General features: G+C 64.4%; 58 protein-coding genes, 1 pseudogene and 1 riboswitch. Of the genes and pseudogenes, 31 read left to right on the plus strand and 28 right to left on the minus strand.

The features are described from left to right. A partial coding sequence (locus tag VIQ49_RS20805) for an LLM class flavin-dependent oxidoreductase (RefSeq protein WP_331888194.1) occupies window positions 1-436 on the plus strand: 436 nt, incomplete at its 5' end. Between the two features lie 70 nt (window positions 437-506). Here the strand turns inward: VIQ49_RS20805 and VIQ49_RS20810 are convergent. Both VIQ49_RS20810 and VIQ49_RS20815 read right to left on the minus strand, forming a co-directional pair. Further along, window positions 507-1,250, minus strand: coding sequence for a DUF1206 domain-containing protein (locus VIQ49_RS20810; protein WP_331888196.1), 744 nt, complete (start codon window positions 1,248-1,250; stop codon window positions 507-509). 34 nt (window positions 1,251-1,284) lie between these two features. Then, window positions 1,285-2,181: a LysR family transcriptional regulator gene (locus VIQ49_RS20815; protein ID WP_331888198.1), complete on the minus strand. Its 897-nt coding sequence runs from the start codon at window positions 2,179-2,181 to the stop codon at window positions 1,285-1,287. 116 nt (window positions 2,182-2,297) lie between these two features. Here VIQ49_RS20815 and VIQ49_RS20820 point away from each other — a divergent pair, with 116 nt between their 5' ends. Genes VIQ49_RS20820 through VIQ49_RS20845 form a run of 6 tightly spaced genes read left to right on the plus strand, consistent with a single transcriptional unit; the run spans window position 2,298 to window position 7,891 of the window. Next, complete coding sequence (locus tag VIQ49_RS20820; protein WP_331888200.1) at window positions 2,298-3,209, plus strand: DMT family transporter; 912 nt, start codon at window positions 2,298-2,300, stop codon at window positions 3,207-3,209. A gap of 10 nt (window positions 3,210-3,219) precedes the next feature. Continuing rightward, complete coding sequence (locus VIQ49_RS20825; RefSeq protein ID WP_331888202.1) at window positions 3,220-3,789, plus strand: helix-turn-helix domain-containing protein; 570 nt, start codon at window positions 3,220-3,222, stop codon at window positions 3,787-3,789. Window positions 3,790-3,818: 29 nt separating this feature from the next. Further along, window positions 3,819-5,906, plus strand: a complete 2,088-nt coding sequence (gene pta, locus VIQ49_RS20830) for a phosphate acetyltransferase (RefSeq protein ID WP_331888204.1) — start codon at window positions 3,819-3,821, stop codon at window positions 5,904-5,906. Continuing rightward, entirely contained in the window at window positions 5,899-7,095 is a 1,197-nt protein-coding gene (locus tag VIQ49_RS20835; protein WP_331888206.1) for an acetate kinase, read from the plus strand. The genes pta and VIQ49_RS20835 overlap by 8 nt, the downstream gene beginning before the upstream one ends. Beyond that, window positions 7,092-7,487 (plus strand): FAS1-like dehydratase domain-containing protein, encoded by a 396-nt coding sequence (locus tag VIQ49_RS20840; RefSeq protein ID WP_331888208.1) that lies wholly within the window; start codon window positions 7,092-7,094, stop codon window positions 7,485-7,487. The genes VIQ49_RS20835 and VIQ49_RS20840 overlap by 4 nt, the downstream gene beginning before the upstream one ends. Next, window positions 7,484-7,891, plus strand: coding sequence for a MaoC family dehydratase (locus VIQ49_RS20845; RefSeq protein WP_331888210.1), 408 nt, complete (start codon window positions 7,484-7,486; stop codon window positions 7,889-7,891). The genes VIQ49_RS20840 and VIQ49_RS20845 overlap by 4 nt, the downstream gene beginning before the upstream one ends. Window positions 7,892-8,048: 157 nt before the next feature. On the opposite strand, the gene VIQ49_RS20850 is transcribed toward VIQ49_RS20845, so the two are convergent. Next, window positions 8,049-9,335, minus strand: a complete 1,287-nt coding sequence (locus VIQ49_RS20850) for an HNH endonuclease signature motif containing protein (RefSeq protein WP_331888212.1) — start codon at window positions 9,333-9,335, stop codon at window positions 8,049-8,051. Between the two features lie 544 nt (window positions 9,336-9,879). Between VIQ49_RS20850 and VIQ49_RS20855 the strand changes: the two genes are divergently transcribed. After that, complete coding sequence (locus tag VIQ49_RS20855) at window positions 9,880-10,323, plus strand: hypothetical protein (RefSeq protein ID WP_331888214.1); 444 nt, start codon at window positions 9,880-9,882, stop codon at window positions 10,321-10,323. A 162-nt stretch (window positions 10,324-10,485) separates the two neighbouring features. Here the strand turns inward: VIQ49_RS20855 and VIQ49_RS20860 are convergent, their stop codons facing one another. The 4 genes from VIQ49_RS20860 to VIQ49_RS20875 form a co-directional block, all read right to left on the minus strand. Further along, window positions 10,486-11,247: an alpha/beta hydrolase gene (locus VIQ49_RS20860; RefSeq protein ID WP_331888216.1), complete on the minus strand. Its 762-nt coding sequence runs from the start codon at window positions 11,245-11,247 to the stop codon at window positions 10,486-10,488. Window positions 11,248-11,466: 219 nt separating this feature from the next. Next, window positions 11,467-13,731: a tetratricopeptide repeat protein gene (locus VIQ49_RS20865; protein WP_422665470.1), complete on the minus strand. Its 2,265-nt coding sequence runs from the start codon at window positions 13,729-13,731 to the stop codon at window positions 11,467-11,469. Between the two features lie 84 nt (window positions 13,732-13,815). Continuing rightward, on the minus strand, window positions 13,816-14,820 hold the full coding sequence (locus tag VIQ49_RS20870) for a glutamate ABC transporter substrate-binding protein (RefSeq protein ID WP_331888220.1): 1,005 nt from the start codon (window positions 14,818-14,820) through the stop codon (window positions 13,816-13,818). Next, complete coding sequence (locus tag VIQ49_RS20875) at window positions 14,817-16,175, minus strand: hypothetical protein (protein ID WP_414731676.1); 1,359 nt, start codon at window positions 16,173-16,175, stop codon at window positions 14,817-14,819. The genes VIQ49_RS20870 and VIQ49_RS20875 overlap by 4 nt, the downstream gene beginning before the upstream one ends. A 220-nt stretch (window positions 16,176-16,395) precedes the next feature. On the opposite strand from VIQ49_RS20875, the gene VIQ49_RS20880 reads away from it, so the two are divergent. Further along, on the plus strand, window positions 16,396-16,896 hold the full coding sequence (locus VIQ49_RS20880) for an NUDIX hydrolase (RefSeq protein ID WP_331888224.1): 501 nt from the start codon (window positions 16,396-16,398) through the stop codon (window positions 16,894-16,896). Here VIQ49_RS20880 and VIQ49_RS20885 read toward each other — a convergent pair. Both VIQ49_RS20885 and thiE read right to left on the minus strand, forming a co-directional pair. Continuing rightward, window positions 16,889-17,374 carry a 2-isopropylmalate synthase gene (locus tag VIQ49_RS20885; RefSeq protein ID WP_331888226.1) on the minus strand — a complete coding sequence of 162 codons (486 nt, stop codon included), beginning with the start codon at window positions 17,372-17,374 and terminating at the stop codon, window positions 16,889-16,891. The genes VIQ49_RS20880 and VIQ49_RS20885 overlap by 8 nt on opposite strands. Before the next feature lie 136 nt (window positions 17,375-17,510). Further along, entirely contained in the window at window positions 17,511-18,209 is a 699-nt protein-coding gene (gene thiE, locus VIQ49_RS20890) for a thiamine phosphate synthase (RefSeq protein WP_331888228.1), read from the minus strand. Between the two features lie 32 nt (window positions 18,210-18,241). Then, a riboswitch (TPP riboswitch) is annotated at window positions 18,242-18,364 on the plus strand. Here thiE and thiO point away from each other — a divergent pair. The 5 genes from thiO to VIQ49_RS20915 all read left to right on the plus strand — a co-directional run bounded on the left by thiO (window position 18,355) and on the right by VIQ49_RS20915 (window position 22,193). After that, on the plus strand, window positions 18,355-19,395 hold the full coding sequence (gene thiO, locus VIQ49_RS20895) for a glycine oxidase ThiO (RefSeq protein ID WP_331888230.1): 1,041 nt from the start codon (window positions 18,355-18,357) through the stop codon (window positions 19,393-19,395). (Overlaps the previous riboswitch by 10 nt.) Next, window positions 19,392-19,595, plus strand: a complete 204-nt coding sequence (gene thiS, locus VIQ49_RS20900) for a sulfur carrier protein ThiS (RefSeq protein ID WP_331888232.1) — start codon at window positions 19,392-19,394, stop codon at window positions 19,593-19,595. Before thiO ends, thiS begins: the two co-directional genes overlap by 4 nt. After that, a complete protein-coding gene (locus VIQ49_RS20905; protein WP_331888234.1) occupies window positions 19,588-20,349 on the plus strand; it encodes a thiazole synthase in 762 nt (253 codons plus the stop codon). The genes thiS and VIQ49_RS20905 overlap by 8 nt, the downstream gene beginning before the upstream one ends. A gap of 78 nt (window positions 20,350-20,427) precedes the next feature. After that, a complete protein-coding gene (locus VIQ49_RS20910; RefSeq protein WP_331888236.1) occupies window positions 20,428-21,450 on the plus strand; it encodes an ABC transporter ATP-binding protein in 1,023 nt (340 codons plus the stop codon). Next, window positions 21,450-22,193 (plus strand): ABC transporter permease, encoded by a 744-nt coding sequence (locus tag VIQ49_RS20915; RefSeq protein ID WP_331888238.1) that lies wholly within the window; start codon window positions 21,450-21,452, stop codon window positions 22,191-22,193. The genes VIQ49_RS20910 and VIQ49_RS20915 overlap by 1 nt, the downstream gene beginning before the upstream one ends. Before the next feature lie 4 nt (window positions 22,194-22,197). On the opposite strand, the gene thiD is transcribed toward VIQ49_RS20915, so the two are convergent. The 3 genes from thiD to VIQ49_RS20930 all read right to left on the minus strand — a co-directional run bounded on the left by thiD (window position 22,198) and on the right by VIQ49_RS20930 (window position 25,444). Beyond that, entirely contained in the window at window positions 22,198-22,992 is a 795-nt protein-coding gene (thiD, locus tag VIQ49_RS20920) for a bifunctional hydroxymethylpyrimidine kinase/phosphomethylpyrimidine kinase (protein ID WP_331888333.1), read from the minus strand. A 53-nt stretch (window positions 22,993-23,045) separates the two neighbouring features. After that, complete coding sequence (gene thiC / locus VIQ49_RS20925) at window positions 23,046-24,707, minus strand: phosphomethylpyrimidine synthase ThiC (RefSeq protein ID WP_331888240.1); 1,662 nt, start codon at window positions 24,705-24,707, stop codon at window positions 23,046-23,048. 143 nt (window positions 24,708-24,850) lie between these two features. Further along, window positions 24,851-25,444, minus strand: coding sequence for a siderophore-interacting protein (locus VIQ49_RS20930; protein WP_331888242.1), 594 nt, complete (start codon window positions 25,442-25,444; stop codon window positions 24,851-24,853). Window positions 25,445-25,530: 86 nt separating this feature from the next. Between VIQ49_RS20930 and VIQ49_RS20935 the strand changes: the two genes are divergently transcribed. Continuing rightward, a complete protein-coding gene (locus tag VIQ49_RS20935; protein ID WP_331888244.1) occupies window positions 25,531-25,965 on the plus strand; it encodes a MarR family winged helix-turn-helix transcriptional regulator in 435 nt (144 codons plus the stop codon). Between the two features lie 4 nt (window positions 25,966-25,969). On the opposite strand, the gene VIQ49_RS20940 is transcribed toward VIQ49_RS20935, so the two are convergent. Beyond that, entirely contained in the window at window positions 25,970-26,776 is an 807-nt protein-coding gene (locus VIQ49_RS20940; RefSeq protein ID WP_331888246.1) for an exodeoxyribonuclease III, read from the minus strand. A gap of 145 nt (window positions 26,777-26,921) precedes the next feature. On the opposite strand from VIQ49_RS20940, the gene VIQ49_RS20945 reads away from it, so the two are divergent. The 5 genes from VIQ49_RS20945 (at window position 26,922) to eutC (ending at window position 31,856) form a co-directional block, all read left to right on the plus strand. Continuing rightward, window positions 26,922-27,056, plus strand: a complete 135-nt coding sequence (locus tag VIQ49_RS20945; RefSeq protein WP_331888248.1) for a hypothetical protein — start codon at window positions 26,922-26,924, stop codon at window positions 27,054-27,056. A 1-nt stretch (window position 27,057) separates the two neighbouring features. After that, complete coding sequence (locus VIQ49_RS20950; protein WP_331888250.1) at window positions 27,058-28,230, plus strand: N(5)-(carboxyethyl)ornithine synthase; 1,173 nt, start codon at window positions 27,058-27,060, stop codon at window positions 28,228-28,230. Between the two features lie 70 nt (window positions 28,231-28,300). Next, window positions 28,301-29,710, plus strand: coding sequence for an ethanolamine permease (eat, locus tag VIQ49_RS20955; protein ID WP_331888252.1), 1,410 nt, complete (start codon window positions 28,301-28,303; stop codon window positions 29,708-29,710). Window positions 29,711-29,712: 2 nt separating this feature from the next. Next, window positions 29,713-31,134 (plus strand): ethanolamine ammonia-lyase subunit EutB, encoded by a 1,422-nt coding sequence (locus VIQ49_RS20960; RefSeq protein ID WP_331888254.1) that lies wholly within the window; start codon window positions 29,713-29,715, stop codon window positions 31,132-31,134. Further along, window positions 31,134-31,856 (plus strand): ethanolamine ammonia-lyase subunit EutC, encoded by a 723-nt coding sequence (gene eutC / locus VIQ49_RS20965; protein ID WP_331888256.1) that lies wholly within the window; start codon window positions 31,134-31,136, stop codon window positions 31,854-31,856. The genes VIQ49_RS20960 and eutC overlap by 1 nt, the downstream gene beginning before the upstream one ends. An 86-nt stretch (window positions 31,857-31,942) precedes the next feature. Here eutC and VIQ49_RS20970 read toward each other — a convergent pair whose 3' ends face one another. Continuing rightward, complete coding sequence (locus VIQ49_RS20970; RefSeq protein WP_331888258.1) at window positions 31,943-32,134, minus strand: helix-hairpin-helix domain-containing protein; 192 nt, start codon at window positions 32,132-32,134, stop codon at window positions 31,943-31,945. A 179-nt stretch (window positions 32,135-32,313) separates the two neighbouring features. Between VIQ49_RS20970 and VIQ49_RS20975 the strand changes: the two genes are divergently transcribed. Beyond that, entirely contained in the window at window positions 32,314-33,291 is a 978-nt protein-coding gene (locus VIQ49_RS20975; protein ID WP_331888260.1) for an alpha/beta hydrolase family protein, read from the plus strand. 99 nt (window positions 33,292-33,390) lie between these two features. On the opposite strand, the gene VIQ49_RS20980 is transcribed toward VIQ49_RS20975, so the two are convergent. Beyond that, window positions 33,391-33,948: a hypothetical protein gene (locus VIQ49_RS20980; RefSeq protein ID WP_331888262.1), complete on the minus strand. Its 558-nt coding sequence runs from the start codon at window positions 33,946-33,948 to the stop codon at window positions 33,391-33,393. A 113-nt stretch (window positions 33,949-34,061) separates the two neighbouring features. Between VIQ49_RS20980 and VIQ49_RS20985 the strand changes: the two genes are divergently transcribed. Then, window positions 34,062-34,490 (plus strand): hypothetical protein, encoded by a 429-nt coding sequence (locus VIQ49_RS20985; protein ID WP_331888264.1) that lies wholly within the window; start codon window positions 34,062-34,064, stop codon window positions 34,488-34,490. A gap of 34 nt (window positions 34,491-34,524) precedes the next feature. On the opposite strand, the gene VIQ49_RS20990 is transcribed toward VIQ49_RS20985, so the two are convergent. Continuing rightward, window positions 34,525-35,157, minus strand: coding sequence for a TetR/AcrR family transcriptional regulator (locus VIQ49_RS20990; protein ID WP_331888266.1), 633 nt, complete (start codon window positions 35,155-35,157; stop codon window positions 34,525-34,527). A 136-nt stretch (window positions 35,158-35,293) separates the two neighbouring features. On the opposite strand from VIQ49_RS20990, the gene VIQ49_RS20995 reads away from it, so the two are divergent. Genes VIQ49_RS20995 through VIQ49_RS21010 form a run of 4 tightly spaced genes read left to right on the plus strand, consistent with a single transcriptional unit; the run spans window position 35,294 to window position 39,699 of the window. Beyond that, the gene (locus VIQ49_RS20995; protein WP_331888268.1) at window positions 35,294-37,660 is read left to right on the plus strand and encodes a xanthine dehydrogenase family protein molybdopterin-binding subunit; all 2,367 of its coding nucleotides are present in this window, start codon (window positions 35,294-35,296) and stop codon (window positions 37,658-37,660) included. Continuing rightward, window positions 37,657-38,532, plus strand: coding sequence for a xanthine dehydrogenase family protein subunit M (locus tag VIQ49_RS21000; RefSeq protein ID WP_331888270.1), 876 nt, complete (start codon window positions 37,657-37,659; stop codon window positions 38,530-38,532). Before VIQ49_RS20995 ends, VIQ49_RS21000 begins: the two co-directional genes overlap by 4 nt. Beyond that, entirely contained in the window at window positions 38,525-39,016 is a 492-nt protein-coding gene (locus tag VIQ49_RS21005; RefSeq protein ID WP_331888272.1) for a (2Fe-2S)-binding protein, read from the plus strand. Before VIQ49_RS21000 ends, VIQ49_RS21005 begins: the two co-directional genes overlap by 8 nt. Further along, the gene (locus VIQ49_RS21010) at window positions 39,013-39,699 is read left to right on the plus strand and encodes an SRPBCC family protein (RefSeq protein ID WP_331888274.1); all 687 of its coding nucleotides are present in this window, start codon (window positions 39,013-39,015) and stop codon (window positions 39,697-39,699) included. The genes VIQ49_RS21005 and VIQ49_RS21010 overlap by 4 nt, the downstream gene beginning before the upstream one ends. 119 nt (window positions 39,700-39,818) lie before the next feature. On the opposite strand, the gene VIQ49_RS21015 is transcribed toward VIQ49_RS21010, so the two are convergent. Then, on the minus strand, window positions 39,819-40,781 hold the full coding sequence (locus VIQ49_RS21015; protein WP_331888276.1) for an N-acetylglutamate synthase, CG3035 family: 963 nt from the start codon (window positions 40,779-40,781) through the stop codon (window positions 39,819-39,821). Next, window positions 40,782-41,399 (minus strand): peptide deformylase, encoded by a 618-nt coding sequence (locus tag VIQ49_RS21020; RefSeq protein ID WP_331888278.1) that lies wholly within the window; start codon window positions 41,397-41,399, stop codon window positions 40,782-40,784. A gap of 152 nt (window positions 41,400-41,551) precedes the next feature. Here VIQ49_RS21020 and VIQ49_RS21025 point away from each other — a divergent pair, with 152 nt between their 5' ends. The 4 genes from VIQ49_RS21025 to VIQ49_RS21040 all read left to right on the plus strand — a co-directional run bounded on the left by VIQ49_RS21025 (window position 41,552) and on the right by VIQ49_RS21040 (window position 44,462). Beyond that, window positions 41,552-41,902 (plus strand): DUF3263 domain-containing protein, encoded by a 351-nt coding sequence (locus tag VIQ49_RS21025; protein WP_020105292.1) that lies wholly within the window; start codon window positions 41,552-41,554, stop codon window positions 41,900-41,902. Between the two features lie 57 nt (window positions 41,903-41,959). Then, entirely contained in the window at window positions 41,960-42,517 is a 558-nt protein-coding gene (locus tag VIQ49_RS21030) for a LytR C-terminal domain-containing protein (RefSeq protein WP_331888282.1), read from the plus strand. 126 nt (window positions 42,518-42,643) lie between these two features. Then, on the plus strand, window positions 42,644-43,324 hold the full coding sequence (gene sodC, locus VIQ49_RS21035; RefSeq protein ID WP_331888284.1) for a superoxide dismutase[Cu-Zn]: 681 nt from the start codon (window positions 42,644-42,646) through the stop codon (window positions 43,322-43,324). Between the two features lies 1 nt (window position 43,325). Further along, a complete protein-coding gene (locus VIQ49_RS21040) occupies window positions 43,326-44,462 on the plus strand; it encodes a glutamate--cysteine ligase (RefSeq protein ID WP_331888335.1) in 1,137 nt (378 codons plus the stop codon). On the opposite strand, the gene VIQ49_RS21045 is transcribed toward VIQ49_RS21040, so the two are convergent. Genes VIQ49_RS21045 through VIQ49_RS21075 form a run of 7 tightly spaced genes read right to left on the minus strand, consistent with a single transcriptional unit; the run spans window position 44,452 to window position 52,263 of the window. Beyond that, window positions 44,452-45,837 carry an AarF/ABC1/UbiB kinase family protein gene (locus VIQ49_RS21045; RefSeq protein WP_331888287.1) on the minus strand — a complete coding sequence of 462 codons (1,386 nt, stop codon included), beginning with the start codon at window positions 45,835-45,837 and terminating at the stop codon, window positions 44,452-44,454. The two genes, VIQ49_RS21040 and VIQ49_RS21045, sit on opposite strands and share 11 nt — an antisense overlap. A gap of 16 nt (window positions 45,838-45,853) precedes the next feature. Beyond that, window positions 45,854-46,186, minus strand: coding sequence for a monovalent cation/H(+) antiporter subunit G (gene mnhG / locus VIQ49_RS21050; protein ID WP_331888289.1), 333 nt, complete (start codon window positions 46,184-46,186; stop codon window positions 45,854-45,856). Between the two features lie 3 nt (window positions 46,187-46,189). Further along, window positions 46,190-46,453 (minus strand): monovalent cation/H+ antiporter complex subunit F, encoded by a 264-nt coding sequence (locus VIQ49_RS21055; RefSeq protein WP_331888291.1) that lies wholly within the window; start codon window positions 46,451-46,453, stop codon window positions 46,190-46,192. Next, a complete protein-coding gene (locus VIQ49_RS21060) occupies window positions 46,450-47,184 on the minus strand; it encodes a Na+/H+ antiporter subunit E (protein WP_331888293.1) in 735 nt (244 codons plus the stop codon). Before VIQ49_RS21060 ends, VIQ49_RS21055 begins: the two co-directional genes overlap by 4 nt. Beyond that, window positions 47,181-48,737 (minus strand): Na+/H+ antiporter subunit D, encoded by a 1,557-nt coding sequence (locus VIQ49_RS21065; protein ID WP_414731677.1) that lies wholly within the window; start codon window positions 48,735-48,737, stop codon window positions 47,181-47,183. Before VIQ49_RS21065 ends, VIQ49_RS21060 begins: the two co-directional genes overlap by 4 nt. Window positions 48,738-48,790: 53 nt before the next feature. Continuing rightward, window positions 48,791-49,381, minus strand: a complete 591-nt coding sequence (locus tag VIQ49_RS21070; RefSeq protein WP_331888297.1) for a Na(+)/H(+) antiporter subunit C — start codon at window positions 49,379-49,381, stop codon at window positions 48,791-48,793. After that, the gene (locus VIQ49_RS21075) at window positions 49,378-52,263 is read right to left on the minus strand and encodes a Na+/H+ antiporter subunit A (protein ID WP_331888299.1); all 2,886 of its coding nucleotides are present in this window, start codon (window positions 52,261-52,263) and stop codon (window positions 49,378-49,380) included. Before VIQ49_RS21075 ends, VIQ49_RS21070 begins: the two co-directional genes overlap by 4 nt. A 254-nt stretch (window positions 52,264-52,517) precedes the next feature. Here VIQ49_RS21075 and VIQ49_RS21080 point away from each other — a divergent pair, with 254 nt between their 5' ends. Further along, window positions 52,518-52,940: a hypothetical protein gene (locus VIQ49_RS21080; RefSeq protein WP_331888301.1), complete on the plus strand. Its 423-nt coding sequence runs from the start codon at window positions 52,518-52,520 to the stop codon at window positions 52,938-52,940. A 4-nt stretch (window positions 52,941-52,944) separates the two neighbouring features. Here the strand turns inward: VIQ49_RS21080 and VIQ49_RS21085 are convergent, their stop codons facing one another. From VIQ49_RS21085 to VIQ49_RS21095, 3 genes and pseudogenes are all read right to left on the minus strand, one after another. Next, window positions 52,945-53,139: a ferredoxin gene (locus VIQ49_RS21085; protein WP_331888337.1), complete on the minus strand. Its 195-nt coding sequence runs from the start codon at window positions 53,137-53,139 to the stop codon at window positions 52,945-52,947. A gap of 145 nt (window positions 53,140-53,284) precedes the next feature. Beyond that, window positions 53,285-54,349, minus strand: a pseudogene (locus VIQ49_RS21090) (cytochrome P450); the annotation flags it as partial. Window positions 54,350-54,358: 9 nt separating this feature from the next. Beyond that, window positions 54,359-55,201 (minus strand): mycofactocin-coupled SDR family oxidoreductase, encoded by an 843-nt coding sequence (locus tag VIQ49_RS21095; protein WP_331888303.1) that lies wholly within the window; start codon window positions 55,199-55,201, stop codon window positions 54,359-54,361. Window positions 55,202-55,244 lie beyond the last annotated feature (43 nt).

Genomic DNA, 55,244 nt, shown 5'->3' on the forward strand with positions numbered 1-55,244 from the left:
CATCTGTACCTCGGGCAAGGGTATGGAGTTGTACACCGAGAAGCTGATCCCGGCGGTCAAAGAGGGTGCGGACAAGGCCGAGCGGAATTTCGAGGAGATCGATCGGATGATCGAGATCAAGATCTCCTACGATCCCGATCCGGAACTGGCGTTGGAGAACTGCCGTTTCTGGGCGCCGCTGTCATTGACGCCGGAGCAGAAGCACAGTGTGAACTCGTCGACGGAGATGGAACGTCTCGCTGATGAGTTGCCGATCGAGCAGGTCGCCAAGCGCTGGATCGTGGCCTCTGATCCTGATGAGGCCGTGGAGAAGGTCAAGGCGTACACCGACGCCGGCCTGAACCATCTGGTGTTCCACGCACCCGGCCATGACCAGCAGCGCTTCCTGACCAACTTCCAGAAAGACCTCGAGCCCCGCCTCCGCAAGCTCGCCTGACCCGATCTTGGTGGGTTCTGGCGAGCATTTCCCCAGGTGGGGCTCGCCATAACCCACCACTTTCGGGCGGCTACATCCGGGCGAACGGCGCCTCGCCCAGGGTTTTGACGGCACCGTCGATACCGGTGGCCTTGGACGGGTCGGACTTGATGGATGCCACGATCACCAGGATCCCGGCGCCCACCAGGACCAGGCCTTTCGCCGTGTAACCGATCACGCCCAACGGGGTGACGACGGCGCTACCGGAGGTCTTCAGGTCGTCGAGGAACTTCTTGGTCACGCCCTTGTAGACGTGGTAGCCACCGATCGCGATCACAACCAGGCCGACCACGACGAGCAGGAACTTACCTGCGGTGTTTTCCATGAGCCTCGCCGACAGGCCGGCGTTCTGCTTGCCGCTGGATTGGCCGCTGCCGCGTGCGAAGTCCACCGCCGAGTAGGCGAACGCGAAATAGACAACCGCGACGCCGCCGGCCTTCGCCCGGTCGAAGAGACCGGACACACCGGAGTCGCCGTTGCCGGGTTCGGTGGCGTGCGGACCGACGATCATCTCAGCGATTCGCCATAGCGCCATGGCCACAAAAGCCACGGCGGCAATCCACAACACCAGCTTCCCGCCGGGTTTCTCGGTCACTTCCGCGAGTGCTCCGGACTGGTCGGCGTTTTCACTGGATCCGAAGGCCAGTCGAAAGATGATGTACGCGATGAGCAGGTGCAGTAACCCGCTGACGATGTGGCCGGCCCGGGCAGCCCGTTCGAAAAGGTTGCTGTCGGTCGCCCGGTCCACCGCGCCGACTACTTCGTTGTTCGCCATGGCCCAACGACATCACATCGCGAGGCGCCGTGGGTCAGGCAGCCACAGGTGATGCGACCCGATCGCGCAGGAGTTCGGTGATCCGCTGCACGGCCGGGTTGCCGCGTACCGCCTGACGCGTGCGAACCGAGATGGTGCGCATCGGCGTCGGGTTGATCAGCGGGCGGCTCACCACACCCGCAGGCAGCGTCGCCGCCCCGAGCAGAGGCAGCACCGTGATCCCGACCCCGGCCGCGACAAAACTGATCGCGGTCGGATAGTCGTGGGTTTCGATGTGGAAGCCGGGGGAGAAGCCCACCACCGAGCAGGCATCGAGAATTGTCTGGCGGCAGGGGCCGCGGGAGACGTCGTTGTCGACCCACCGTTCGTCCCGGAGCGCGACGAGCTCGACGTGTTCCTGACCGGCGAGCGGATGGTCATCGGGCAGCACCACCACGTAGGGCTCGGTGAGCAGTTGCTCGACGTCGTAGCCTCGCAGCGTCGTGGAGGCGGCACCCTCGACGTAGATCTCGACGTCCGGATCCCCGGAGGCGTCGTGCACCAACTCGACCAGCCGCAGGTCGACCCGCAGCCGGGGGTATTCGCGGGTGATGGCCGCGATGATCGGAGGTATCCAGGCAGCGCCGGCCGACGCGAAGTAGCTGACGGACAGGCGGCCCACCCGACCGAGCCGCAGGTCGTTGACCAGTGATTCGAGTTCCGCGAGCCGCTCGAGCACCTGCGCCGCCTCGTCGGCGACGGTCAGCCCGACAGACGTGGGTCTGATGCCGCGCCCGTCCTTCTCCACCAGTGCCAGTCCGGTCTCCTTCTGGAGCGCCGTCAGGTGCTGACTGATGGCAGACGGGGTGTAACCGAGGGCTGCGGCCGCTTCATTGATCGAACCGGCAGCGACCACGGCTCGGAAGATGCGTAAGCGGTGGACATCCAGCACTTTTTCAATGTACAGCCGTACTGAAGTGTCGACAAGAAGAAGTGACTTGTGCTTACGGTTTGTGTACGTGACAGTGGAGGTCATGAAAGCAGCGATGTCATGAAGGCGGCTACGTCATGAGAGCGACTCTGGCCAACAATCTGGCTGTGGTCGCAGCTGCCATCACGGTTCTGCTCTGGGCGTCGGCGTTTGTGGTCATCCGTTTCGTCGGAGAAACACTTTCGCCGGGACCGATGACCGTGACGCGGCTGGCGGTCGGCTCGGTCGTACTCGTGGTCATCGCGCTGCGGTACCGTCGCCCGTTGCCTCGGGGTAAGGGGTTGGTGCTGGTCATCGGCTACGGCCTGGTGTGGTTCGCGGGCTACACCGTGCTGCTCAACTGGGCTGAACAGCACCTCGACGCCGGAACTGCGGCGCTGTTGGTGAACTTCGCGCCGATCCTGGTGGCCGTGTTCGCCGGCTTGTTCCTGGGCGAAGGCTTCCCACGGCAATTGGTGATCGGCATCCTCGTGGCATTCTCCGGCGTTCTGCTGATCGCGCTCGGCGGCTCCGGGGGCAGCAACAACGACAAACTCGGGATCATCCTCGGCCTGATCACCGCCGTTCTCTACGCGGTGGGTGTGCTCATGCAGAAGGTGGCGCTGCGCACCGTCGATGCCGTCACGGCGACCTGGGTCGGTTGCCTCGCCGGACTCCTGGCCACCATTCCGTTTGCCCCCCAGGCCGTCTCCGAGCTGTCGGACGCCTCCGCGGGGGCGATCGCCGGCGTGGTCTTCTTGGGTGTGGGGCCCACCGCGATAGCCTTCCTCACCTGGGCGTATGCACTCTCGCGCACCGACGCCGGCAAGATGGCGGCGACCACGCTGGCGGTGCCGGCGATCGCGATCGTGCTGTCCTGGATCTTCCTCGGCGAGGTCCCGACGCTGCTCGGGCTGGTCGGCGGGGCGATGGCGCTGGCCGGTGTGGCGATCAGCGGTCGGCGGAGCCGGGTGGGGCCACAATCGCCAGAACCTGTCGTGACCTCCTAATCTCTGGAGTATGGATCGAGATCGGATGGTCGACGTCGCCATTGCCGTCGTGGAGCGCTTCGGGGCCCGGGCGTTGAGTCTGACGTCGGTGGCGCGGCACGCGGGTGTGGGCCGGGCGACCGCCTACCGGATGTTCGGCGGTCGTGACGAGTTGGTGCAGGCCATTGTCGAACGTGAGGTCAAAACACTCGGTGATCTTATCGCCGGCTGGATCGCCTCGGAGAACGATCCGGCGGCCAAGGTGTCGACGATGGTTGTCCACGTACTCACCTACATCCGGGAACACGAAGCGCTGCAATATATCCTGCGCAACGAGCCCGAAGAGATCATCGCCACCATCGTCGCCCGCGGACCAGATCGGGACGCAGCGACCACCATCGTCGACATCATCGTCGCCAACAGTGTGGGCAATTTCTCCGCCGAGCCCGAACTGGAGGCCGCGCTCGTACCCGATGCCCGACGGGCCACCGAGTTCATGGTGCGGGTTGTGTACTCCTACATGCTGATCCCCGGAAGTGCGATGTCCGACGACGACATCGCGGCGATGGTCGTGCGTTCGACGGTGAGAGCCGCCGAGTAGAGCGCTGGCGCCGGGGATAGGGTGGGCCAATGGACGCATCGGTGTCGAACAGTATCTATCTGGCATCAGTTGAAGGCGACACCGGGAAGTCGACCGTGGCGCTCGGTGTGCTGCACCTGCTGGCAGCGTCTGGCGGCCGTGTCGGCGTCTTCCGTCCCATCTCCAGGACGAACTCCGGTCAGCGTGACTACATCCTGGAGTTGTTGATCGAGCACGACTCCAGTGACCTGAGTTACGAAGACTGCATCGGTGTGACGTACGACGAGGTACACGCCGATCCCGACGCCGCGCTCAGTGAGATCGTGAACAAGTTCCACGCGGTCGAGGAGCGTTGCGATGCGGTTCTCGTAGTCGGGTCCGACCACACCGACATCGCCAGCCCGTCGGAGCTGAGTTTCAACGCGCGCGTCGCCGCCAATCTCCAGACGCCGATGTTGTTGGTGCTCAAGGCTGCTGATCGCACGGTGAACGAGGTTGTGGCCCTGGCCGAGTCGGGTCTGACGGATCTGACGGGCAATCATGCCAAGGCCGTCGCGCTGATTGCGAACCGCTGTGACCCGGATCGGTTGGCGGAGGTGAAGGCCGCCCTGGAGCAGGCCACCGGACTGCCCGCGTGGACGTTGCCCGAGGATCCGCTGCTGGTGGCGCCGACGGTCGCGGAGTTGATGGTCGCACTCGACGGCGAGATCTACAGCGGCGACCCGGAATTGCTCGGCCGCGAGGCGGTGAAGGTGATGGTCGGCGGGATGACCGTCGAGCACATCCTCGAACGTCTCACCGAGGGGATGGCGGTGATCACCCCGGCGGACCGTTCGGACGTTCTCCTCGCCCTGGTGGCGGCGAACGCTGCGGAGGGCTTCCCGAAGCTCTCCGGCATCATCCTCAACGGTGGGCTCAAACCGCATCCCAAGATCGCGGCGCTGGTGGAGGGCCTCAACTCGTCTCTGCCGATCATCTGCTGTGACCAGGGAACGTACGAAACTGCAAGGGCTGCAGTGCATGCGCGCGCCCGCGTGAGTGTTGATTCGGCGCGGAAGATCGACATCGCGTTGAACCTGATGGAAGAGCACGTGGACTCGGTGGCGATGTTGCAGAAGCTCCAGTTGCCGATTCCGGAGGTGGTGACACCTCAGATGTTCGAGTACCAGCTGATCCGGCGGGCTCGCCAGGTCCGCAAGCGGATCGTCCTGCCCGAAGGTGGCGACGACCGGATCCTGCGCGCCGCCGGGCGCCTGTTGCGCAGGCAGGTCGCAGATCTGACCATCCTCGGCGACGAACGGTCGGTGCGGGATCGTGCTGCGGAACTGGGCGTGGATCTGTCCGACGTGGTTGTCATCGATCCCGCCACATCCGATCTGCTCGAGGAGTTCAGCGCGGTATACACCGAGCTGCGCAAACACAAGGGGATGGACCTGCAACGCGCCCGTACCATCGTCAAGGACGTGTCGTACTTCGGCACATTGATGGTGCAGCTCGGCCACGCCGACGGGATGGTGTCGGGTGCGGTGCACACCACCGCCCACACGATTCGGCCCGCGTTCGAGATCATCAAGACCGCTCCAGGCGTGTCGACAGTCTCCAGCGTGTTCTTCATGTGCCTGGCCGATCATGTTCTGGCGTACGGGGATTGCGCCATCATCCCGGACCCGACCGCAGAGCAGTTGGCCGATATCGCGATCTCGTCGGCGGCGACAGCGGCTCAGTTCGGTATCGATCCGCGGGTGGCACTCCTGTCGTATTCGACCGGCGAATCGGGTAGAGGCGCTGATGTGGAAAAGGTGCGCGAGGCCGCTCAACTGGCGCGGAAACGTGCGCCGGAGCTGTTGATGGAGGGGCCGATTCAGTACGACGCGGCTGTCGATCCGGTGGTGGCGAGCGCCAAGATGCCGAACTCGAATGTGGCCGGGCGGGCGACCGTACTGATATTCCCCGATCTGAACACGGGCAACAACACGTACAAGGCCGTGCAGCGCAGCGCTGACGCGGTGGCGGTGGGTCCGGTGTTGCAGGGCCTGCGTAAGCCTATCAACGACTTATCGCGAGGTGCATTGGTGTCGGACATCGTCAATACGGTTGCGATCACCGCGATCCAGGCGCAGGGTGTCGCCGGTGAGTGACATCGACACCGTCCTGGTGTTGAATGCCGGGTCGTCTTCGCTTAAATACCAGCTGGTGCAGCCGGATTCGGGATTCGTGGTGGCTCATGGCGTGGTAGAACGGATCGGTGAGTCGCAGGGTCGTGTGGACCTCATCCGCGGGGACGAGGTCAACGAGTTCGTCGGTGAGATCGTCGACCATGAGGCCGGGCTGTCGAAAGTGTTCGAGTTGTTCTCCGGCGTCGGGCATGACCTGGAATCCGAAGGCATCACCGCGGTGGGGCACCGGGTGGTTCACGGCGGACCGCAGTTCTATCGGCCGACGGTGGTCGACGACGCTCTGATCGATGCGATCAAGGATCTGGAAACCCTTGCTCCGTTGCACAATCCGGTCAATCTTCTCGGGATCGAGGCGACCCGGCGACTGCTGCCCGATGTTCCGTCGGTGGTCGTCTTCGACACCGCCTACTTTCACGGATTGCCAGAACACGTGGCCACCTATGCGATCGATCGTGAGCTGGCGCGTGAACACCACATCCGGCGATACGGGTTCCATGGCACATCACATCAATACGTGTCGACGCGGACCGCCGAATTCTTGGATGCTGACCTGGAAGATCTCAATCAGATTGTGCTGCATCTGGGTAACGGCGCATCGGCGTCGGCCATCGCGGGCGGTAGGCCGGTCGAGACGTCGATGGGCCTGACCCCGCTCGAGGGCCTGGTGATGGGGACCAGAAGTGGAGACATCGATCCCGGTGTCGTGATGTATCTGCGGCGTGCCGCCGGCCTTGATGTCGACGAGATCGATGTGGTGCTCAATCGGCAGTCGGGGTTGAAGGGTTTGTGCGGGGAGAACGATTTCCGCTCGTTGATCGAGATGGTCTCCGGTGGTGACCCGGATGCGACACTCGCCTACAACGTCTACATCCACCGGCTGCGCAAATACGTCGGCGCCTACATGGTGACGTTGGGCCGAACCGATACGATCGTGTTCACTGCGGGTGTGGGCGAGAACAATGCCAAGGTACGTGCGGACGCGCTCGCCGGTCTGGAGAACTTTGGCATTGTGGTCGATGCCGTACGCAATGCCACCAGAAGCCGTGAGCCGAGGATCATCTCGACCGATGATTCCGCGGTGACCGTGCTCGTGGTGCCGACGAACGAAGAACTCGCGATCGCGAGGCAATCAGTGGAGGCTCTCTCATGATCGTTGAAGGCGCAAACGTCACCCCGGAGTCACCGTTTGAGGTGACGCAGGCCGGTATCGACGAAGTGGTGGCGGTGATCGGTGGACCACCCGCCACCTCCGGCGAGGCGCCGCCCAGTTTCGTCAATGTGGTTCTGGAACCGGCGATCAAGGCGTTCTTGGGTAGTGGGGACATGCCCGTTGCCGGCGTTGTCCACACCGCTGAAACCACGGTCTATACAAGGCCTCTGAAGGCAGGAGATGTTGTGAACGCCAGTGTGACGGTGACCAATGTGCGGGCGAGGGCGTCGGTGACACAATTCGACATCGTCTCGCTCGTCACGGACCTGGACGGGCAGGAGATCGTGCGGGTCAACTCTGCATTGATCTGCGAGACCGAGGCTGCCGAATGAGTGATCTCGTGGTGGGAACGGTGTTGTTCGATGTGTCCGAGACCATTGACCAGCGCAGGATCCGGGCGTATGCGGAGGCATCGAAGGACAACAATCCGATCCACGTTGACGAAAAAGTTGCTGTTGCAGTCGGTCTGGCCGGACCTGTTGCACACGGAATGTTGACGGTCGGTATCGGTATCGGCCACGTGATGCGGTGGCTCGATGGCAAGCCGCACCGATTCCTGAGGTACGAGACCAGGTTCGTCAAACCCGTTGTCGTGTTCGACGACGTTCCTGCCGAACTGTCGGTGTCGGGTGTGGTGGGCGCCGTGTCGGATGACGAAATCCGGATCGACTTGCGAATGAGGCTCGCCGAGAGCGGCCAGATGGTGCTGCGCCCCTTCCGGGTGTTCGTGGGCTGACCCACTGCTACGAAGCACCATCTGGACCACTCGCGGCCGCAGTTTCACTGTGAAGTTGTCAAAGGTCGTGCAGTACACAGCGATTGCCGTGTTGCTCGGGGTTCTCCGAATATGTCGTCGTAGGTTTGCTGGTCTTGCGGTTCCGATACTCGCCTGGTTATGCGGCGGCGAGGTCGGACGTCATAGTCCTGCGGGCGTGGGACCGCAGCGGAGTCCGGGTGGTGTCGTCAGGGTTGATGAACCAGGGATGTCCGTCGGACCCGATGAACACTTCCCACCCCATGTGGTGGATATACCGGTGGTGCCGCCGGCATAGGAGGACGGTGTTGGCGAGACTCGTTGCTCCGCCCTGGCTCCAATGCCGGATGTGGTGCGCGTCTGTGCGTCCGGGCGGGCAATCGCAGCCCGGGAACGAACAACCGCGATCGCGGGCGATGAGGGCTTTGCGGATCGCGGGTGTGACGGTCCGGTGGTCCCGTCCAACGTCGAGCGGGACCATGTTGTTGTCCACCAAGATTTTGGTGATCACCGAATCACAGGCCACCAGTTGCGCGGTCGACGCCGACGCCGGGCCGGTCCACTCGAACGCCGCTGCCACCTCCGGAGCCTTCGCTCCGGGGATACCGCTGAGCTGCAACGTCTGCAGCCCTTCGGGTGTGAGCGTCAACACCACCTGCGGTGTCGCCCCGCCGCGGGTGGGCCGGTCTTCCTGCTCGAGGTAGGAATCGAGCAGACGTTCCAACGCATCCGCCCGTACCTGAGCACTCGAACGACGATCAGCCGACCCATCGGGTTCGGGTACCGGTTTCGATAACGGGTCGAGCGCCACCCGCAGTTTCTCGCCGAGCAGGTTGTCCAGATCCAACGTCCCGTGACTACGACCGTCCTCACCCAACCCGAGCGTGAACTCGTTCAGCTCGTGATTCTCCGCATCGGGGATCGCCTTGTCCGGCGGCGACAACACCAACGCCATATGCCGCGCCCGCACCGACACCGCCGCAGGCGAAGCCGACAACGCCTCCGCCCACAGGCCTCGCACACAATCGGCACGGTCCTCGCCCGACAGGTCTGAGTTGCGCCGGTCAATGTGGCCCAGGCCCTTCACAATCGCATCCACATGCTCACCCGACAACGACCCATCCACCGCATAGGACGCGACCAACGCAATATCATCCAACGCGGCACCCACCCGGACGTACCGGTGCGCCACCGCCGGCGCCATCCCCGCCTGCTGCAACAGTTTGGCAGTAGAACCCCCACCCCTTCGCGTGGCGATCCCCCGCCCATCGAGTTCACCGACCAGACGGAAAAGGATCTGTTCCACAACATGATTGAGACGGATCACCATCACAACCCGCGACGACAACTCAGCATCATCACCCGCGACCACCGCCGCATCCCCGGCCAGATCAGACAGTCTGGCGAACATTCCCCCGAAGTCCATGACTCAATACTACCTGCAAGAAGCGATTCGCACAAGCATTCGAGTCGAGCAATTCTGTTGCACTGCAACTAGTTTGACAGACATATCTGGACGAACCCGTCAGTCTATCGCGGTAGTCTGACAGTCGCTTCTGCTCCGGCGTTGGCTCCAGTTGGATTTTCGGAGTGTTGTATGTTTGCGCTGCTTTCAGGCATCTCGATGTCGTCGAAGAGTTCGTGTAGCGGCCGGAAGGGGAGGAATTGACAATTAGCGTTTGCTTCGATCCGCGGCAGGGTCTTGGTGAGCGGCGACTCGGGGGTGTAAGTGACTGCTGTGGAACGCATCACGCACGACTTGTGAACCCTCACGGAGAGATCACGATAGCCGGCGTTCCCGCGTGATTCGTTTGGACTACAGTGATTTGTCTTCCGCGCCCATGGTCGGGCGTGGAAGGAATTTGTGGTCTGCATGGCGTGTTGACGACACGAGTTTTCGGCCATTAGGGTTTCTGGAGGACCCTTCCGCAAGCCAAGCCGGAGGGGCCTTTTCGCTAGGAGACGCTTTCATGCGCAACAAGATCACTGCTGCCGCCCTGTCTTTCGCCGCCATCGCCGCCACTGTCGTTGGGGTCGGGCAGTCTTCGGCGGATGTCAACTTTCCCGAAGCTGGCGATAGGATTCAGTACGTGTTCGTGTCGAACAAGCCGGTGAATGATGGGATCTTCTGGTATGACGCGTTCTCGGATGACCAGTCGTTCCCTGACCCGGAGAAGGACAGCTACACAGGCGTCCGGTTCAAGGACACATTTGTCGGAACCGATGGTGTTACCTATTACCGGGCGACGAAGACGTTCACGTCTCAGTCAACCAACCAGATTGTGGGCGGGTACATCAGCGCGGACTACGAGAACGAGGGCAGCAACAACTATGTGCGCTGTGCCGCTTACGTGAATGGCGAGCAGTATTCGTGGGATTCCGCGGTGGGTCGCTACGCCACCGCCTACTGCTGACCCGGCATCGAAGCCCGCTCTCACCTCGCTAGAACCTGAAGGTCGGGCTCGGCATGTTGAGCCGTTAAGGGCGGTTGCCGCAGCATGATTTGGAGTTCGTGACCCCATTCAGATCAGATACGGCAACCGCGGGATTGAACTTGAATCGTGAACGTCGCGCCGTCAGTCTGAAGCTGTTCCAGCGACCCGGCCGAGGTGACGGGCGAAGAACCGTGCCGAGCTCTCGCGCTCGTGGTGAGGCACCGGGTACTGCCTCCCCGAATAGGCGTGCATGGTCTTGTCTTTCGAGGCGAAGGCGTCGAACAACGCGAACTCGGATGTTCGATCGAATTGATCGTCGTCCCAAGGGATCCGATATTCGACCGGAATGGTCACCTTTCGGGCCGCTTCGATGAGGGCGGCATCGACGAAAACGCCGCCGAAGCTCAGGGCCGCGATCCGGGAGTCGACCGCCGGCAACATCACCCCGGTGACCACGCCCAAACTCACGCCTTCGTAGCCGATCGGCGCATCGATGCCGATCTCGGGACGCGTCAGCAGTGCATCTAGCGTTGTCTGCCATTCCGGCAACCACCGCTCGGCCAGCGACGTGGTGTAGTCGATGACGATCGGGGCGATCTGCTCGCCCGCGGCCCGGGCCTGATGGATCGCCTCGACCCACTTTTGGTCCTGAACATTTCGCGGCCGGTCGCCGTGCCCGGGCGCATCGATGGCGGCGAACGTGAACCCGTAGGTGGCGACGCTGTGGAGTGCGCCGGCCACCAGTCCCGGCGCTCTTTTGTGCATGCCGCCGGAGTGCCCGGCCAGCAGTAGCGGCGAGCCGGGTGCTCCGGATTCCGGTGACCAGAGCACACCGGTGACGTCGTCGAGGGTGAATGTGCGTTCGATGACACCGTTCGACGATGTCGTGGAAGTGACGTGCATGGTGTTGCCTTTCGGGATTGCCTGTTGAGGCGCTCCCGGCGACACCTATGTCAATCGCCGACCGTGAACACGAGCGGGAGCACCCACATGGGTTGTTGCGTTCATGGGTCTCACCTCCTCGCGAAAATGCACGGTCCGGACCACGCTAACAACTGGAACCGGATCCCGTCCAACCTATTTCCGGGGCCACTGCCATCACCCGGCCACCGGCTCGAGAGATCAGAACAACGTGTGCGGCCTGACGAAGTTGGCGAGATCGACCAGGCGGAAACGCTGGGTGCGATTGACGGTGCTGCGGGCGAGGCGCCGGAGGGACTGCTCGGTGCCGGCCCGGAGTCCGTGATCGTTGAACGGATAGCCGAGGATGTCGCCCCGCGCCGACGCGTCGGTGGGGGATTGGTCGGGCCGGCGGTGGATCCAGCCGAGTGCGATACCCAGGACCAGGATCACCAGGCGCTGTTTGCGTGGCTCCGCGTCCGACATCGACTCGAGTCGTCTGGCGGCCTCGCGGAGTTGGTCTTCCTGAACCGATGCCGGATCGCGTCCGTGTACGAGGGTCAGGACCGAGGTGCAGCTGGCGGCGTTGTAGTGGCGGCTGGTCGGTGGCACCTCGTCGAGCGCCTTGACGGCACCGGGAATGTCTCCCTTGGCAAATCGCATGCGCGCCAGGCCGAATGCGGCGGTGATGATGGCACGGTCGGTCTGCCACAATGACCGGTAGTGATGGAGTGCGACGTCGTGACGGCCCATCAGTTCCGCGGTGGCGGCCACGGCCAGCTTGGGGGCGGCCTCTCCGGGCATCGCTGAGAGCACGTCGTTGAAGCGTTCGTGTGCGGTCGGGACGTCGCCGATCAGCAGTGTGCCCAATCCGATGAACCAGTCTGTCCGCCAAGATTTTCCGTGATGTTCGGTGGCGTCTTGCAGGAGGTTGAGGGCGGTTTGCGCCTCGCCCAGTTCGATGTAGGCGCGCGCCTCGATCAAGTCGATCTCGCGAGACGGATGATCGTCGGACGGGTCGGTCCCGATCACGGACGACAGGCCGCCTTCGCGTGCGCTGCGGATCGAGTCGAGTGTCTGGGTCGGCTCGGACAGGGCTGTCGAATTGAGCAGTCCGGCCGCCGGATCCGACTGATCGACGAGTGGGACGGGTAGGGCCGCCACGATGTCGATCGTGTCCAGGCTCCGCCGGGTGCGAACCGGCTCGAGGATGCCGTCGACGGGCGCGAGCATCATCTCGGTCCCGAAGGTGGTTCTCTGCGGGCTGAAGACCGTCGACAACCCCGGGCGGGGGATGCCGGTGTGGGCCGCGACGATTTCGCGCAACACATTGAGCAATTGCCCGGCCATCTCGTCGGCCGAGGTGAATCGCTGGGCGGGATCGGGATGGGTGGCCCGCTGCAACAGCCGGTAGAACGACGGATTGTCCTGGAAGAGTGGCACATTGGCGGGATCGGGGAGTCCGTCGAGGTAGCGGCCCTTCTCGATCGGCATGTCGACGGTCAACACGGCGAGTGTGCGTCCGAGGCTGTAGATGTCGGTGGCGACCTGTGGGCCCGTCCGCACGATCTCGGGTGCCTGGAATCCGGGTGTCCCGTACAGATGGCCGTAGCCGTTGATGCGGGAGACGGCGCCGAGGTCGATCAGCTTGACGTCTTCGCTGCCGATCATGATGTTCTCGGGTTTGATGTCGTTGTAGACCAGGCCCACGGAGTGGAGATAGGTGACGGCCGGGAGGACCTCGAGCAGGTAGGCGATGGCCTGCTCCGGCGACAGTTGACTTCGGCGCGAACCGGATTCGTCCTCGGTGGAGGTGATGTCCTTGAGCGTGCTACCGCCGACGTACTCCATCACGATGTAGCCGAAGGAGTTGTCGCCCAGGTCGTGGTGTTCGACGAAGTTGTAGATCTTCACGATTCCGGGATGTGAGACCGAGGCCAGGAACTGGCGCTCTGCGAGCGCAACAGCCTGTGCCTGAGAGTCTTTCGAGTTGAGCAGGCCTTTGAGGACCACCGGACGGTCGGACACGTTGTGGTCGATGGCAAGGTAGATCCAGCCCAGCCCGCCGTAGGCGATGGCGCCGGCGATCTCGTACTGGTCGGCGACCATGGTGCCCTTGTCCAGCCCCGGGACAAACGAGTATCGGGCCCCGCACGTGTTGCAGGTGCCGGTGAGGTCTCCCTTGCCCTCGCCGGACGACCTTCCCACCGGTTTGCCACATTTCCAGCACAACCGTTTCGCCTCGGGGATGACGGCATCGTCCATGACGGCGTCGAACGGCTCGATGTCGTGGATCCGCGGGACGTCCACGAGTCCGCCGCCCATGCGGCGCCGGCTCCGTGAACTCCGGCTGGTGGGTACCAGGACGTTGGGCTGGCTGAAACTGCCGCCGGAGGTGCGTGCCGTGGGTTCCGTGAAGGCCATGTCCATCGGAACGGCCTGCGTCTTGACATCGGCATCGTTGCGGCCGGTGGGTTCAGTGCCCATCTCGAGATCCCGCAAGTTTGCGGCTTGGGTGCCGACCTCAGGGGTGTTGTCGGGTGAGGGGTGTTGAGTCAACGGATTCCCGCCTCAGTCCCGGTACTCGGGTTGCGGCGGATAGTATTTCGGCCCCAGGATCGACAGCCAGCGGTTGTAGATCTCGAACCAGGTTCCGTTGCTCCGGATCTGCTCGAGGATCCCGTTGGTGAAGCGCACCATGTCCTCGTCGTTCTTGTTGATGCCGATTCCGTAGGGCTCCTCACCGAGGCTCTGTCCGACAACGTGGATGTACGGATCCTGGGCCGCCATCCCGGCGAGGATGGCATCGTCTGTCGAGACCGCGTCCACCTGATTCTGCTGCAGCATCACGAGGCAATCCGCCCAGGTCGACACGGTGTCGATGATGGCGTCGGGGACCCGTTGCTGGATCCGGGCGATCGAGGTGGTCCCACGAGCAGCACACACCCGCTTTCCGGATAGGTCGGCAACGCCGTTGATGCCCGAGCTCCGCATGGTCAGGATTCGTTGGGACGCTTCGTAATACACCGTCGAGAAGGCGATCTCCTCGAGCCGGTCGCAGGTGATGCTCATGGTCTTGACGACGATGTCGACCGAACCGTCCTTGAGCGCCTGGATGCGGTCGTCGGAGTTGAGGATCCGGAACTCGACACGTTCGGGATCCCCGAAGATGCCGCGGGCGATTTCTTTCGCGATGTCGACGTCGAAACCCTCGATGCTCCCGCTGATCGGATCGCGGAACGAAATGAGGTTCGAACCGACGTCGAGGCCGACCTTGAGCCAGCCGCGTTTGTAGATCGAATCCATGCTGGTGTTGGGCGGCATCTGTCCGGGCGTCGGAAGGGGCCCGGGCGTCAGGCTGGCGGTGGAATCACAGGCTTCGGTGGCAGGAGGGGCTTCCACCGGGACATCGGTGCTCACACCCGCCGGTGTGGGCCAGGCCGCGACGGCCGACGGTGGATCGCTCGGAGGTGCGGGCGTGTTCACGCACCCGGCCGACAACACCGCAGCCATGGCGACGGCGCCGGCGGCGGTCGCCCGGCGAAGTGTGGTGCCCATCGTTCGTCGCATCGTCATCGGTACTCCCGAATCCGTGGTGCGATGCCGAATATGGACGCGATCGCGGCGGCGATGCCGAGCAGCATGATCCCCAGGCCGGCGTAGCCGAGCCTGACCCGGGCGGTGTTGATGTCATCGCGGAAGGCTTCCCTGGTGACCGTGATGCCATCGACCAGGGAGTCGTCGAGTGCGGTGTACGCGGCGGCGGATCCGTCGGGGTTGTCGCCGACGGCGATGGCGGTGGCACCGTTGAAGTCGCCGGCGTTGGCCCGTTCCAGCATCGCCGCATGGGCCTCGCGCCAGAGCCTCAACGCGTTCTGTGCATCGGTGACGGAGTCCTCGGCCACGTCTTTGCGATCGTCGTCCAGGTAGTCGTCGAGCACCATGTCGATCTCGTTGACAGCGGACGCCCAACCCTCGTCGAGCGTTTCCTGATCGCCGCGGCGGACGAGCGAGAGGGTTTCATCCGAACGGGCCTGCTGGGTCAGGATCCGGGCCGAGGTGAGTTCGGCGAGCGGCGCGGCACCGATGTTCTCGGCGTCGCTCGTCGACTTGACCGACAACAGCCCGCCGACCAGCAACCACAACAACCCGATCACCAGACACGAGATTGCGGTGAGCAACCCGACGTTGAATCGTCGGCGGCTGCGACGGGCGATGTAGAGGTGGGTGGAGATCAGTGCCGCGAGGACAAACGCCAGCGCGAAGTAGACGCCCCACGGGGGTTCGGTGAAGTTGTTCCGGGCATCGCCGATCGCCTGGGACCGCTCGGTGTACAGACGTTCCGCGGCGGGCAGGATGGTCTCCTGCATCATGTTCGACGCCTCACCCAGATACGCCGATCCGACCGGGTTGCCCAGGCGGTTGTTGAGTCGGGCCGACTCGATGAGTCCGGTGTAGACGGGCAGCTGTGTCGACAGGGTGGTCAGGTCCTGGCGCACCTGGGCGCTGTCCATCGACGTTCCGCTGGCCGACTGGATCAGGGCGTTGGCTGCGGTCGCGACCGCGTTGTTGTAGTCGGCACGAAGCGCCGCGGGCTCCAGGCCGCCGGAGATGAAGGCGGTATTGGCCGCGGCGTCGGCGATCGAGAGCGAGCTGTAGAGGACCTGTGACGCCTCGCTCAGCGGCTCGGTGTCATTGATCATCTCTTCGAGCGTGCTGGTGCGTTGGTCGAGCGTGTCGGAGGCGTACCAGCCGACGGTGACGCAAGAGATGATCAGGATCGCCAGGATGATCATCAGTTTTCCGGGGCTGGTCTTCGCGATTTCCCGCATGTTGGTGATCGGGTGCGTCGACCGTTCGCGCGTCAGACTCATCAGTTCGCGACGCGTGAGCGGTGCCGATCGGTCGGCGTAGGGCTTATCCGCACGCATGAACCGGGTACGCAAAGATGTTGCGTTGCCGCCGGTCACGCGGTCCCTTCTTCCTGGTGTTCGCCCGGTCTTTCCGGTCGTGTCCTGATCGAAGAATTTCTCGAACTGACAGCGACATTACTGCGAATGATCATTGGCTTGTGGCAGTGCGCCCCCGTGTCACTGCGCCATTGCAAGTAGCGTGAGGACCAACAAACGCGGGCTGGCGAGGAGGTGTCGGGTGCGAGGCGATGGCGACGGATGGGTTTTCGACGCGGATGGATCTCGATACTGGGGCCGTCATGGTGCCGCCGGACTCTTACTCTTCACACTAGGTGAAGCGGGCGAAACGCTCGTTCTGTTACAGCATCGGGCGGTCTGGAGCCATCAGGGCGGAACCTGGGCGCTGCCCGGCGGAGCCCGCGATTCCCACGAGAGCGCGGTCGACACCGCTGTGCGCGAGGCCGACGAAGAGGCCGGGATCGCCGATGCGGAACTGACCGTACACACAGAAGCGGTGACCCATCGCGCACCCAGTGGTTGGACCTACACCACTGTGATCGCCGAGGTTGCGGTCCCGTTGGTCACCAAGGCCAACATGGAGTCGGTCGAATTGCGGTGGGTGCGGTCCGATGCGGTGGGCGAGCTGCCGTTGCATCCGGCTTTCGGGGCGAGCTGGCCGGACCTGAGGTCCCAGCTTGTCTCGATTGTTGCCGCACCGGACCCCGACACCGTCAGCTGAGTCGGTTCGCCGCCGCGATCAGGGCACCGAGCGATGAGTCCTCGGAGTTGGTGCCGGTGCCCATCGCCCAGGTCTGCCGACCGTCGCGGTTGCAACGCAGGAATATGACGACGGCACCCGCGTGGTCGTACTGGTGGATGCTGATGATCTCGAGCCCGGCGCCGAGCTGATACAGCATGTCGGTGAGAGCCCCGATCGGTCCGGACGCGGTGGCTGTCAGAGCCGAGATGGTGTCGCCGTCGGCGATGGTGGCCCGACAGAACAGCAGGTCGTCGGGGCCGCGGTCGGAGGTCCATGATCCCAGCCGGATCGGACCCGATGTGGGTGCAAAGGTGCTGGTGAAGGTGGACCAACTCATCCCCGCGGCTTCGGCGTGTAAGGCGGTCGGCAATGGGCGGCCCAGGCGGGCAGTGAACCGGTCTTGGTGCTGGTGCTGTGAATCCGACGAGATCGAATCGGTGGAGATCAGAGTGTTCATGAGAGGTGGTCTTCCGGGGAAAGAGGATGACCAGCAGATAGCAGAACGGCCCGCAGCGGGGGGCCGGTCGAATCAGACCCCGCTACGGCGGTGAACTACGAGAAGCTGCTTCATCATGATGTGCCCACCCTAGCCCTCAGTTTTCGGCTGATGCAAGCAACTTGTCCTTCAAACGAACGGCAGCCGCTTCCGGATCGTCCGCGGCCGTGATCGCCCGGACCACCACGATCCGCTGGGCGCCGGCGGCGATGACCTCGGGCAATCGCTGCTCATCGATGCCTCCGATGGCAAACCATGGGCGAGTGGGTTCCTGGGCCGTGGTGTCCCGCACCAGTTCCAGTCCGGGTGCACTGCGTCCGGGTTTGGTGGGCGTCGGCCAGCAGGGGCCCGTGCAGAAGTAGTCGACACCGGTTTCTGTGGCGGCGCTCCGGGCCTCGGCGGCCGAATGGGTGGAGCGGCCGACGATGATGTCGTCTCCGGCGATCCGGCGGGCCGACGACACCGGCAGGTCGTCCTGGCCGAGATGCAGGATGTCGGCCCCGGAGAGGACCGCAATGTCGGCGCGGTCGTTGACCGAGAGCAGCGCGCCATGGTTTCGGGTCACCTCGGCGAGTTCGGCGAGCAGGTCGAGTTCCTGGGCGGCTTCGAGCGGACCGAACTCTCGCTCGCCGGGTGAACCCTTGTCGCGGAGCTGGATGATGTCGACCCCGCCGGCCAGTGCCCGGTCTGCGAACCGGGCGAGGTCGCCTCGCTCGCGGCGGGCGTCTGTACAGAGATAGAGCCGGGCAGCGTTCAGACGACTGCGGGCACTGCCGGGACGATCGTGGTCGGTCACAGTGCTCGAATGTACCGGCGTAGGATGTTCGGCAGTACACACACGGGTGCTCGAGGGAATCGCTCGGGCTGAGACCGCAGGACACGAACCGTCCGCGAGACCGTTACACCTGATCCGGATAATGCCGGCGAAGGAAGGACGTGGGATGAAGACCCTCGGAATTGTCGGTGGCGGCGTCATCGGGTTGTCCTGTGCGCTCAGGGCGGCCGAAAGTGGTTGGCAGGTAACCATTCATGACCCGGTCCGTGCCGATGCGGCGTCGGCTGTGGCCGCCGGGATGCTGGGTATCGCCGGTGAGAGCCGCACCGGCGAAGACACCTATCTCGCTTTTGCCGAACGCGCGATGGCCCGGTGGCCGGCGTTCCTGGAACGCCTGGCCGATCCCGGCGTGATCGCTGCGCGGGCCAGTGTGATGGCGGGAGTGGACAGTGCCGATGTCGGTGAACTCACGATGGCCGCGGACTGGCTCGGTGAGCGCGGGCATCCTGTGCAGTCGTTGACCGGCAAGGAGATTCGTGAGCTCGAACCCGCGGTGTCGACGCGGGTGCGACGCGGGTTCCTGGCGGGTCGTGAGATGGCCGTCGACAACCGGCGGTTGCTGGCCGTGCTCACCGACGCGGTGGCGGAGGTCGGTGTTCGCCGGGTCGAGGGTGAGATCATCGATCTCGATTCGCTGCCGGATGATCAGGTTCTGCTGACCGCGGGTGTGGCTTCGGCAAAGCTGTGGCCGGGGCTGCCGGTGTATCCGTCGAAGGGTGAGGTGCTCCGGCTCGGCTGGGCCCGTGGTGCGCTGGCGCCGCCCAAACATGTTGTCCGCGGGCTGATCAACGGCCGCGCCGTCTACATCGTGCCCCGTTCGGACGGTGTGGTGGTGGGGGCGACGCAGTACGACGGTGATGCAGATCTACAGCCGGTCGTGGGCGGGGTGGCCGATCTGCTGGCCGATGCCATCGAACTGATGCCCTCGTTGCGCGAATATCGCCTGCTCTCCGCGGACGCCGGACTGCGTCCACTGACACCGGACGGACTCCCGATCATCGGCAGACTCGACAACCGCACATGGGCGGCCACCGGGCACGGCCGCAACGGCATCCTGATGTGCGCGATCACTGCCGACCTCGTCGCGGACATGCTCGCGGGCTACAGCATTGATGAACCGGCCATCGATCCAGGGAGATTTTCATGACCACCGACGTCGTCGTGAACGGGGTCGCCACCGCGCTGCCCGAAGGGATGACCGTGGAAGGACTGCTCGACCACCTCGATCTGCCGAGAACCGGCGTGGCCGTCGCGATCGACGGTCGGGTGCGTCCGAAGTCCACCTGGCGCAGCGGCCTCGGATCCTGTGGCAGCGTGGAGATCCTGACGGCGGTGCAGGGTGGATGATCCGCTGATCATCGGTGGTCGCACGCTGAACTCGCGACTGATCACCGGCACCGGTGGCGCCGCAAATCTGGCGGTGCTCGAAGAGGCGCTGATCGCCTCCGGAACCGAACTCACCACTGTGGCGATGCGGCGGGTGGACTCCACCGGCCGTACCGGCGTGCTGGACCTGTTGCGGCGGTTGAACATCGATGTACTGCCGAACACCGCCGGGTGCCAGTCGGCCGCCGAGGCGGTGCTGACCGCCCAACTCGCCAGGGAAGCGCTCGGCACCAACTGGGTCAAGGTCGAGGTGGTCGGCGACGACCGCACGCTGCTGCCCGACGGACCGGAACTGGTGGCGGCCACCACCGCACTGGTCGACGACGGTTTTGTGGTGTTGCCGTACAGCAACGACGATCCGATCCTGGCGCGGCGGCTCGAAGACGCGGGAGCGGCGGCCGTCATGCCGCTGGGATCACCGATCGGCACCGGTCTCGGGATCATCAACCGGCACAACATCGAGATGATCGTCGCCGCGGCCCAGGTGCCGGTGATCCTCGATGCGGGCATCGGCACCGCCAGCGATGCCACGCTGGCGATGGAATTGGGTTGCTCCGGAGTGCTGCTCGCGTCGGCTGTCACCCGGGCGGCAGACCCGCCGCGCATGGCCGCCGCGATGCGTGCCGCCGTCGTCGCAGGTCGGCTGGCCCACGGCGCCGGGAGAATACCGAAGCGATTCTGGGCCCAGGCGTCGTCGCCACAGGTCGATCGCTGACCAGGGTTGATCCACTGACGGATTTGTCAGACTGAAGGATGATGCGGTTGCCCTCGGCTCGATGGCAGACTATGGGCCATGATCAGTGTTCAGGGATTGACGAAGGTCTACGGCCAGAACCAGGTGGTCAGCGACCTCACCTTCGATGTGAAACCAGGCCTGGTGACCGGATTCCTCGGGCCGAACGGTGCCGGCAAATCGACGACGATGCGGATGATCCTGGGCCTGGATCGTCCCACCTCGGGAGTGGCCACCATCAACGGGAAGCAGTATCGCGAGCTGAAGAACCCGTTGACCCAGGTAGGGGCGCTGCTCGACGCAAAGTGGGTGCACCCGAACCGAACCGCCCGCAATCACCTGAGGTGGATGGCGGCGTCCAACGGGATCCCGCTCCACCGTGTCGACCAGGTCCTCTCGGACGTGGGGCTGACCGAGGTGGCCGGTAAGAAGGCCGGCGGGTTCTCGCTCGGCATGTCCCAGCGGCTGGGACTTGCCGCCGCACTGCTCGGCGATCCCGGAGTGCTGCTGTTCGACGAGCCGGTCAACGGCCTCGACCCCGAGGGCATCGTCTGGATTCGAAAGTTCATGCGAGCCCTGGCGGATCAGGGGCGTACCGTCCTGGTCTCCAGTCACCTGCTCACCGAGATGTCTTTGACCGCCGAACATCTGATCGTCATCGGGCGTGGACGGTTGATCGCGGACTCGTCGGTGAAGGACTTCACCGGTGGTGCTCAAGTCACGGTTCGGGTCCGCAGCCCCCGGCTCGGAGAACTGCAGTCGGCACTGGCCGCGGCAGGGCTGCGGTCCGTCCCGATCGCGGACGACGGATCGGGCCCGGCATTGAGCCTGGAGAACGTGACCACCGATCAGGTCGGTGACATCGCGGCTGCCAACGGAATCGGCTTGCACGAACTGTCCGGCGCGACCGCCTCTCTGGAAGAGGTCTTCATGTCGATGACCGCCGGATCCGTCGAATACCACGGCAACGAGTCCATGGCGAGCAGCGCCCAGCAACCGCAACCGGGTTGGGCGCCGGCAGGACCACCGCCACAACAGAACTGGAACCAGCAGGGCTGGAATCAGCAGGGAGGAACCAACTGATGCTGGCACATGCAATCGCCGCCGAGCGCATCAAACTACTCACCACCAAGTCCGCGTACTGGTGCAGTGGCATCGTGGTGCTGCTGGGTCTCGGGCTCTCGATCCTACTGGCCTGGGCCACGAACTCCGACGGCGGAGACAACACAACGGAATCCGACTTCGTGGTCGGCACCACTGCCTTCGGCGTGACAGTCCTGATGATCATGGCGGTCCTGGCAGTCACCAGTGAGTTCCGCTTCGGGACCATCCGGACGTCGTTCCAGGCGATTCCGCAGCGGTCCAACTTGTTGTACGCCAAGGCCGCTGTCTACGGCGGATTATCGGCGCTGCTGACGTTTGTCCTGACCGTGATCTCGCTACCGCTGGCCAAGTCGATCTCGGGAAGCGATCTGGCACTGTTCGGGTCGGACGCGGTCCGGATGTACTGGGGCGTTCCGCTGTACACGTTCCTGTCGGTACTCATCGGTCTGGGACTGGGTGCGCTGATCCGGCAGACGGCCGGAGCCATCGTGATCCTGCTGGTCTGGAGCCTGGTGCTCGAAGGTGTGTTGTCGGTGATCCCGAAGGTGGGCGACGCGGTGGGTCCCTTCCTGCCGTTCCTCAACGGCAGCCACTTCATCGACGACAGTGATATGGGCATCGGCTGGCACTGGAACGGGTACGGTTCGCTGATCTACTTCATGGTGTTCGCTGCGGTGGTCTTCGGCGCCGGCGTCCTGGTCACCGATCGGCGAGACGCCTGAACCCTCAGTCGCCCAGGCGCCACAGCGGATTCACCGGTCCGTGGCCTGCCCCCAGCGGGTAGGCCGCGGCCAGTGAACGAGTCACCCACGATTTGCCGAACTGCACCGCGTCGGGCACCGAATAGCCATGGGCCAGCGCACAGGTGATGGCTGCGGCGAGCGTGTCCCCGGCGCCGTGATCGTGGCCGGTGTCGATGCGTTTGGCGGTCAGTTCGATGAAATCGGAGCCGTCGAACAGCAGATCGGGGCTACGGGCATCGGTACGCAGATGACCGCCCTTGACCAGCGCCCACTGCGCGCCGAGTGCGTGCAGGTCCCGCGCGGCGGCTTCCTGACTGGCCCGATCGGTCACCTCGATCCCGGTGATCAGCCGGACCTCGTCGAGGTTGGGTGTGATGAGGGTAGCGATCGGGATCAGTTTGCCGCGCAACGAATCCATCGCTTCATCGGCCAGCAGCCGATCGCCGTGCATCGATGCGCACACCGGGTCGACAACCAATGGGATCGTCCGGTCGCGTCCGATTCCGAGGTCTCCGGCGGCATCGACGATCGCGTTGATGATGTCCCCGGAGGCCAGCATGCCGGTTTTGGCTGCCCCGATCCCGATGTCGGTGACGACCGTGCGGATCTGGCCCACCACCACCTCGGGCGGAATCGGATGAAAGCCGCTGACTCCCAGACTGTTCTGAACGGTCACCGCTGCCACCGCCGCGGTGGCGTGCACTCCCAGCAACGCCATGGTGCGCAGGTCGGCGTTGATGCCGGCGCCGCCTCCGGAGTCCGTCCCGGCGATGGTCATCACCCGGACGGGGGTCTGGCCCGGCGCCGGCAACGGCAGCAGCGGTGTCTCACTCACGGTGATGCGACCGTATTCACCTCGGCCAGTGGCAGATACACGGCGCCTCCCTTGCTGAGGAACTCCTCGGACTTCGCCGCCATGTCGGCCGCCAGCTTTCGGTCGATGTCGTCCTGTGTCACCAGGTTGTGCTTCTCCGCGTATTCGCGAACGTCTGCGGAGATGCGCATCGAGCAGAATTTCGGTCCGCACATCGAGCAGAAATGTGCTGTCTTGGCGGGTTCGGCCGGCATCGTCTCGTCGTGGTACTCGACAGCGGTATCCGGATCGAGTGCCAGGTTGAACTGGTCGTTCCAGCGAAACTCGAAGCGCGCCTTGGACAGGGCGTTGTCGCGGTCCTGTGCTCGCGGATGCTCTTTCGCGAGGTCGGCGGCATGCGCGGCGATCTTGTAGGTGATCACCCCGACCTTCACGTCGTCCCTATTGGGAAGACCGAGATGCTCCTTGGGTGTCACGTAGCAGAGCATCGCGGTACCGGCCTGGGCGATCATCGCGGCGCCGATGGCCGAGGTGATGTGGTCGTAGCCCGGCGCGATATCGGTCGCCAGGGGGCCGAGAGTATAGAAGGGTGCCTCTTCACAGAGTTCCTCTTCGAGACGAACGTTCTCGACGATCTTGTGCATGGGGACGTGGCCGGGTCCTTCGATCATCACCTGCACGCCAAAGGATTTGGCGATCTTGGTCAGCTCGCCGAGTGTTCTCAGTTCGGCAAACTGTGCGGCGTCGTTCGCGTCGGCGATGGAGCCCGGGCGGAGGCCGTCGCCGAGTGAGAAGGTGATGTCGTATTTCGCGAAGATGCGGCAGAGTTCGTCGAAGTGCGTGTAGAGGAACGATTCCTCGTGGTGGGCCAGGCACCACGCCGCCATGATCGAACCGCCGCGCGAGACGATGCCGGTGACCCGGTTTGCGGCCAGGGGTACGTACCGCAGGAGGACACCCGCGTGCACCGTCATGTAGTCGACGCCCTGCTCCGCCTGTTCGATCACGGTGTCGCGGTAAAGTTCCCAGGTCAGCTGGGTCGGGTCACCATTGCACTTCTCGAGCGCCTGGTAGATGGGTACGGTGCCCACCGGTACCGGAGAGTTGCGCATGATCCATTCGCGGGTGGCGTGAATGTCTTTGCCGGTGGACAGGTCCATGATGGTGTCCGCACCCCACCGGGTTGCCCACACCATCTTCTCGACCTCTTCGGCGATGGACGACGTGACCGCCGAGTTCCCGATGTTGGCGTTGACCTTGACCGTGAACGCTTTGCCGATGATCATCGGCTCCGATTCCGGATGGCGGTGATTTGCCGGGATGACTGCGCGACCGGCAGCGACCTCGTCGCGGACGAGTTCGACGGGCAGTTGTTCCCGGGCCGCTATGTACTGCATCTCGTCGGTGATCAAACCTGCTCGGGCCCAGGCTAATTGGGTGCTGGCCCCGTTCACCGGCCCGGGGCGTTGCCAGGAGTCGCGGATTTTTGGGAGGCCTGCTTCGAGGTCGAACTCCGGGTCGTTCTCGGTGTACGGACCCGAGGTGTCGTACAGGTCGAGATGCTCCCCGTTCGACAGGTGTACGCGCCTTCCGGGCACGCGTAGATGATCGATCTGCTGATAAGTCTTCGAGCTCCCACGAATGGGTCCGGTCGTGACGGAATGGACGGCTGTAGCCATGGTGTTCTCCCTACGCCGGCATTACCCGGTCAGGTTCATACAGTCGACGGCCGCCTGCCGTCATCTCAGCCCCTGGTTCGTGGGAGCCCCCGTGTTGTGTTTGATTGTCCGTCACGGATGCTACCTCCCACGGGCGTTGCATGCTACTTCCAGTAAGCCGTCGCCTTGATCGAGTTCTTCGGGAGGCCATGAATGGTCTTGAGCGACTTGACAATATTGCGGGTTGTCCCGAAGTCGCAGGCAACCCACGCGTAGGTGTCGGCCGTGGTGGTGAGTTCCGCGGCGGCCGCACGTAGGCGCGCATCACCCACTTCGGCGAGCAGCGTGTTGATCGCCGGTATCGAGGCGGCATCGCCGAACAGCAGATACTCGGTCGGTACCGGATCGGGCATCCCGAACTTCGATCCCAGGACCGAGGCCTCCATGACATCGCCCGCGGACGCGGTGCTCGCCCAGGTCCACGCCGGTCCCGGGTGCAAAGCGAAGTCGATGTCGAAGGTGTCTGCTACCGGATCGGAGTTCAGGAGCGTATAGCCCCGTTGCTGGACCTTGTCGCCGTTGGGAATCCATAGCCGAATCCATTGGGTCGGGTGCGATTCGTGATGTTCCAGCAGCCCACCGGCCTGGAAACTCAGCCTCCGGAAGCTCTCGGTGACCGCACGCGCTCCCGTCACCGTCAGCTTGTAGTCGTTCGCGCCGAACGCCTTGAGTGCCAGCCCCTGAAATCCCCTCGCCATGGCGGCGAGCATACACTTCAACTTAGGGTGCACTAATAAAAGCCGGGAGAGCAGCGCTGTCCGGTTCGCACCGTAAACTCCTGCCTATGACAGCGTCCAGCACCGCAGCCTCACTGTCCCGTGACCTCGCGAGGATCGCCAGGGGCTTGCGGGCCGGGTCCAACAAGAGTTCGTTGCCGCTGAGTTCCTTGTCGGCGCTGTGGGTTCTCAACGACGCGGGAGCGCCGATCAGGCTGTCCGAGCTGGCCGAACGGGAGACGCTGACCGTGCCGACGATGTCGCGGATCGTCGCCGCTCTGGAGCGGGACGGACTGGTGGTGCGTACCGCGGATCCCGCTGACGGGCGGGCGAGTCTGCTGGTACCCAGTCACGCCGGTGTGGAGCTGGTCAACGGCAATCGGTCGCGGCGGGTTCAGGCCCTCGAACGCGCGCTCGACGGACTGGACGCCACCGAGCGGGACGTGCTGGCGCGGGCGCTACGCAAGATCGCCGAGGAACTGACCGAACATCCTCAGGCCTGAGCCCTCAGTCTCCGAGCTCGACGATGACCGGGGCATGGTCGCTGGCGCCCTTGCCTTTTCGTTCCTCGCGATCGATCTCGGCATGGGTGACGCGGGCGGCGAGCGCCGGTGAACACAGGCTGAAGTCGATCCGCAGTCCCTGGCGCTTGGGGAACCGGAGCTGGGTGTAGTCCCAGTAGGTGTAGACGCCGGGGCCGGGTGCATGGGGGCGCACCACGTCGGCGAATCCGGACTTGATCATCGCCTCGAACGCGCTGCGTTCGGGTTCGGACGTGTGGGTCTTGTCCTCGAAGAACGCGGGGTCCCACACGTCGTCGTCGGTGGGTGCGATGTTCCAGTCCCCGGTGAGCGCGATCTGTGCCTGCGGGTCGTCCGCGAGCCACCGGTCGGCGGTGTCGCGCAGGGCCGCGAGCCACTCCAGCTTGTACGTGTAGTGCGGATCGGTGAGTGAGCGGCCGTTGGGCACATACAGGCTCCACACCCGGACACCGCCGCATGTGGCGCCGAGGGCCCTGGCCTCGAGCGCGGGATCGATCTCGGGGTCTTTGCTGAATCCGGGCTGGTTGTCGAACTGTCTGACCACGTCGTCCAGGCCGACCCGCGAGGCGATCGCCACGCCGTTCCACTGGCTGAAGCCGACAGTGGCGACCTCGTAGCCGGCGGCCTCGAAGCCCATCGCCGGGAACTGTTCGTCCTTGCACTTCGTCTCCTGCATGGCCAGGACGTCGATGTTCGAGCGTTCGAGCCAGTTGACCACCCGCTCGCTGCGGGCTCGGATGGAGTTGACGTTCCAGGTGGCGATACGAAGCATTCTGAGATTTTGGCACACCGCCGAGGGCGCGGATTTTCGCACATCGCTTCGGCCTTGAGGGCGTGCGCCCGGGGTTGCCCGAACGCGTGGGCGTAGGCTGGGGCGATCGGGACCTATCAGGTTCTCAATCAAGGGATCGCCACACATGGCCGACAAATCACCCCGTCAAGGCATGTCCAAAAAGTCCGGCAAGTCCCTCAAAGAGAAGCGTGCCATCAAAAAAGGCAAGGCGGACGCAGCGCCCGGTGAGACCATTTTCACCGGCAACAAAAAGCGCTGACGTGCGCCGATTTTCTATTGGGATACTTGCAAATTCGGGTAAAGAGAACGAACATCGTCTACCGATCCATCCTCGGCATCTTGTCGATATCGACCCCTCTCTGCGGCCTTTCATCCGGCTCGAGCACGGATATGGAGAGCGTTTCGGTGTCACCGACGCCGACCTGCTGCCGTTGGTGGCCGGCATCGCATCCCGCGCCGAACTGATCGCTGATTGTGATGTCATCCTGCTCCCCAAGGTCCAAGCCGGTGATCTGCGCGAAATGCGTGTGGGACAAACGATCTGGGGCTGGCCGCACTGTGTTCAGGACACCGAGCTCACCCAGGTCGCCGTCGATCGCCGTCTGACGCTCATCGCCTTCGAGGCGATGAACCACTGGGGCGCGGACGGTCGCTTCGCGCTGCATGTTTTCCACAAGAACAACGAATTGGCCGGGTACTGCTCGGTTTTACACGCGCTGGAGTTGGCAGGCAAGACAGGCGACTACGGACGACGCCTCAAAGCCACCGTGATCGGCTTCGGGGCAACCGCCCGCGGTGCGGTCACGGCACTCAACGCGCACGGCGTGGACGAGGTGCACGTTCTGACCAATCGTGACGTTGCTGCCGTCGGTTCACCGATCCACGGCACCCAGATCGTCCAGCTCGAGCATCACGACGGTGACCCGAGCACGATGTGGGCACAGACGCCCGACGGGCAGGTATCGGTGGCGGAGTTCCTCGCCGGCAACGACATCATCGTCAACTGTGTCCTGCAGAACACCGATATGCCGCTGACATTTCTCGATGAGTCCGACCTGGACACGTTCCCGGCGGGCAGCATCATCGTCGACGTGTCCTGCGACGAGGGCATGGGATTCAGTTGGGCGCGGCCGACCACGTTCGATGAGCCGTCGTTTGTCGTCGGCAACAACGTCCTCTACTACGCCGTCGACCACAGTCCGTCTTATCTGTGGGATTCGGCCACCTGGGAGATCAGTTCTGCGCTGCTCCCGCATCTGAAGACGATCATCGATGGACCGCCGTCCTGGGATCGCGCACCGGTGATCTCCCGCGCGATCGAGATCCGTGAGGGCCTGATCCTGAATCCGTCGATCCTGTCGTTTCAGGATCGCGACGATGTCCACCCGCACAGGTTCCGATCGGAGTGCGGCGTGGCCGCTTCCGCGGGCTGAACGAAACGCACGAAACAAGGGCGCAAGCTGACGCTAACCTCGTTGCTGCAATGCCTCGATACCGTGCGGCATGAGCCATGCAACCGAGGTCTCGGAGTCCTCCGAATATCTTCAAAAGCGTCAACTGCGGAAGGGCACAGCCGGGTGGGTTCTCCTCGCCGGACTCGGTGTCAGTTATGTGATCTCCGGTGATTACGCCGGATGGAATGCCGGTCTGCTCGAAGGCGGGTTCGGTGGTCTGCTGATCGCGGCGGTGATCATCGCCGCGATGTACTTCGCGATGGTGCTGGGGATGGCAGAGATGTCATCCGCGCTGCCGGCCGCGGGCGGTGGTTACACATTCGCCCGACGGGCGATGGGACCGTGGGGTGGTTTCGCCACCGGCACGGCGATCCTGATCGAGTACGCGATCGCCCCCGCGGCCATTGCCACCTTCATCGGCGGTTATGTCGAATCGCTGGACCTGTTCGGCATCTCCGATGGTTGGTGGGTCTACCTCGCGGTATACATCATCTTCATCGGGATCCATCTGGTCGGTGCAGGTGAAGCGCTCAAGGCGATGTTTGTCATCACCGCGATCGCGCTGGTCGGTCTGGTGATCTTCGGTATCGCCGCCGTCGGGAGTTTTGATGCAAGTCTGCTCACCGACATCGCCGCTGACCCCGATGCGGCCGGCTCCTCGGACTTTCTGCCTTTCGGCTACTTGGGCATCTGGTCGGCGATTCCGTTCGCGATCTGGTTCTTCCTGGCGATCGAAGGTGTGCCGCTGGCTGCGGAAGAGGCGGAGAACCCGGAGAAGAACGTGCCGCGCGGCATCATCGCCGCGATGGGTGTATTGCTCCTGACCTGTGCACTGGTGCTGTTCCTGGCGACAGGTGCGCTCGGTGCGCAGGGGGTTGGTGAATCCGTCAACCCACTGGTCGACGCGATCGACGGCAGTGCGGCAACGGTTGTCAACTACATCGGGCTGGCAGGGTTGATCGCCAGCTTCTTCTCGATCATGTATGCCTACTCGCGGCAGCTGTTCGCGCTGTCGCGCGCCGGCTATCTGCCGACAGCACTCTCCGTCACCAACAGCCGGAAGGCGCCGACCTGGGCGCTGATCATCCCGGGCATCATCGGATTCGGGCTCACCTTCACCGGCGAGGGCGCAATCCTGTTGAACATGGCCGTATTCGGAGCCGCACTCAGCTACGTGTTGATGATGGTCAGCCACATCGTCCTCCGGGTTCGGGAGCCCGGCATGCCCCGTCCATACAAGACGCCGGGCGGGATCTACACCACCGGATTCGCACTGGTCATCGCCGTCGCATCGGTGATCGCGACCTTCCTCGTCGACACCACGGCCGCACTCTGGTGTCTGGCAGCATTCGTCGCGTTCATGGCCTACTTTGGCTTGTACAGCCGCAAGCATCTCGTGGCGAACTCGCCCGACGAGGAGTTTGCGTTGCTGGCCGAGTCGGACGAGGAGTTGGAATAGGCGTGACGCTGTATCGACATACCCTGGCCGGCACCACGTACACGTTCGACGGGCTGGTGGAACTGCTCGCGAAAGCAACGCCGTCTCGTAGCGGCGACGAGCTGGCCGGGTGTGCCGCCGAGTCGGACACCGAGCGGGCGGCGGCGCAGTGGGCGCTGGCCGATGTACCGCTCACGGTGTTCCTCAACGAGACCGTGGTTCCGTACGACACGGACGAGATCACCAGGCTCATCCTGGATACGCATGACAGACAAGCCTTTTCGCCGGTGTCGTCGTTCACCGTGGGTGAGCTGCGCGATTGGTTACTGGATGTGGCCGCCGGTCCCGCGGACATCGCGGCCGCCACGTTCACGTCGGTGTCGCGGGGTTTGACACCGGAGATGGTGGCAGCGGTCAGCAAGTTGATGCGCAATCAGGATCTGATCGCGGTGTCGCGGGCGGTATCGGTGGTGTCGGCGTTCCGGACCACCATCGGTCTGCCCGGAACCCTGGCCACCCGACTGCAACCGAATCATCCGACCGACGACCCGACGGGTGTTGCGGCGGCAACGCTCGACGGGTTGCTGCTCGGGTGTGGAGACGCGGTGATCGGGATCAATCCGGCAACCGATTCTCCGCACGCCACATCGGAATTGCTGCATCTGCTCGACGACATCCGCATGCGGTACGAGATCCCGGTCCAGTCCTGTGTGCTCTCGCATGTCACCACCACGATCGGGCTGATCGAGGCCGGGGCGCCGGTGGACCTGGTGTTCCAGTCGATAGCCGGAACCGAGGGTGCCAACAAGGGATTCGGAGTCGACCTCGCGGTGCTGAGGGAGGGCAACGAGGCCGGGAAGTCGTTGCAGCGCGGGACCGTCGGCAACAATGTCATGTATCTCGAGACGGGGCAGGGTTCGGCGCTATCGGCGGGCGCGCACATCGGTACCGGAGGCAGACCTGTCGATCAGCAAACACTGGAGACCCGCGCGTATGCCGTTGCGCGCGAGCTTGATCCGCTGTTGATCAACACTGTGGTCGGCTTCATCGGACCGGAATACCTCTACGACGGCAAACAGATCCTGCGCGCCGGTCTCGAAGATCACTTCTGCGGCAAGATCCTTGGCCTGCCGATGGGGGTGGACGTCTGTTATACCAACCACGCCGAGGCCGACCAGGATGACATGGACAGTCTGTTGACCCTGCTCGGGGTGGCCGGGGTGCCCTTTGTCATCACCGTGCCCGGCGCCGACGACGTCATGCTCGGGTATCAGAGCCTCTCGTTCCACGACGCGCTGTACGCCCGCCGCACACTGGGTTTGGCGCCCGCACCGGAGTTCGCGGCCTGGCTGGACCGGGTCGGGATGCTCGGGCCGGACGGCCGGGTCCTGGACCTGGCGCCCGAGGCCTCGCCGCTCCGTTCCCTGGCTGGACCGGTGAGCTGATGAGTGATCTGTGGGATGCGCTGCGGCTTCGGACGGCCGCACGAATAGGGTTGGGGCGTACGGGTGATTCCCTTCCGACAACACGCGTGCTCGAGTTCGCCGCCGCACATGCCGCGGCCCGCGACGCGGTCCATCAACCACTTGATGTCGATGCTCTGGTTGCCGATGTGACGGCAGTAGGACTCGGGGATCCGCTGGTGGTGACAAGCAGGGCGGGGGATCGCAGCGAGTATCTGCGCCGGCCGGATCTCGGGCGAGTGCCCGCAGACCTGGAGTCGGTGTCCGAAGTCGGCGCCGACGTCGGTTTTGTGCTGGCCGACGGACTCTCGCCGATCGCGCTTGCCGAACACGGCGCCGGTTTGCTGTCGGCGCTGAAAGATGTTTTGGCGCCCCGCTATTCACTCGCGCCGCCGGTGATCGCGACCCAGGCACGGGTGGCGCTGGGCGACCACATCGGGGCCGCGCAGAAGGTGGGCACACTGATCGTCATCATCGGCGAACGGCCGGGTTTGTCGGTCGCCGACAGCGTGGGGATCTACCTCACCCACCTGCCCACACCGGGCCGGGCCGATTCGATGCGCAACTGCATCAGCAACATTCATCCCCCGGGAGGTCTGGGCTACGCAGATGCCGCGCGGGTGTGCGCAGCGCTGGTGGAAGGCGCTCGCACACTGGGGCGCAGCGGTTTTGAGCTCAAGGACAACAGCCGTGCCCTCAAATGACCAAATTCGCGCCGGCTGCCTGCGTACGCTCCTGTTGCACCCGGCGCGTACGCAGGGACGTGGAGCGAATTCGAGGAGGGAGGGGGTTACTCGCGGTCGCGTGATTCGGCGAGCAGCTGTATTGCACGTGGACCCACGCCGTGGAGTTTCCGGAGACTCTGCAGGTCGTCGGGCAGATCGGCCAGAAACCGATAGCCGGCGTCGATGAGAGCGCCGGTTGCCGGGCGTCCTATCCGGACGCCGTCGAATTCAGGTCCGCGGTCGTCATCGGCGGGCATAAAGGGGATCCTCTCGTCTGATTCTGTTGATGAATATCAGATGCGAACACCTGAATCTCGGATGGTCGACTTTTTCGACTTGAACGTATTCCGTGCAATGACGGATCCCTCGCGTTACATTTATCGTGCTTTTGGCGACAGGGTTATCACGTGGCACGCAAGCCCGAGGGAGACCGTCGATGAAAACAGTTACGCGCAAGCGCTCATGCGTTCAGAGCAGGGTACTGCGATTGGTGGCTGCGGCCGTCAGTATGGCGATGGTTATCGTCGGTGGCCTGACCATCGGTTCAGGGGCGGCCTCCGCGGCACCTGCACGTCAGACGATGTGGATCAACGCCTGCGGTATGCCCGGCCAGGTCAAGGTCAATTACTGGGCTCGGCCGGGGAACTACAAGACGGTGGTGCTCCTCGACGGATTGCGGGCGACCAACGATGTCAGCGGGTGGGAACACAACACCCGGGTGCAGGACATGGCCGATTCCGGCGTCAACGTGGTGGAGCCGATCGGTGGCCTGGCCAGCTGGTATGCCGATTGGGACGCTCCGAGCAACTTCAACAACCAGCCCTACCGATACACCTGGAACTGCGTGATCAGCTGGAGTCTGGTCCGGGCGATGGATGAACGAGGGCTCCGTGGCCCCAGCGGCAGATACGCCATCGCCGGAATTTCCATGGGTGGCGGTCCGGCCCTGGTGATCGCCGCAAACAATCGGCACAACTTCTCGCATGCGTTTTCCATGTCCGGAGTGCTGGCGTTGTCGATCCCCGGAACCCGCTCGGCGGTGCGCGTGATGCTGATCGATGCCGGCATCGAAGCCGGTGTCGGTCCGTTCAACTCCGACAGCATGTTCGGCCCGCCCTGGAGTCCACGATGGGCGGACAACGACCCACTCATCCAGGTGCCGAAGATGCATGGGCTGAACGTGCGGGTGGCCGCATCCACAGGATTGTGGGGTCAGTACAACACCGATCCCATCAACTCCCTCAAGGGCTCACCCCTCGAGACGCTGGCTCTCGCGCAAACCCGTGCGTTCGAGGTTCAGGCAGCGATCAACCGACTGCCCATCACCACCGACTACCCGATCACCGGCACGCACGACTGGGGTTACTGGTCGGAGATGATGTGGCGGGCGAAGAACTCCGGCTGGTTCCGCTGAGCCAGCTAGACCGACAAATCTGATCCGCTTGCCGCCGTTCGAGCCGGTTGCAACCGGTGCGAATTGTGGTAAGCGGAGCGAATTTGTGAGGGGCGTTGATCAGAGTCCGGGACCCTGCGCGCGGAGGTCGTCGACCTCGTCCATCGCCGAACGCAGTTTGCCGAGCCATTCGTCGGTGTGGGCGCCGACGAGTTTGACCGACCACGCCAGTGCATCGGCCCGCGACCGCGCGACCCCGGCATCGACCAGCGTGTCGAGGACCTGCCGCTCCGGCTGCCGCAGGCGCGTCATCACGGGAACGGCGATGTGGGTGAACAGGATTCGTTCGTCACCGATCTTGACGCCCCATGACACCTTCCGTGCGTAGCGGGCCTGGGCCTCGTCTGCGATGGCCATCCGTTCGCCACGGGTGTCCTCGCGGAAGCGGGAGGCGCGGCCTTGCGCTGCGGCGGCCGCATTGTCGTCGGTCGCCGGCGGTGTCAGCGTGCCGATGACGGTGATTTCGTCGCGGTCGACGGTGACGTCGACTGCTCCCTCGAACCAGTCGTCTGGCAGTCGGCCGGTGAACCAGGCACCGGCGTCGCCGGCGTCGGGGAGTTCTGCCTGTTGCCAGCCGCCTCGGCGTCCGCCGGGGCCTTTGGGATGTGAGCCTTTCATGATTCCTCCTTGGTGGGTGATTACATGATTACACTGTTATAGATATTCGTCACCCGTATCCGCTGTGAGCGGATGACGACGTGTGTCGAGTGCTGCGTGTCTAGGCTTGGTTCATGGCTCTCACCTGGGATGATTCCGCCGAAGGGGTGCTCGAACTCCCATCTGGCCGACGAGTGCGGGGACGGGGATTGCGGGAGGTGATGCCGCCGGGTCCGCAGCCCGACTTCGGGCTGTACCTACTCGGTCACGAGCCCCGGCCCGTGGCGTGGCCGAGCCGATGGTTGCGGTGGCGAGACTTCTGGCTGCCGTCCGACCGGACGGCCGCGGCCGGTGCGTTCCGGGAATTGTGGGAGCGTGCGGAGGCCGAACGGGTGGAAGTGGCCTGCCTCGGTGGTCGGGGCCGGACCGGGACGGCCCTGGCCTGCCTCGCGGTGATCGACGGTGTTCCGGCTCGACGTGCCGTCGACTTCGTTCGGGCCAACTACCGAGAGGGTGCCGTCGAGATGCCCTGGCAGAAAAGGTACGTCGTCCGCTTCGGGTGAATCGATTATGTTCCGGGCGACGTGGTGCGAATGGCTATTCGGGCTCGGGCTCGGGCTCGGGTCCGGTCTGAGGCGGCCGGAGTTCGAGTAGTCGCACCAGATCGTCGAGTACCCGTTGGGTCTGATCGTGGCCGCCGGTGATGCCCAACTCGTTCTCGAGGACCAGGGTGCGGGTCACGCAGGTCACCGCGACGGAGACGGCCACGGCCGGCAGATCTCGGGGATCGATACCGCGGGCTCCCAGCAACATGGCAAACGCGGCGGTCTCGATCTCGCGGAATCGCAGAGTGTACGCCGCGATCTCGGACCGAATCGCCTTGCGGTGATTCGACAGCGCGATGAACTCCATCTGGAGTGCGGTGCCCAGCGGGTCGCTGTGCAGGTTCAGGACCGCCCGCATCGGTTGCTTGTCGGCGAGTGCCGCCTTGAGGCGCACCAGGTTCGCCTCGGCCCCTTCCCGGAAAACTGCCACGTAGAGGTCGTCCATGGTGGGGAAGTAGTAGTGCACCAGGGGCGGCCGGATGCCGGCCTTCGCCGCGACCCGTCGTGAGGTGGCCGCCGCGTAACCCTCTTCGAGCATGATCTGAGCGGTCGCCCGGACCAGGGCGTCCCGGGTGTCGGACTCCCCGGCACCTTCGGTTCTTCGTCGTCTGGCACTTTTGATCACGTCAACAGACCTGGTGTTTTGAGCGACTGCGGAGGAAGGTGAAACCTTGACCGCCTTCTCCGAAAACTGCTATACATACCGCAATCCTACAAAGCTGAGCGAGTGCACAAAGTTCTGATCATGCCCAAGAATACGAATGGACGAAGGGGTGCTGGTGAGCACTACTGAAGTATCCGCCGATCGGTACGTCGGATCCCGGGTTCCACGGATCGAGGATGCCCGGCTCGTGGCCGGCGCCGGGTGCTACGTGGACGACATCACCCGGGCGGGCATGCTGCACATCTCGTTTGTGCGCAGCACGGTCGCGCGGGGCCGGATCCTCGGGATCGACACGTCCGATGCGCTGGCGATCGATGGCGTCAAGGCGATCTACCTGGCTGCGGACATCAATCCGGGTATCCACGAACTCCGCTACTCCCTCGACGGGATGGTCGGAGGATCGTCGCAGTGGCCTGCCCTCGCCGAGGACGAGGTCCGCTTCGTCGGCGACCCGATCGCCGTTGTGATCGCCACCAGCAGGTACATCGCCGAAGATGCCGTCGACATGGTGATCGTCGACTACGACGTGCTGCCGCCCGTCGTCGACTATCGGACCGCGCCTGAGTCGGACCAATTGGTCCACGACGCCTTTGCGCGGAATCTCGCGATCGAACTCCCCGGCCGTCCGGCATCGGAGATGGACCCGATCTTCGATGCGGCCGCACACGTGGTCCGGCAAACCGTATACCAACAGGCGCATTCGCCGATGCCGATGGAGACCCGCGGCATCGTTGCCGAATGGTCTTCTCCCAGTGGAGAGATGACGATCTGGCTCTCCAGTCAGTCTCCACACGAAGCGCGGGGGTTCGCATCTCGGATCCTCGGTGTCCCCGAGCATCGGGTGCGGGTGGTGTGCAAAGACACCGGCGGCGGATTCGGTCAGAAAGTGGTGCCGCAGCGAGAAGAGATCTGCGTGATGATCGCCGCGAAATCGATCGGTGTCCCGGTCAAGTGGATCGAGGACCGGCAGGAACATCTGATGTCGGCGGGGATGGCGCGCCAGGATCACGGCGACGCCCGTATGGCTTTCGACGAGGACGGCAAGATCGTTGCCGCCGAACTCGACCATGTGCAGAACATCGGGGCATACCCCGTGCCGTCACCGCTGACCGGCGCAGGCGCGGTGGGAATGCTCTTCCCCGGTCCGTACCGGGTTCCGGAGGCCACATTCAGCCTGAAGTTGGTCTATACCAACACCGTTGGGCGGGTGGCGTACCGCGGACCGTGGCAGTACGAGTCGATGGCCAGGGAAGTGCTACTCGACAAAGCCGCCCGGCAGATGGACATCGACCCGATCGAACTGCGGCGTCGCAACCTCCTTCGGGCCGACGAGATGCCGGTGAGCAATCCTCTGGGCATGCCCTATTCGGACGCGACACCGCTCGAGACCTTCGAGAAGGCGATCGAGGCGCTCGACTACCCGGCGTTCCGGCGGGAGCAGGCAACTGCGAGGGAGGCTGGGCGCTATCTGGGTGTGGGCACCTGCACGTATATCGAACCCACTTCGGCGTCGACCCCGTTCATGGCCACCGAAGGTGCCACGATCCGGGTCAATCCCTCTGGGACGGTGGATGTCTACGTGAACGGCGGCTCGGCGGGCAACAGCGTCGAGACCACAGTGGTGCAGCTGACCGCGGATGCGCTCGGCGTGGCGATCGAGGATGTCAACACCATCCAGGGCGACACCGCGGTGACCCCGTTCGGCGCCGGAACCCAGGGCAGTCGTACGGGTTCGATGACCGCCGGTGCGGTGGCTGTGACGGCAACCGGTGTGCGGGAGAAGATTCTGGCGATCGCCGCCCACAAACTGGGTGCCGATGTGGCCGACATCGACTTCATCCGCGGTCGCGCCTCGGTGCGCGGAGTGCCGGGACCGGAGCTGACACTGGCCGAGATCGCGGATATCGCCTATTACCAACCGGATTCGCTACCACCGGGGGTATCTCCGGGGCTCGAGTCCAGCGGTCGGTACAAGGCGCAGGCGCCGATGATCTGGGCGAACGCCACCCACGTGTGCACCTGTGAGGTCGACATCGAAACCGGTGAGGTGACACTGAGCAGGTTCATCGTCGGAGAGGACATCGGCCCGATGATCAACCCCAATGTGGTGGAGGGCCAGATCCGCGGCGGCACCGTGCAGGGGATCGGAGGTGCCCTCTACGAGCACCTGGCCTACGACGAGTCCGGAAACCCGGTGACAACCACATTCATGGACTACCTGATGCCCACCACCACAGAGGTTCCCGCGAACATCGAGATCGTGCACGTCGAGACGATGGGACCGGGCCCCGGCGGATTCAAGGGCGTGGGGGAGGGCGGTGCCATCGGCTCGGCGCCGGCTGTTGTCAACGCCGTTGCCGATGCACTGGCACCGTTCGGTGTCGAGATCGGTGAACTGCCGCTGAGTCCGGCGAGGATCGTCGCGATGGTTGATGCGGCGCGCGACGGGGTGGTGGCACGATGAAGCCTGCAGCGTTCGACTACCACCGGCCGGCTACCGCGGACGAAGCCGTGACCCTGCTGGCCGAACTCGGTGACGAGGCCAAATTCATTGCGGGCGGCCAGAGTCTGATGCCGATGCTGATCCTGCGCCTCGCGGCCTTCGAGCATCTGATCGACATCAGCCGGCTCTCCGGACTCGAAGGCATCGAGGTTCGCGGCGGGTCGGTGTGGATCGGTGCCGGGACACGGCAGGCCGTGATCGGCCGGTCGGAGACGGTGGCGGCGTCGGTCCCGTTGCTGGCGCGTGCGACACCCCTTATCGGGCACTTCCAGATCCGGAATCGTGGAACCATCGGTGGTTCGATCGCCCACGCCGATGCCGCGGCCGAGTACCCCGCGGTGGCCATCACCCTCGATGCGCAGATCGAGTTGCTCTCGTCGCGCGGTGCGCGGACGGTCCGGGCCGCGGACTTCTTCACCGGTATGTGGAGCACCGACATGGCTGACGACGAGTTGCTCACCGGTGTCAGCTTCCCCATCTGGGAGGGTCGATGCGGATTCGCGGTCGATGAGTTTGCACGTCGCCAAGGCGATTTCGCGATCGCCGGCGCCACCGTGGCCGTCCGGATCGACAACGATGGCCGGATCGACAAATGCGCCATCGGACTCTTCGGTCTCGGTCCCGCGGTCACCCGTGCCACAGCGGCGGAGCACGCGCTGATCGGAGTGTTTGCCGACGACGTCGATGGCAAGGAGATCGGGAACCTCGCGGTGTCGGGGCTCACCTCGGTACCCGCAGACCTGCACGGCTCCACCGAGTACCGAACCCGGGTCGGGGCAACACGAGTCAACCGTGCGCTCGATCGCGCGCTCTTGGAGGCGAAGAATGGCTGATGTAGAGATCAAGGTCTGGGTGAATGGCGCCCTTCACCACGCGACGATCGCCCCCCGGCTGACACTTGCGGACTTCCTGCGTGTCGACTGTGGGCTGACCGGAACACATCTCGGGTGTGAACACGGTGTGTGTGGCGCGTGCACCGTCCTTGTCGACGGCGAGGCGGTCCGGGCCTGTCTGCTGTTCGCGGTCCAGACAGATGGCGCCGAGATCACCACCATCGAGGGCATGGCGTCGTCAGACGGTGAGCTCTCGACCATCCAATGCGCATTCCGGGACCACCACGGCCTCCAATGCGGTTTCTGCACACCGGGTTTTGTGGTGTCCGCGACAGCGTTTCTGCGCGAGACCCCCGATCCGAGCGACACCGAGATCAGGGAAGCGCTGTCCGGCAACATCTGTCGGTGCACCGGATATCAGGGGATCGTCGAAGCCGTCCGCGCGGCCGCCGATTCGATCAATGGAAGTGAAGGGTCGGAATGAAGCTCGAAAACCAATTCAGCATCGGCGTTCCGGTCGATGAGGCCTGGAAAGTGTTGCTGGACATCGAACGGGTTGCGCCCTGCGTTCCCGGGGCGACGCTCACCTCGAACGAGGGCGACCAGTTCAAGGGCAAGGTCAAGGTCAAACTGGGACCGATCGCGCTGAGCTATGCGGGAATCATCAAGTTCCGTTCCCGTGACGAAGAAGCAAAGATCGCGGTCCTGGAAGGCAGCGGCCGCGAGGCCCGCGGGAACGGCACCGCCAGCGCGGTTGTCACGTGCCGGCTCGTCGATGCCGGCGACACCACCGATGTGTTTGTCGAGACAGAGCTCGACATCACCGGCAAACCGGCGCAGTTCGGACGCGGCGCTATGGCCGAGGTGGCCGGCAAACTGATCGGTCAGTTCTCCGAGAATCTTGCCGCGGAGATCGAGAGCCCACCCGCCTCGACGCCGGCGGACGCGGCGGCGCCGGTGGCCTCACCTTCAACACCGGAGGCTTCGGCCCCCGCCGTCACACCGGTGGCCGACAAGCCGATTGCGCCGAGGAAGTCCGCCGAGCCCATCGATCTGATCGAGGCATCAGGTCTGGGTGGCGTGGCCACACGGACTGCGGTTGCAGTCGTCCTGACCCTCGTGGCGACCGCGGTGGCTGTCTTCGTCCTGCGCCGCCGCGCCGCCTAGTCCCCTCAACCCCCACCCCGTAAACGATCCGCTTGTACGAAGACGATCCACTTGTACGTGGCTCGTCTTCGTACAAGCGGATCGTTTACCGGAGGGGTGGGGAGTGGGATGGCGGAGGGCTAGCGGGAATCGATGTACCCGTAGGAATGGTGCAGCCCAAAGCCCAAGCGGCGGTACCACTCTCGCGCCTGCTGGTTTGTGGCCTCGACCTGCAGGTATGTCGCGACGGCGCCCGCGGTGGCGCCCCATTCCTCGATCGCGGCCATGATGGACCGGCCGTAGCCGTGGCCGCGGTGTTCGGGAACAGTCAGTAGGGCCGAGACGCCCAGCCAGACTTCGTCTTTGAGGCCGGTGGTCGCCGCACCGCGTCCGATGGCCACGATGGCGCCCTCGGGATCACGCACTTCGGCAAAGCACAGGTGCCCACCGTCGGATGCCGTGACAACGTCTCGTGCGATGGAGACATCGGTGATCGTCCGCCGGTCCGTGTAGGCGGCGATCCACTCGTCGGACGGTTGATCGGAGATCGTCACGGGGTGCGCGGCCGTCGATGTCGCGGTCGTCCCGATCGGCGCGGTCAGCACGTCGACCGGGCAGGTGTAGTCCGCTCCGGGAACATGAGAACTCGGGATCAGGCGGGACACCACTGCGATCAGCAGGGGCAGGTCCCGTGCGGTGTACCACTGCCGCAACCGTTCGGTGGTCTGTGAGTCCAGGCGTGCGCCCATCTCGAGTGGCACCGCGGAGTTCGCCCGACGGGTGAATCCGCCACCCGCGCGGACGAGCCACCCGTCGATCATCTCCGACTCCAGTCCGGGCCAGCCCCGGGCGGCGGCGACCTCCAGCGACCGGATATCGGAGTTCCGGACGGGTTTGTCGGAGAGCACCTTCACCGCGACCACCAACTCGGCCGGAATCCGCAGGGACTCGCCACCGCGCCGAACCCGGATGTCCGGATCGGCGGATTCCAGGATCCCGGTCACATCGCTCAGGGTCGCGGCGTCGTCGGCGCGCCAGTCGGCAGGTGCGCCTGGACCTTTCCGGAAGCGCACCACCACGCGATCGCCCGCAGACGCGACCACCTAGTTGTCGTCGTCTTCGTCGTCGTGCCCGAAAGGATCGGCCTCGTCGCCGGGCATCCAGGACAGGCCGGGGACACCCCAGTTGGAGCGCTTGATGGCTTTCTTGGCGGCCCGCGCGTTGCGGCCCATCAGCACGTCGACGTACAGGAATCCGTCGAGATGTCCGACCTCGTGCTGCAGCATCCGGGCGAAGAAACCCTCGCTCTCGATCTCGACCGGATCACCGTTGCGGTCCACGCCGGTGACCTTCGCCCAGTCGGCGCGCCCAGTGGGGAACTGCAGTCCGGGGACCGACAGACAGCCCTCGTCGTTGTCGTCCGGATCGGGCATGGTCTCGGGGACCTCGGATGTCTCGAGCACCGGATTGATCACCTCGCCGCGGCGCCGCGGGCCACCGCGACCGTCGCCATCGGGGCAGTCGTAGACGAAGAAACGCCGACCCACGCCGACCTGGTTCGCGGCGAGTCCGACCCCGTTCGCCGCATCCATGGTTTCGTACATGTCGTCGAGCAAAGCCACCACGTCAGCCGGGGGTTTGCCGTCGGCATCGAGGGTGACGATCTCAGTGGGATTGTGCAACACCGGATCACCGACGATGCAGATCGGAAGAATTGCCATGAGGGTCAGATTACTCGGCATGCCACCGCACGAAATCCACTGGCGGCGTGGTTAGATATAACCCGAACCACACTGATGTAATTCGCGCCATAACTATCGTCAAGTGGTGTGTGGCGACGGGGTGGAGTAGGACCGATTCTCAAGGGAGCGAGATGGACGGCGCAACCGCGCGAGACCAGAAGAATTCCGGACTTGCGGACAACATCAGCCAGGCCCATGCGGAGTTGGGGCCTGGTGAGGTTGGAGCCGACGGACTGACTCGGCGTGAGCATGAGGTTTTGGCCTTCGAGCGCCAATGGTGGAAGTACGCCGGCGCCAAAGAAGAGGCCATCAAAGAGCTGTTCGGTCTGTCTGCAACCCGCTACTACCAGGTACTCAACGCACTCGTCGACCGTCCCGAAGCGCTGGCCGCCGACCCGATGTTGGTCAAGCGGCTGCGTCGGCTGCGGGCCAGCCGTCAGAAGGCCCGTGCGGCGCGCCGCCTCGGGTTCGACGTCACCTGATGGCTTCTTTGACCCGCCGCGTGCGGATGGGTCGGGAAGTTTCGTAAGGTTGACCCAATGACCAAGTCCGACCAATCTGGGCCGCCGGATTCCCCGACGCGCCGGGAGAACGCTCACCTGCCCTTTCGCGCCGGTGCAATGCTGCTGATCGCCATTGCCGTGGTGTTCGTCGGGCTCGGTTGGCATTCGGCCGCCAGTAGCGATTCCGACCCCGAGGCCGAGCTCGAAGCCGCCCAGAGTCGGCAATCGATCTCGGCTCCGCCCGCGTCGGCTGCACCGGACACCTCGATTTCCGTACCGACCTCGGGGTCGCCCGCGAAGTCGTCCTCGGCCGACCCGAGCAGGCCCGAGGTCTGTGTCTTCAACGCCGGAACGGTCAGTGGCCTGGGCCAGACCTTCACCAAGAAGGTCGACGACCTGGGATGGGAAACCGCGGAGCCTGCCAATCTGCAGTCGGCCAGCATCACCGAGAACACGATCTTCTACACCTCGCGGCAGCAGGATGACGCCGAGCAACTCGCCGCAGATCTGGGTGGCGATGTGTCGGTGGATCCGCGACCATCGGCGTTCAGCCAATGCCAGGGCGGGTTGGCGCTGATCGTCGTCACCCGGTGAATCCGGACCGGACAACGAAGCCGGAGGCGGAGGGGCAGCTGGTCCCGGGTACCCGATATGATTTTGCTGACCTACTACCGACGGTAGAACCCCGGATTCTCACGCCCAACACAAGGGAGCTCAACCATGGCGCAGCGCTCGCTCAAGAACCTCGGCACTCTGCGGCGGACCGCCGCGCTGGTGGCCCCGGCAGCGATGGCTGTGCTCGTCGTGGCTGGCTGCAGCCCTCAAGAGGAACCCACCGACGTGCCGGGCACCCAGCCCAGCGTTGTCACCGGTGATCCGGCGCCGATGGATGTCGGCGCGGTCGGTGACCCGAGTGAGGGTGGGGAGGCCACCGCGGCTCTGTTGACCCCGAGTGGCGAGACGGCCGGTGTCGCGAGCTTCGACACCGTCGAGGGTTCGGTTGTCATCTCGGTGACGGCAGAGAACCTGGCCCCCGGCTTCCACGGCATGCACATCCACGCCGTGGGCAAGTGTGAGCCCAACTCGGTCGCTCCCAGCGGTGGCGCCCCCGGCGACTTCTTGTCGGCCGGTGGACATCTGCAGGTCGAGGGCAACAACACCCACCCCGCCAGCGGTGACCTCGTGTCGATCTACATCAACGACGAGGGTCAGGGCGAGACCGTCACCACCAGTGACAACTTCGACATCGAACAGCTCATCGAGACCGCCATCGTGATCCATGAGAAGCCGGACAACTTCGGCAACATCCCCACGCGGTACGCGCCGGCTCCTGATGAGGAAACTCTGATGACAGGTGACGGTGGCAAGCGGATCGCCTGCGGCGTCATCGAAAAGAGCTGAGATAAACAACCGTCGTTCGATTGAGTTCAACACTTCGCCGAGGCCGACGCTCGGCGTGGAGTGGGAGTTCGCACTGGTCGACAAGCAGACCAGGGATCTCTCGAACTCCGCGGCTGAATTGTTCGAACAGGTCAGCCGCCTCGACAACCCGAGTTCGGGTGACCGGATCCACAAAGAGTTGTTGCGCAACACCGTTGAACTCGTGACGGGGATCTGCCGGAACACCGGCGAGGCGATCGCCGACCTGTCCGAGTCGATGGCGGTGGTCCGCCGTATCGCGGACGAGATCGGCGTCGACCTCTTCGGCGGCGGAACCCATCCGTTTGCGCGATGGTCGACGCAGCAGCTGACACCCGCGCCCCGGTACGCAGAGTTGATCGAGCGCACCCAATGGTGGGGGCGCCAGATGCTGATCTGGGGCGTGCATGTGCACGTCGGTGTCAACCACCGCGACAAGGTCTTACCGATCGTCTCATCGCTGCTGAACCAGTACCCGCATCTTCTCGCGCTGTCGGCCTCGTCGCCGATGTGGGCGGGCCAGGACACCGGGTACGCGAGCAATCGCGCAATGATGTTCCAGCAGCTCCCCACCGCGGGGCTGCCGTTCCAGTTCCAGGAGTGGTCGGAGTTCGAGAACTTCGTCGGTGATCAGATGACCACCGGGATCATCGAGAACCTCAACGAGATCCGTTGGGACATCCGGCCTTCGCCGACGTTGGGGACCGTCGAGATCCGGGTGTGCGACGGAGTGTCCACGGTTGCCGAACTCGCCGGATTGGTTGCGCTCATCCACTGCCTGGTCGTGGATCTCGATCATCGTCTCGATGCCGGCGAAGAACTGCCGGTGATGGCACCGTGGCTGGTGCAGGAGAACAAATGGCGCGCTGCCCGTTACGGGCTCGACGCCATCATCATCACCGATGCCCAGTGCAACGAGCGCCTTGTCACCGACGACCTCGACGACATGCTCACCCGGCTGGCCCCGATCGCCGTCGAGCTCGACTGCGTCGACGAATTGGCCTCGGTGGCGGACATCCCGCGTCGTGGGGGTTCGTATCAGCGGCAACGGAAGATCTACGCGGAGACCGGCGACATGGTGGCCGTGGTCGATGCGGTGGTCGGCGAACTCAGCCGCTGAAGGTGCGCTCCCGCCACCACTGATCCACCTGTCCGAGTTCGGTTTCCGGTGCTGCGCCGGTCAGCCACTCGGATTCGATCCGGAACCAGTTGGCGCTCGCGCCGAGCTGCCCGAGCATCGCGCACGTATAGAACTCGACCCGCCGAGCCATCAGGTGCTCTTCCGGAAACCGTTGCCTACGTGCGGGTTCGGCGTATTCGTGGGCAGGGTGGACGGCCGCGACCATGGCGGTGTTGGCGATCTGCGGTGTGATGGTCAGTGTCACGTCTTCCATGTGCCACCACGTGGAGTCGTTGACGTAGGCGAGGACGTCGGCGTCGGTGATGTCGTCCTCGTCGACGAGGATGTCACCGCGCCGCAGGATCTGTGCGACTTTGGTGGCGTTGCCGGCGCGGGCGGCGATCAGTGCGGATCGTTCGAGTTGCAACGCACGCTTGGACATCGTCTTGCTCGATCCGAAGTCCAGGAACGCGACCCGGCCGTCGTCGGCGAGCATGATGTTGCCGGGGTGGGGATCACCGCAGAATGTGGCATCGGTGTGGATGCTGCCGCAATAGAACCGGTAGATCACCTCGCCGACCTGGTCACGGGTCTCGGAATCCAGGCCCGTCACCTCGTCGAAGCTGATCCCGTTGACGAACTCGGTGGTGAGAACCTTTGATGTGCAGAGGTTTTCGATGACATCCGGGATCTGGATGAACGGGTGCCCCTGATAGCGCACCGCGAGCCGACGCTGGTTGTCGGCCTCGGCCGCGTAGTCGAGTTCGGCGATGATGTTTCCGGTCACCTCGCGAACGAACGACTGCGGATCAACCGTCGGCAGTAAGCGTTTGTAGAGGCGAAGCGCGACAGCGAGATTCTTGAGGTCCGAGCGCACCACCCGGTCGATGCCGGGATACTGCACCTTCACCGCGACGTCGCGGCCGTCGGTGAGGCGGGCCCGGTACACCTGCCCGATGGATGCCGCGGCGATGGGTTCGGGGTCGATGTCGGCGAAGGCCGACATCGCGTCACCGAGCTCGGCCCGGACCACACCGAGCATCGTCTCGCTCGACACCCGCGGTGCGTTGTCGCGGAGGATGGCGAGCTTCTGGGTGAACGCGGGCCGCGCGGCGGCCGGCACCATGCCCAGGTCGAGCAGTGAGAGGAACTGGCCGACCTTCATCGCCGCGCCCTTCATGGAGCCGAGTACGGTGATCAGCTCGTCGGCCGCGGCCAGGGCATCGTTCTCGGCGCGTCGCCGTTGTTCGTCGGGTGAGCCGCCCAGCGTTGCCGCGCGGGATCGGACTCGCCGGATCGCGGTGTGTGCGGCCACTTTTCCGAGCTCGCCACCGCGGCGCAGCGCGGAGGTGGACGGCGAGGGTTCGGTGTTCATCGGCGGGGCGCAGGCATCAGTCGGTGCGGGGGGTTTCGATCTCGTCGTCGCGGATGACATCGTCGCGCATCCGCTGTTCCTGATATGCGAGTTTACCCACCCGATGCGCGATCACCGGCGCGGTGATCAGGGCAAAGATGCCCGATAGCACCAGCATTCCGAAATCGACCGTGTCCCAGAGCCGGATCATGGCGGCGGCCAGGACCAGGAGCAATCCGAGGGTCTGAGGTTTGGTGGCGGCATGCATGCGGGTCATGGTGTCGGGGAAACGCAGGATGCCGATGGACGCGGTGAACGCCAGCAGTGATCCGGTGAGCACCAGGATGGAGACGATGATGTCGGAGATCATGCGCTACACCTCGTTGTCCCGGACGCGGAAGCGCGCAACGGCAACGGTTCCGACAAAGCTGAGCAGGGCCAGTGCGACGATCCCGGACACCACGGTCGAGTCCATCGAGTAGGCCGCCCACACCGCCAGTGAGCACATCGAGACCGCCACCGCGGTGTCGAGGGCGACCAGCCGGTCGAGTGTGTCGGGGCCGATCAGCATGCGGGCGGTGGTGAGTATCGAGGCGGCGAGCAAAAGGACTGCCGCGATCGTCCAGACAACGTTCACTTCAAGGCTCCGCTCGGGTAGTCGTCGTCGATGCCGTGGTACGGGCTGGCGTGCCATTCATTGTCACGCTCGAAGGCCTTGATGAACATCCGTTCGGTGGTTGCGACCTGCCGGTGGAAGGCCTTGACCTTCTCCGGGGAACTGGCGTCGATGAGGTGGACGTACAACAGGCGCCGGCTGTGGTCGATTTCGAGCACCATGGTTCCGGGCACGAGGTTCAGGTAGTCGACGGCCAGCGTCAGGACCATGTCCGACTTGATCGCCATCCGGACCCGCAGCACCGCACTGAGCGGCGGCTTCCCGGGCCGGATCGCCAGCCAGCCCACCTGAACACTCGACTTGAAGAGGTCGATGAAGAGCCGGGCCACCAATTCGAGCAGTGTCAGTGGGTGAACGCGGCCTTCCACGGGTACCCGTGGCAACGGCAGCAGGATGAGGATGACGAGGGCCACGCCGATGCCGGCCAGCATATTCGCCAGACTGTAAGTGCCCCAGAGCAGAACCCAGACGAAGGCGAGCCAGGCGACCGTCCACAACCGGACCGCGACCTCGCGGCGGTCGCCGCCGAACCAGCGTTTGATCTGAACGTGGGTCCTGACCCAGATCACGACCTTCACCAGATTCCAGGCCAGGAAGATGACGGTGAACCGCCAGGCATTCACCAGGTGCGCACGAATCGGCCCACGCCGGGGTGGCAGTTGCGGGCGCTGCGCGGCGTTCGGATCTGTCACCGGGACCCTCCCAGGACGGCATCGAGATAGATGTTCGTGTCAGTGAGATCGGCGGCAGCCTGATCGGTGAACTCGAAGATCGGTCCGGCCCACAGCGTGAGGATGATGCCGGCGACAACCATCGCGATGGTCGGCACCACCATGCCGACCGGCATCCGGCCGACGTCGACCCGATCGTCGAAGGCGACGTCGTCGGCGTCCGAACCGTCCAGCAGCGGTGAGGGGCCGGCGTCGGCGAGGTCACCTTCGGGGGCATCGGCGCGGGGGCGCCAGAATGCCTTGGTCCAGACGCGGGCCACCACGTACAGCGTGAGCAGGCTGGTCACCACGGAGCCGGCGACCAGCAGCCAGGCGAGCACGCTGCCGTCCTGGACGCCCGCTTCGATCAGCGCGACCTTGCCGATGAACCCGGAGAACGGCGGAATGCCACCGAGATTCAGCGCCGGGATCAGGAACAGTCCGGCGAGCAGGGGACTGGCCGCGAGGCCACCGAGCCGGCGCAGCGAGGCCGACCCCGCCTGTCTTTCGATCAGTCCGACCACCAGGAACAGAGTCGTCTGGACCAGGATGTGGTGGGCCACATAGTAGATCGCGCCGGACAGACCGAACTCGGTGGACAGTGCCAGACCGAAGATCATGTAGCCGATATGGCTGACCAGGGTGAACGACAGCAGTCGTTTGATATCGGACTGGGCGATCGCACCGAAGATGCCCACCAGCATCGTCAGCAGCCCTGCGACCATCAGGACGTTGTCCATCGAACCGCCGGGGAAGAGCAGCGTGTGGGCGCGGATGATCGCGTACACACCGACTTTGGTCAGCAAGCCCGCGAACACCGCGGTGACCGGAGCCGGAGCCGTCGGATACGAGTCGGGCAGCCAGGTTGACAGGGGGAAGACCGCGGCCTTGATCCCGAATGCCACCAGCAGCACCGCGTACAGCGCGCCCTTCGTCCCGTCGGGTATGTCCTCCAGACGGACGGCCATCTCGGCGAGGTTCAGTGTGCCGGTCGCGGCGTATGCGAAGGCGATGCCGGCCAGGAACACGATCGACGACACCATCGACACCATCACGTACGACACACCGGCCCGGACGCGGTCGGCACTGGCGCCAAGTGTCAGCAGCACATAGCTCGCGGCCAGCAGGACCTCGAACGAGACGTACAGATTGAACAGGTCGCCCGCGAGGAAGGCGTTGCTGACGCCAGTGCACAGCAGCAGATACGTCGGCAGGAAGATCGAGACCGGCTGGTCGATCGTGCCGTCACGGATACCCTGACCGACCGCATAGAGCATGACGCAGAGCAGGACCGCGGTCGAGACCACGAGCATCAGGGCCGAGAGCTGGTCGGCGACAAGGGTGATGCCCAGCGGCCCCAGTTCGCCGTTCTTCGAATCCCAGCCGCCGACATGGAGGGCGTATGTGCCGTCGCGGTTGGTCAGATACAGAAGAAGACATGCGGCGAGGAAGGCGATCGAGATCGCGATGATGGTGACAACACGCTGAAAACGGGGGTAGCGCCCCATGATCAGCGTGAGCACGGTACCGATCATCGGAACCAGCACCGGCGCCACGATCAGGGTGGGGAACCAGGCATTGGACAACGTCACGTGTCTGAGCCCCCTTTGATGTCCAGAATCCTGTCTTCGAGTTCCTCGGAGAGCTCGGCGAGTTCGTCGGGGTCGGGAAGGATGTCGGTTTCGTAGATCTCGGCGCGGCGGGCCTTGATCTGTTCTTCGGTCAGCGGGTTTCCGTCGTCGTCGAACATGTCGCCGCGTTTGGTGTCCAGGCCGGTCACCGGGTCGTCGCTGCGGTCGCGGTCGGGTGCGTCCGCACTGCGCTGATGCTGGACCTTCAGATCCTCGGGATCGTCGTCGACCTCGTCGTCGGTGTTGATCATGAAACTGCGGTAGGCCAGCGACAAGATGAACGCGGCCATGCCCATGGTGATCACGATGGCGGTCAGGATCATGCCCTGCGCCAGCGGATCCGCATCCGTCTCGCGGCCCTCCGAACTACGCCCGATGATCGGTGGATTCCCCATCGAGCCGGACAGGGTGATGATCAACAGATTGATCGCGTTGCCCACCAGCAACAGTCCGAGCAGCATCTTGACGAGGCTGCGTTCGAGGAGCAGGTACACACCGCACGCGGCCATCAGGCCCACGACGACGAGGAGTCCGAGATTGACGCTCATACGGACGCCTCCTGTTGCGTTCGGCGGACCCGGGGGGCGTCTTCGTCGAGGCGCGCGCCGAGGCTGCGCAGGACGTCGAGGACCAGGCCGACAACGATGAAGTAGACACCGAGGTCGAAGAACAGTGCGGTCACGAGTTTCACGTCACCGAAGATCGGGAGGGTGAACTCGATGGTCGCCGAGGACAGGGCGGGTGCGCCCATGAAGACCGACGCGACTGCGGTGGCAACCGACAATCCCAGTCCGATACCGAGGATTCGTCCGGCATCGATCGGGATGGCTTCGCCGAGCTCGTAGCGGCCGCCGGCGAGATACCGCAGCACCAGGGCCAGACCCATCGTGAGTCCGCCGGCGAATCCGCCGCCGGGCGCGTTGTGTCCGGCGTAGAAGAAATACAGCGACAGCACGATCATCGTCGGGAAGATCAGTCGTGTGGTGGCCTCGAGCACCATCGATCGATGGCGTGGGTCGCGGAAGTCACTGCCGCGCAGCCACGTCGTGCGTTCACCGAATTGCTGGCTACCGTCGTATTCGGTGCGTGGCGCCTTCTTGCGGGTGGCGTCGGCGACACTGGGCGCAGAGCCGAAGCGGCGGTGCCGGAACACCATTGACGCGACACCGGTCGCGGCGACGAGCAGGACACTGATCTCGCCGAGCGTGTCCCAGGCCCGGATGTCGACCAGCAGAACGTTGACGGTGTTCGATCCGTTGCCGTATTTGTATGCGGCATAAGGTAGTTCGCTCGATATCGGGATGGTGTTGCGCGCTGCGGCCGCGAACAGGCCGACCAGGACGAGCAGCGCGCCGAAGGCCAGGCCGAGGAGGGCTCGCAGCGGCTTGAAGCCGGTCGCGTGCCGGGTCTCGGACTCGGCCGGCAACTTGCGCAGCACCAGGACGAAGATGACCAGGGTCAGTGTTTCGACCAGGAACTGGGTCAGCGCCAGATCAGGTGCGCCGTGCAATGCGAACAACACGCCGCAGCTGTAACCGGTGGCGCCGACGACCAGGACTGCGGCCAACCGGTTGCGCAGCATGGTGGCAGCGATCGCCGAGGCGACCATGATGCCGCCGATGACGAGCTGGATCGGTGTGTCGAAACCTTCGAGTTCCAGGTTGTTGCGAGAGCCGAGGAACAGCACGATGGTCGGCAACAGCACCAGGGTCACGACGATGATGCCCTGGGTCAGCGGCAGCGAACCGCGCTGGGTGTTGCGGGTCAGGTTCACCGACACCGTGTCGGCGCCGCGCAGGACCGCGTCGTAGATGCGGTCGGCGTTGCCGAGTGCGGGCTTCACGAAGCCGAGTCGGCCGAGTTCACGAACAAGCGCGAACAGTGCGGTTCCGGCGACGACCGCGATGGCGGTCAGCGCGAGCGGCAGATTGAACCCGTGCCACAGCGACAGGTGGACGATCTCCTCGCCGTAGTCGGGGACGGTTTCCGCGTAGGGCTCGAAGGCGTCGCCGATCGGGCCGGCGAGCGGGCCGGACACGACACCGGCCACGGCCAGGACACCCGCCGGGATCAGGAACGCGGCGTTCGGTTTGTGCAGTTGGGCGACAGCCGGGCTCGGCGTCGTCTTGCGCTTGCGGCCGAAGGCGCCCCAGATGAAACGCAGTGAGTAGGCCACGGTGAGGGTCGACCCGACAACCAGGACGATCACCACAACCGGGCCCTGCCAGGCGTTCAGCGCGCCGGTGTGCCAGATCTCGGCAAAGGCGGTTTCCTTGCCGACGAATCCCAGGGTGATCGGCAGGCCGGCCATGCTGGCCGCGGCCAGTGCCGCGATGGTGGCGAGCCATGGGGCCTTGATGCCGAGACCGGCCAGCTTCCGCAGGTCGCGGGTACCGGTGGAGTGGTCGATGATGCCGACGACCATGAACAGCGATGCTTTGAAGAAGGCATGGGCCACGAGCATCGTGAGGCCGGCCATCGCCACATTGGCATCGCCGATACCGACCAGGACCATGAGGAAACCGAGCTGGGAGACGGTGCCGAAGGCGAGGACCAGTTTGAGGTCGTATTCGCGCAGTGACCGGAACCCACCGAGGATCATCGTCACCATGCCCAGCCCGACGACCATGATGTGCCAGGACACCAGGTCGGCGAATCCGGGGGCCAGACGGGCCACAAGGAAGATGCCTGCCTTCACCATCGCCGCGGCGTGCAGGTACGCGCTGACCGGAGTGGGGGCGGCCATGGCGCCGGGCAGCCAGAAGTGGAACGGGAAGACGGCCGACTTGCTCAGCGCGCCGATCAGGATCAGCACGATCGCGACGGTGACCGATATCCCGGTCGGCGGATTGGCCACGATCTCCGACAGGGAGTACGAGCCGGCGACCTCGCCCAGGATGACGATGCCGACGAGCATCGCCAGACCGCCGGCGGTGGTGACCAGCAGTGCCTGCGTCGCAGCACGGCGGCTGGTCGCGCGCACCGCATAGAAACCGACCAGCAGGAACGACAGGACCGTCGTCAGTTCCCAGAAAATGTAGAGGACCAGCATGTTGTCGCTGCAGACCAGGCCGAACATGGCGCCGGCAAAGGCGACCATCTCGCCACCGAAGCCGGCCACCCTACGTCGGGTTTCGGTGAAGTACTCGGCGCAGTAACAGAGGACCAGGGCACCCACGCCGAGAACCAGAACCGACATGATCGCGGCCAGGGTGTCGAACCGCAGATCGATGTTCATCTGCAGGGTGGGCACCCAGGTGATCGATTCGGTGCGGATGCCGTGCTCGGAGTCGGGCCAGTTCGCGAACACCCAGATGAGTCCGCCGAACGGTGCGAGCGCGAGTACGTAGAAGCCGCGTCGACCGAGCCAGGTGATGATCGCAGGCGCCAGTACAGCCGTGATGGCCAATGCGGCCAGGACTGCAATCAAGGGCACTCCGTCGATTGGTTGGGCGGTGTGTCGTCGCGCGAGGCTCAGGGAGCAAACTCCGCCAAAACCGATGGTCCGCGCGGGTCTCTCTGTGGTGTTCAGCCTCGTTCTCTGGTGTCCAGCTTACCGTTGGTGCTGCTAGGTGACGTATTCGGGAGTCAATTCGCCCCGGTCGGGAACTAATAGGCCAGGTCACGTAAAGCTGCCCGCAAGTCGATGGGACAGTCGGCGACCTCACCCCCTAGTCTGATCGCATGATTCGGGTGCGGGTGGTTGTGATGCTGATTCTGGCGGGTCTGGTTTTGCTGTTGGGGGCATGTGGCAGCGATGACACGGAGGCCGATTCGACGACCGGCGGATCGTTGGCCCTGCCCGCTGACTTTCCGTCCCAGGTTCCGGTGATCGAGGGCGCGGTGCTCGCGGTCGGCGGGACGGCCAAAGAGGGCTGGAACCTCACCATCGCCGGCCGGGCCGATGCCGGAGATCCCTTCGACAACGCCTCGACGCAACTCCTCGACGCCGGCTTCACCGAACAGTTCCAGCGCCAGGAGGGCGCAGAGTCGGTGAAGGGTTTTGTCACCGAGGCGGAAGGCAAGCGCTACACGGTGGTGATTGGTACGACCGAGGCATCGGTCAGCGGCCCGACGGCGATCACCTATCAGGTGTCGCAGTCGTAGCTTTTCAGGGCGATGTGGAGATGCTGATCGCCTGACGAGGACAGGCCGCGATCGCGGCGCGGACCGACTTCTCGGTGCCTGCCGGAGGATGCTCGTCCCAGATGGCGAGGTCGTCGTCGCCGATATCGAAGACGTCGGGAGCTGACTCGACACACAGGGCGTGGCCTTCGCAGCGATCCTCGTCCACGGTGACTCTCAACGGTGGTGAGGTCATGATCATCACTCCGCCGGTGGGGTGAACAGCAGGTGGAGCTCGGACAGGCCGCGGAGCAGGAAGGTCTCTCACGATCGAGATCGAACTCGTCCGGGTTCTCGAACTTGCGGGTGTCGCGGTTGCAAGCGCCGGGATGCACCATCATCGTGGTCCCGGGTGGGACGTCGACTCCGCCGAGATTGACGGCTGTCTTGGTGAACCGGAAGTCGCTCTTCGTGGGGCTCTCCAGGCGGAGGGTTTCCTCGATGAAGGCCGGGATGAGTGTGGTGTCGGCGCGCAGCTTCGATTGGAGTTCTTGGTCTTCGGCGATGATGCGCAGCGCCGAACCGATCAAGCGTGCGGTGGTGTCCTGGCCGGCCCCGAAGAGGAACGATGCCAGCCGGACGACCACGTCGGGTTCCGGTGTCGACGCGTCCGGGTAGGTGGCGTTTGCGAGTTGGGTGAGCACGTCGTCACGTGGATTGGCCCGACGATCGACGACGTACTCCAGGAATCGATCTTCGCAGTACTGCAGCAGATTGGTCTCGATGGTTTCTGAACTGCCCAGGGCGCCAACAACCTTGGCGTTGAAGTTGCTCATTCGCAGGTTCACCCGGTCCTCGTCGGGCATGCCGAGCAGGTCCGCGATGACCAGTGTGGTGAACGGCCGCGAGTAGTCCGCGATGACTTCGCAGGCGCCGGCGCGGACACCCTCGAGGAGACATTGGTCGGCGATGGCCGACATCGCTTCGGCATTCTCCCGCAGCCGGCGGGGGGTCATGATCCGACGAAGCAGGCCCCGCTCCTTCTCGTGGGCCCCGCCGTCCATGGTGATCAGGTATTCGAAGAAGAACCAGTGTTCCCGGTTCTGCTCCACGTAGTCGCTGATGTCGTCACCGGCGGGTTGGCCCTCCAACGGGGGAAAGGGCCCGGCGACGGAATTGCAGGCAGAGAACACTTCGGGGTCGCGGTAGACCTCGATGGCTTCTTCATAACCGGTGACGGCCATGACCCGCGGCATGGCGATGGGGTGCACCGGGCATCGCGACCGCAATTGGTCGAAATACGGATACGGGTCGTCCGCGAGCGCGGGATCGCTGAAGAAGTCTGCGGTTGTGATGTCAACCATCGGCGGCCTTTCGTCACACGGAGGATGTCGCACAGAGAGCGAAGAATCCACGAGAGATGAACGTCGCTCGTGGATTCTTCCGGACATCGGTCTGAATTACTTGAGGCAGCTGCCGGCGTCGACGGTCATGGTCAGGCCGGTGATGTAGCGAGCCTCGTCGGACGCCAGGAACAGCACCGCATTGCTGATGTCTTCGGGTTCGACCCAGCCGATCGGCAGGACGTGCATGAACTTTGCGACGAGTGCCATGTCGTCCGGGCCCGGGTTCTCCAGGTCGGGGCGGAACAGCTTCATCGTTCCCTCGTTCATGAACATCGGCGTGTTCACATTGGTCGGGTGCACAGTATTGACGCGGATCGAGTGCTCGCCGAGTTCGACGGCGAAGCTGCGCATGAGTCCGACAACGCCGTGTTTGGCGGCGATGTAGTGACCGGTGTTGGGGTAGGCCTTGAGTCCGCCGACCGAGCTGGTCAGGATGATCGAGCCGCCGTTGCCGCCTGCTTTCAGGTGTGGCACACCGGCCTTCACAGACTTCCACACGCCGGACAGGTTGATGGCGATCATCTCGTCCCAGTCCCGTTCACTGGTCTCGTCGAGGGTGTCGCCGCCGTTGCCGATGCCGGCGTTGGCCACGATGACGTCGAGTCGGCCGAGCTCGGAAACACCGTTGTCGACGGCGGCTTTCACGGCGTCGAAGTCACGCACATCCGCCTGTGTTGCGACGATTCGCCGATCGAGGTCCTCCACCAGCTTGACTGTTTCGGCGAGGTCTTCGGGCGTTGACTCCGCGATGACCGCATCGGCGTCAGAGATCGGGCCACAGATGTCGACGGCGATGATGTCGGCGCCTTCCTGTGCCAAACGCACTGCGTGGCTCCGCCCTTGCCCACGCGCCGCCCCTGTGATGAAGGCGACCTTGCCCTCCATGCGTCCCGCCATCGTGCACCAACCCTTTCGAGATCGATTGACCGTCGGGTCGCGC

The organism is Williamsia sp. (assembly GCF_036566845.1).
Lineage (GTDB): Bacteria > Actinomycetota > Actinomycetes > Mycobacteriales > Mycobacteriaceae > Williamsia.

What these genes read in the sequence shown, in the direction of transcription:
- thiD (WP_331888333.1), bottom strand. Translation starts at nt 22,992, where the DNA reads ATGACCATCGCCGGGACGGACTCCGGAGGCGGCGCCGGCATCAACGCC.
- VIQ49_RS20940 (WP_331888246.1), bottom strand. Translation starts at nt 26,776, where the DNA reads ATGCTTCGTATCGCCACCTGGAACGTCAACTCCATCCGAGCCCGCAGC.
- VIQ49_RS20845 (WP_331888210.1), top strand. Translation starts at nt 7,484, where the DNA reads ATGAGTGATCTCGTGGTGGGAACGGTGTTGTTCGATGTGTCCGAGACC.
- VIQ49_RS21045 (WP_331888287.1), bottom strand. Translation starts at nt 45,837, where the DNA reads ATGAACACCGAACCCTCGCCGTCCACCTCCGCGCTGCGCCGCGGTGGC.
- VIQ49_RS20840 (WP_331888208.1), top strand. Translation starts at nt 7,092, where the DNA reads ATGATCGTTGAAGGCGCAAACGTCACCCCGGAGTCACCGTTTGAGGTG.
- eat (WP_331888252.1), top strand. Translation starts at nt 28,301, where the DNA reads ATGAGCCATGCAACCGAGGTCTCGGAGTCCTCCGAATATCTTCAAAAG.
- VIQ49_RS20825 (WP_331888202.1), top strand. Translation starts at nt 3,220, where the DNA reads ATGGATCGAGATCGGATGGTCGACGTCGCCATTGCCGTCGTGGAGCGC.
- thiO (WP_331888230.1), top strand. Translation starts at nt 18,355, where the DNA reads ATGAAGACCCTCGGAATTGTCGGTGGCGGCGTCATCGGGTTGTCCTGT.
- VIQ49_RS20985 (WP_331888264.1), top strand. Translation starts at nt 34,062, where the DNA reads ATGGCTCTCACCTGGGATGATTCCGCCGAAGGGGTGCTCGAACTCCCA.
- VIQ49_RS20875 (WP_414731676.1), bottom strand. Translation starts at nt 16,175, where the DNA reads ATGCGTGCGGATAAGCCCTACGCCGACCGATCGGCACCGCTCACGCGT.
- VIQ49_RS21005 (WP_331888272.1), top strand. Translation starts at nt 38,525, where the DNA reads ATGGCTGATGTAGAGATCAAGGTCTGGGTGAATGGCGCCCTTCACCAC.
- VIQ49_RS20885 (WP_331888226.1), bottom strand. Translation starts at nt 17,374, where the DNA reads ATGAACACTCTGATCTCCACCGATTCGATCTCGTCGGATTCACAGCAC.
- VIQ49_RS21095 (WP_331888303.1), bottom strand. Translation starts at nt 55,201, where the DNA reads ATGGCGGGACGCATGGAGGGCAAGGTCGCCTTCATCACAGGGGCGGCG.
- thiC (WP_331888240.1), bottom strand. Translation starts at nt 24,707, where the DNA reads ATGGCTACAGCCGTCCATTCCGTCACGACCGGACCCATTCGTGGGAGC.
- VIQ49_RS21010 (WP_331888274.1), top strand. Translation starts at nt 39,013, where the DNA reads ATGAAGCTCGAAAACCAATTCAGCATCGGCGTTCCGGTCGATGAGGCC.
- VIQ49_RS20870 (WP_331888220.1), bottom strand. Translation starts at nt 14,820, where the DNA reads ATGACGATGCGACGAACGATGGGCACCACACTTCGCCGGGCGACCGCC.
- VIQ49_RS21030 (WP_331888282.1), top strand. Translation starts at nt 41,960, where the DNA reads ATGACCAAGTCCGACCAATCTGGGCCGCCGGATTCCCCGACGCGCCGG.
- thiS (WP_331888232.1), top strand. Translation starts at nt 19,392, where the DNA reads ATGACCACCGACGTCGTCGTGAACGGGGTCGCCACCGCGCTGCCCGAA.
- VIQ49_RS20810 (WP_331888196.1), bottom strand. Translation starts at nt 1,250, where the DNA reads ATGGCGAACAACGAAGTAGTCGGCGCGGTGGACCGGGCGACCGACAGC.
- VIQ49_RS21065 (WP_414731677.1), bottom strand. Translation starts at nt 48,737, where the DNA reads ATGATCGGTACCGTGCTCACGCTGATCATGGGGCGCTACCCCCGTTTT.
- VIQ49_RS20935 (WP_331888244.1), top strand. Translation starts at nt 25,531, where the DNA reads ATGACAGCGTCCAGCACCGCAGCCTCACTGTCCCGTGACCTCGCGAGG.
- VIQ49_RS21070 (WP_331888297.1), bottom strand. Translation starts at nt 49,381, where the DNA reads ATGAGCGTCAATCTCGGACTCCTCGTCGTCGTGGGCCTGATGGCCGCG.
- VIQ49_RS20915 (WP_331888238.1), top strand. Translation starts at nt 21,450, where the DNA reads ATGCTGGCACATGCAATCGCCGCCGAGCGCATCAAACTACTCACCACC.
- VIQ49_RS20975 (WP_331888260.1), top strand. Translation starts at nt 32,314, where the DNA reads ATGAAAACAGTTACGCGCAAGCGCTCATGCGTTCAGAGCAGGGTACTG.
- mnhG (WP_331888289.1), bottom strand. Translation starts at nt 46,186, where the DNA reads ATGATCTCCGACATCATCGTCTCCATCCTGGTGCTCACCGGATCACTG.
- VIQ49_RS20820 (WP_331888200.1), top strand. Translation starts at nt 2,298, where the DNA reads ATGAGAGCGACTCTGGCCAACAATCTGGCTGTGGTCGCAGCTGCCATC.
- sodC (WP_331888284.1), top strand. Translation starts at nt 42,644, where the DNA reads ATGGCGCAGCGCTCGCTCAAGAACCTCGGCACTCTGCGGCGGACCGCC.
- VIQ49_RS20970 (WP_331888258.1), bottom strand. Translation starts at nt 32,134, where the DNA reads ATGCCCGCCGATGACGACCGCGGACCTGAATTCGACGGCGTCCGGATA.
- VIQ49_RS20865 (WP_422665470.1), bottom strand. Translation starts at nt 13,731, where the DNA reads ATGGGCACTGAACCCACCGGCCGCAACGATGCCGATGTCAAGACGCAG.
- VIQ49_RS20980 (WP_331888262.1), bottom strand. Translation starts at nt 33,948, where the DNA reads ATGAAAGGCTCACATCCCAAAGGCCCCGGCGGACGCCGAGGCGGCTGG.
- VIQ49_RS20930 (WP_331888242.1), bottom strand. Translation starts at nt 25,444, where the DNA reads ATGGCGAGGGGATTTCAGGGGCTGGCACTCAAGGCGTTCGGCGCGAAC.
- pta (WP_331888204.1), top strand. Translation starts at nt 3,819, where the DNA reads ATGGACGCATCGGTGTCGAACAGTATCTATCTGGCATCAGTTGAAGGC.
- VIQ49_RS20855 (WP_331888214.1), top strand. Translation starts at nt 9,880, where the DNA reads ATGCGCAACAAGATCACTGCTGCCGCCCTGTCTTTCGCCGCCATCGCC.
- VIQ49_RS20945 (WP_331888248.1), top strand. Translation starts at nt 26,922, where the DNA reads ATGGCCGACAAATCACCCCGTCAAGGCATGTCCAAAAAGTCCGGCAAG.
- VIQ49_RS21000 (WP_331888270.1), top strand. Translation starts at nt 37,657, where the DNA reads ATGAAGCCTGCAGCGTTCGACTACCACCGGCCGGCTACCGCGGACGAA.
- VIQ49_RS21025 (WP_020105292.1), top strand. Translation starts at nt 41,552, where the DNA reads ATGGACGGCGCAACCGCGCGAGACCAGAAGAATTCCGGACTTGCGGAC.
- eutC (WP_331888256.1), top strand. Translation starts at nt 31,134, where the DNA reads ATGAGTGATCTGTGGGATGCGCTGCGGCTTCGGACGGCCGCACGAATA.
- VIQ49_RS21020 (WP_331888278.1), bottom strand. Translation starts at nt 41,399, where the DNA reads ATGGCAATTCTTCCGATCTGCATCGTCGGTGATCCGGTGTTGCACAAT.
- VIQ49_RS20850 (WP_331888212.1), bottom strand. Translation starts at nt 9,335, where the DNA reads ATGGACTTCGGGGGAATGTTCGCCAGACTGTCTGATCTGGCCGGGGAT.
- VIQ49_RS20995 (WP_331888268.1), top strand. Translation starts at nt 35,294, where the DNA reads ATGGACGAAGGGGTGCTGGTGAGCACTACTGAAGTATCCGCCGATCGG.
- VIQ49_RS20910 (WP_331888236.1), top strand. Translation starts at nt 20,428, where the DNA reads ATGATCAGTGTTCAGGGATTGACGAAGGTCTACGGCCAGAACCAGGTG.
- VIQ49_RS20860 (WP_331888216.1), bottom strand. Translation starts at nt 11,247, where the DNA reads ATGCACGTCACTTCCACGACATCGTCGAACGGTGTCATCGAACGCACA.
- VIQ49_RS21080 (WP_331888301.1), top strand. Translation starts at nt 52,518, where the DNA reads ATGATTCGGGTGCGGGTGGTTGTGATGCTGATTCTGGCGGGTCTGGTT.